The sequence below is a fragment of the Paenibacillus sp. NFR01 genome (genome assembly GCF_900111565.1).
In the GTDB taxonomy this organism is placed as follows: Bacteria; Bacillota; Bacilli; order Paenibacillales; family Paenibacillaceae; genus Paenibacillus_AQ.
Genome location: NZ_FOIK01000001.1, coordinates 1,822,054 through 1,879,000, shown reverse-complemented (window position 1 = coordinate 1,879,000; position 56,947 = coordinate 1,822,054). Strand labels below are relative to the sequence as shown.

Genomic DNA, 56,947 nt, shown 5'->3' with positions numbered 1-56,947 from the left:
ACGCTCGGCGTCGTGGTAACGACCGACGGAACGATCGCGGAAATCCCGCGGAGCTCGTATATCGACTCCGAGGAGCGCGTCATCGCCGAGTTAAAAGAGGTAGGCAAGCCGTTCGTGCTGGTCATCAACTCGACCCGGCCGCGCAGCGAAGAAGCGCAGCTGCTCCGCAGCGAGCTGGCACTGAAATACGATATTCCGGTCATGACGCTGAGCGCGGCGAACATGTCCGAAGACGATGTTACCGGCGTGCTGCGCGAAGTGCTGTACGAATTTCCTGTGCATGAGGTCAACGTAAATCTCCCAAGCTGGGTTATGGTGCTGAACGAAAACCACTGGCTGCGGAGCAGCTATGAAAATTCGGTCCGCGATACGGTCAAGGACATCCGCCGTCTGCGCGATGTTGACCGTCTGGTCGCCCAGTTTACGCAATATGATTTCATCGACCGCGCCGGCCTGAGCGGGATGAATATGGGGCAAGGGGTTGCCGAAATCGACCTGTTTGCGCCGGAAGAGCTGTACGATCAGGTGCTGATGGAGGTCGTCGGCGTTGAAATCCGCGGCAAGGATCATCTGCTCCAGCTGATGCAGGAGTTCTCGCATGCCAAACGCGAATACGACCGTTTCTCCGAAGCGCTCGAAATGGTGAAGACGACCGGCTACGGCATCGCTGCGCCGACGCTGGCGGAAATGGCGCTGGATGAACCGGAGCTGATCCGGCAGGGCTCGCGCTTCGGCGTAAGGCTGAAAGCGACTGCACCGTCGATCCATATGATCCGCGTCGATGTCGAGTCTGAATTCTCTCCGATCATCGGTACGGAAAAGCAGAGCGAGGAGCTTGTGCGCTACCTGATGCAGGATTTCGAGAACGACCCGATCAAGATTTGGGAATCCGATATTTTCGGCCGGTCGCTGCACTCCATCGTGCGCGAAGGCATTCAAGGCAAGATCGCCATGATGCCGGACAACGCGCGCTACAAACTGCAGGAGACGCTGGGCCGGATCATCAACGAAGGCTCGGGCGGACTGATCGCTATCATTTTGTAAAAGAGATAACTTTGATTCCAGAGAGCGGGCCATTATGGCCCGCCTTTTTGGCATTTATGGTCAGTATGCGCCTACTCCACTGTATGGGCTTATTTTGCGCATAATCAGCAAAGTATGAGTCTTTCTGCTCTTTTTTGCGCCTGCGCCTTGAAATTATAGATGTGCTGTATTACTATAAGTTTGTTGCGCTTCAAGCTAGAATCGCGCTGGTAGCCCGTATTTCACGAGATTAGCACGTATATTTTGCATTGAAACGGAAACAGTGTATGATAGTGGATATTTGTCCGGGGAGGTGAAAAGACATGAATAAATCAGATCTGATCAATGTGGTAACAGAAGCAACCGAACTTCCTAAGAAAGACGCTACCAAAGCGGTTGAGGCTGTTTTTGAAGCTATCACTAACGCTCTGCAAAGCGGCGACAAGGTACAACTGGTTGGATTCGGAAACTTTGAGGTGCGTGAGCGCTCCGCCCGTAAAGGACGTAACCCGCAAAGCGGCGAAGAAATCGAAATCCCTGCCAGCAAGGTGCCTGCATTCAAACCTGGCAAAGCGCTTAAAGACGGAATCAAATAGAGATTTCTACATATCGATCCTATAGTCTTTCCGCGAAACTGCGATGCCGCCCTTCAAGGCGGCATTTATTTTTAAAGAATAGGATTTTTTAGTTTCTGGGGATATTTTAGAGGAGGCCGACCTGTATGAATGAAAAAAACAGCGGTGCAAACCCTGCGCCTGCGGGCAGCGATTATATCGTGGTTAAGGCAAAGGAAAGCGGCGTTCAGGTCATCGGGCTGACACGCGGCCACGATACGCGGTTCCACCATACCGAAAAGCTGGATAAAGGCGAAGTGCTGATCGCTCAATTCACCGATCATACCTCGGCCATGAAGATCCGCGGCAAAGCGGAGATCTGGACCAAACACGGACAACTGGAGAGCGAAAGCTGAGGAAGCAGGCATAGCCTGCTTTTTTGCAAAATATAACTAAATATAGGCCGGCCCGGCATGTGCGGATATTCGCGGGACGGCCCGGATACGCTGGAAAGGGAGGGCGGACGATGAAGCGCGGCGGGTTAATCGGAGCGACATTATTCTTGGCGGTGGCCTCGGCCTCCATCCTTCCGGCATTGGCCGGGCTTGCCCCTGCGGCTTTGATGCCGCCCGGCGAGGTGCAGGCATTGGGTGCGGAGGGAGCGATTCTCCGGGACGACAATCTGGTCGACCGGCTGGCTGACGTTCCCTTTACGCTGCCGATCGACAGCGCCGGCTGGAAGGCGGGGGTGCTGACGCTGGATCTCAAAGTGACCGGGAACGACCATGAGCCTGAGGAACTATACCGCAATATGGCGGAGGCTATCGGCTTTGCCTTTCAAGATACGGCCAATGTGGAGCAGCTGCTGCTGCGGGTCTTAGTCGATGATAAGTGGCTGGACAGCCGCCGGCTGCTGCTGGCAGGGGATATCCGGCGCAGCGAATGGTCTTCCGAGGGACTTGGAAGACTGAGAGAAGCCGGGAACCGGCCGCTGCCGGAAGCGCTGCGCCGCCAGTTCCGGATCAGCGAAAGCGAGCTGTGGCGCAAGCAGTTCATTTATCCTTAAAATGGGTAAAAGAAACTAAAAGCCCTTATCGTGCGTGCGCAAATAACATGTGATATAATAGACAAGATGTGAACAATGATATTGAAAGTTACTTCAAAGGCTTCGGAGGCTGAAATGAAACCGTACCGCATACCGCAATTAGCTACTTCCTATACCGGCTACGACATGATTCAGCGGCATACGGAATTGCCGCCGTTATCCGCTGGGCGCGGCCATTTGTTATATACGTTTTTGAGCCACGGGCAAGCGCACACCGTTAATCATGGCGAGCTGTATACGCTTGCGACAGCGCTGGTGCAGCTCGGACTGGATACTCATGAATCGATTGAACGCTCAGGGGGCGACCCGGACGGGGAAGCCATGCGTTCGCGCCAACTGAAGGTGCTTGCCGGCGATTATTTCAGCAGCTGGTTTTACCACCTGCTGGCCAAGCAGGAGCAGATTGAAATGATCGGGGTCTTAAGCGCGGCCATTGCCGATGTGAACGTGATGAAAGCGCGGCTTTACGGCAAAATGCGGGACATGCTGCTCTCTGCCGAACAATATTTGCGGTATACCGTACAGCTGAATATGCGGCTGTTTCTTTCGTTTATCCCGATGATTCCAGAACCGCTGGCTGGACTGTATGAGCGGCTGCTGGCTGAGTTCAGCCAGGTGGAAGCGGTGAATCAGGAGCTGCAGCGTGCCGAAGATCCGGCGGGCGCCCGGGAAGGCTTCTGTTACTGGATGGTGCTGGAGACGGGATCGGAAGAAGAGCAGGCTCAGCTGCGGAGCGGTGAGCTTGCAGCGAAGGAATGGAAGATGCTCAAGCTGAAATACAAATGCGATTCCCTGCTGCGGGACAAGCTGCACGGCTCGCTGAAGTCGATTCAGGGACTGCTTGCGGGGATTAAAGACGAAGCGCTCTCGGCTGAGCTTGGCGGCGTGTTTGACCGTCTGTACCAGCAGGTCAAAATATCCGGTCTTGCCGCAATGGAGGGGTAGCGATGAGTGCAGAGAAAACAGGTGCCGCAGGCGAACAGGGCATCAAGCCGAAAGAACAGTACGTCCACTCCGTATTTGAAAGCATTGCCGGAAAATACGATCTGATGAACGATATATTAAGCTTCCGCCGCCATAAGGCTTGGCGCAGCTTTACAATGCGCAAGATGGCGATGAAGCGCGGGGATACCGCGGTTGATTTATGCTGCGGCACCTGCGACTGGAGCATTGCTCTTGCGGAAGAGAGCGGGACCGGGCAGATCATGGGCCTCGATTTCAGCGCAGGCATGCTTGAGGTGGGACGCCGCAAGGTGGAGGCGCGCGGATTGGCGCAGCAAATCACGCTAGTTCAGGGCAATGCGATGGCGCTGCCGTTCGGCGATAACTCGTTCGATTACGCTACGATCGGCTTCGGGCTGCGCAACGTTCCCGATCCTGTACAGGTGCTGAATGAAATGAAACGGGTGGTGAAGCCGGGCGGCATGGTGGTCTGCCTGGAGTTGTCCAAGCCGATGAAACAGCCGTTTAAGGGACTTTATTATTTTTATTTCGAAAAGGTTCTGCCGCTTCTCGGTAAATTGTTTGCCAAACGTTATGAACAGTACAAATGGCTTCCTGAATCGCTGGCCTTGTTCCCGGACCGAGCGCAGCTTGCGGCGATTTTCCGCGAGCGGGGACTGAAGGATGTCGAATCCTACCCGCTGACAGGCGGTATCGCGGCATTACATATTGGGCGCAAGGAGAGCTGTAATGATTAAAAAAGCCGGCATTTTTCTGCAAATGATCAAATTTGAACACACTGTATTTGCCTTGCCGTTCGCCTTTATGGGCGCACTTCTTGGTTCCGTCGTCATGTACGGCGCACTGCCCACCTGGGCGCAGATCGGATGGGTAGCCGTAGCCATGTTCGGCGCGCGCAGCGCGGCGATGGGCCTGAACCGGCTAATCGACCGGATCAGCGACGCCAAAAACCCGCGGACGGCGGGGCGGGCGATTCCTGCAGGGCTGCTCAAGGTCGGCGAAGTCGCGTTGTTTGTTGTTTTCTCCTTCGCCTTGCTTTTTCTGGCGGCATTTAACCTTAATCCGCTGTCGGCCAAATTGCTGCCGATTGCCGTATTTTTTCTTGTTTTCTATTCTTTTACCAAACGGTTTACCTGGGCTTGCCACCTGTTCCTCGGCCTGACGATTGCGCTTGCGCCGCTTGGCGGCTGGGTAGCCGTGACCGGCAAAGTGGACTGGGCGGCGATGGTGTTTTATTTTACCATCATGTTCTGGATCGCCGGCTTTGACGTCATTTATGCTTGCCAGGACGTCGATTTCGACCGCAAAGAGGGACTGCATTCCATTCCGGTTCGTTTCGGCGTCGCCAAATCGCTGATCATTGCCAAAGCGTTCCATATCGTTACCGGGCTCGGCTTCGTGACGCTGTTGTTCCTGACTGACCTCAGCTGGTGGTACGTGGCCGGCCTCCTGATTGCCTACATCATTTTGTTCTATGAGCATCACATCGTGTCGCCGAGCGACCTGAGCCGTTTGCAAACCGCATTCTTTACGATGAACGGCGTACTCAGCATCGTGATGTTCTCGTTTACTTTGATTGATCTGGTGGTGCGGTTCTACTGATGGCGGAGCACAGCAAACACTATGTGGTCGGCATTACCGGCGCAAGCGGCGGAATCTACGGCATCCGGCTGACGGAAACGCTGCTGTCGATGGGACATGCCGTGCACCTGGTCGTCAGCAATGCGGGCTGGCGCGTGTTTAAGGAAGAGCTTGGCTTCGCAGTAACCGACCGGGAAGGCTTTTTGAACGAGAAGTTCAAGGGCTATCCCGGTTCTCTGCGTTATCACCCGGTTCAGGATATCGGCGCTTCCATTGCCAGCGGTTCGTTCCGGACCGAAGGAATGATTATCATGCCTTGCTCGATGGGAACACTGTCTGCTGTAGCCAGTGGCAGTTCCGACAATCTGCTGACCCGTGCCGCGGACGTCATGCTGAAGGAAGGGCGTCCGCTGGTCCTCGTGCCCCGTGAAACGCCGCTGCATGCGATCCATCTGGAAAATATGCTGAAGCTCGCCCGGCTCGGCGTCAAGCTGATTCCGGCGATGCCGGCGTTTTACCATAAGCCGGAGACGGTGGACGATCTCGTGAATTTTATGGTCGGCAAGGTGCTGGACAGCCTGCGGCTGGAACACGGTCTATTCCGCAGATGGGGAGAGGATGAAGAATGATGCAGCCGGAAAAGACCGTAATCGGAAAAATCAGCTATACCAACTCGTGGCCGGTATTTCATTATTTTGAACCGGAGCATCTCGGCTTTGACGCAGAAATGGTCAGCGAAGTGCCGGCGGTGCTGAACCGCGGTATGGCTGAGGGAAGCATCCATGTCGGAGCGTTGTCCTCCTTCGCGTATGCCGCCGCGAGCGACCGGCTCCTGCTGCTGCCGGATTTGTCGGTCAGTGCGGACGGGCCGGTGCAATCGATCCTGCTGTTCTCGCGGCAGCCGCTTTCGGAGGTCAAAAACGGCAAAATCGCCTTGACGAATACATCCGCGACTTCGGTAAACCTGCTCAGGATTTTGCTGGAGAAGGCGCTGGGCGGCAAGCCGGAATACGTTACCATGGACCCGGATCTGGACTTGATGATGGCACAAGCCGATGCATGCCTGCTGATCGGCGACAGCGCGATCAAAGCGTCTTGGCGCCCGGGAGATTATTTCGTGACCGATCTCGGCGCGCTCTGGAAGGAATGGACCGGACTCGGCATGACCTTTGCCGTCTGGGCGGTCAACCGTGATGCGGCCCGGGAGCGGCCGGAAGAAATCGCGGCCATTGCCGCGGCGCTGCGGGAGAGCAAGCGGCGCGGCCGATCCGAACTGGCCCCGATCATTCAGGAGGCGCGGCTGATGCATGGGGGAAGCCCGGCCTACTGGGAGCATTATTTCCGTAATTTATGTTATGACTTTGGGGAAAGGCAGCAGGAAGGTCTGAAACTCTATTTCCGCTATGCCTATGACATGGGCCTGCTGCCGCAGGAAGTGAACATGGAGCTTTGGAGCCACAATTTGCTGACGCGGGTGAAAGAATGAAACGTATACCAATGTTTGGCACGCTTAACAGAGATATGGACCATATTGAAAAAGAACTCTACCGCAGCGTGCAGGGCGACGACGATCTGCTGACGGAGACCTCGCTGCATCTGCTGAAGGCAGGAGGCAAACGGCTGCGCCCGGTATTTGTGCTGATGGGCGGCAAATTCGGCACCTATGACCTGGAGAAGCTGAAGCGCGTTGCCATTCCGCTCGAGCTGATCCACAGCGCTTCTCTCGTCCATGACGACGTGATCGACGACGCCGACCTGCGGCGCGGCGAACCGACCGTCAAGGCGAAGTGGGGCGACAAAATCGCCATGTACACCGGCGATTATATTTACGCGAAAGCCCTGGTGATGACGTCGGAACTGAGACATCCGCGCGTGCATCAAATCCTGTCGCGGGCGATGGTGGAAATGTCCATCGGAGAGATGGAACAGATCCGCGATTTCTTCAACAGCGGGCAGAGCGTACGCCATTATCTGCGGCGGATCCGCCGCAAAACAGCGCTGCTGATCGCCATCAGCTGCCAGCTTGGGGCTCTCGCGGCGGATGCCGAACCGGAGTCGGCGCGGCTTTTGTATAATTACGGCTACAATGTCGGCATGGCTTTCCAGATCCGCGACGATTTGCTCGACCTGTCGGGCACGGAGAAGCAAATCGGAAAGCCGCCGGGCAGCGATATGCGGCAGGGCAACATCACGCTGCCGGTCATTTATACGCTGGAGGACGAACGTCTGCGCGACGAACTGCAGAAAGAGCTGGTCCTGATCCGCACCGGGCAAAGCGGGGTCGGCCGTGCGGTCGATATGATCCTCAGTGGCGACGGCATCGCCCGCGCCGAACAGCTGGCCGGCCGTTATATCGATAAGGCGCTGGCCGCGCTGGAGGCGCTTCCGGCCAACCGGATGAAGAAGAATTTGCGCGATATCGCTTATTTTGTGACCGGCCGCGCTTATTAAGGATATGCCCGGAAAAATGGGCGTTCACAGAAGGCAAGCTTTCTGGTAAGATCAAAAAAACCGCACTGGAGAGTGGCTCTATGGAACAAACGTATCTGATGATCAAACCGGACGGCGTACAGCGCGGCTTAATCGGGCGCATCGTAGCCCGTCTGGAAGACAAAGGCTTTAAGCTGGTTGCAGCCAAGCTGATTTCCGTGACGGAAGAGCAGGCCAAACGGCATTACGCCGAACATGAAGGCAAAGATTTTTTCCCTGAACTGGTCAGCTTTATTACTTCGGGACCGGTGTTTGCGATGGTATGGGAAGGCGATGACGTCATTGCGTTGTCACGTCTGCTTATCGGCAAAACCAAAGTCGGCGAAGCCTTGCCCGGCACGATCCGCGGCGATTACGCCAGCCATACCCCGCTGAACCTGATTCACGGTTCCGATTCTCCGGAAAGCGCAGCGCGCGAAATTGCGAATTTTTTTGCGACGGACGAACTGGTCAGCTACAAAAAAGACATCGCAGCCTGGATGTAACGCCGGGCGGGAAGCAGGGATAGCATGATTGAACGCGAAGAGACTTCGGCGGTGGACCCCGATTACTTAGGCTTTATCCATAATATCAAACAAAGCACAGGCATCGACCTTGCGGAATACAAGGAAGCGCAGATGAAACGGCGGCTGACGACGCTGCGCATGAAGAACGGCTACGGGTCGTTTGCCGACTTTTTTGCCGCGATGATGAAAGACAAAGCGTTGTTCTACGAATTTTTGGACCGCATGACGATCAACGTTTCGGAATTTTGGCGCAACCCGAACCGCTGGGAGGTGCTGCGGGACATCATCCTCCCGGAGCTACAGCGTTCGGGGCGCAAGTTGAAGCTGTGGAGCGCCGCCTGCTCGACGGGCGAAGAACCGTATACGCTGGCGATGATCCTTCAGGATAAAGGGATCTTGTCCCAGACCGGCATCACTGCCACGGACATCGACGACGGCGCTTTGGCTAAGGCGAAGCAGGGCCTCTATCTGGAACGATCGCTCAAGGATGTTCCGACGGATGTCGCCGCGCGCTACTTCAAGCCCGAAGGGCCGATGTTCAAAGTGAGCGAGGAGCTGAAACGGAATATCGAATACCGCAAGCAGAACCTGCTGACGGACAAGTTTGATACCGGCTACGACCTCATTATCTGCCGCAATGTGATGATCTATTTCACGGAAGAGGCGAAGCATAAGCTGTATCACAAATTCGCGGCGGCGCTGCGTCCCGGCGGCTATTTGTTCGTCGGCAGCACGGAGCAGATTTTTACGCCATCCCAATACGGGTTTGAATCGACGGAGACGTTCTTTTACCGTAAAAAATAGTTCAAGGACTTGCCGCGTTGTTGCTTGCCCGCCCGCGTATACGCTTGCCTGATGTTCGGCGATACTGGTAACAGATACTGCCAAGCCTAAGCCGATGCGAAAGGTCGAGTACAGCAATGGACAAAAGCAAAGTTCTGGCCGCGTACAAACGCGGCTTTCTGACCGCCCGCGAATGCGGGCAGATTCTCGGGATGGATGAAGCGCAGCTGCAGAGCCTGCTGCAGCTGGAAGACGATAAGCCGGCAGAGCCGCCGCGCGGCCGGAAGATCGGCGGCTAAGGCGGATCGTACGCCTGCCGGAGTATAGGGAAGCCCCCATCCGCTAGATTAGCGGATGGGGGCTTTTTTTTTCATGGAATGAGACCGCCGTTGCGGATGAAAGGATGAATGGAATATTTTGTACGGCCGCAGCGAGAAATATTTCCCGGACACTGAACCGGAACCTGCCCTTTCTTGTCAAAGCCGGTGCGCTATACTATAATGAGCAAAGATATTTAACATTTTAGCGGTTTACAGTTTGAAAGTGTGAAGGGGGAGCGCAGCATGAGTTTACGCTATTTGACGGCGGGGGAAACGCACGGTCCCCAGCTGACGGCTATTATTGAAGGACTTCCAAGCAACCTGACGTTGGATTTCGAGGAATTGAATTTTCAGCTGCTGAGACGCCAGAAGGGCTACGGCCGCGGGCGCCGCATGCAGATCGAAAAGGACACAGCCAGCATAGTCGGCGGCGTGCGCCACGGGTATACGACGGGTGCTCCCGTTGCCCTGGTGGTCGAGAACAAGGACTGGACCCACTGGAGAAATATTATGAACATCGAGCCCATTGAGGGCAGCGATGAAGAGAAACGCCGGGTGCACCGGCCGCGTCCCGGCCATGCCGACCTGAACGGCGGACTCAAGTACAACCATACCGACCTGCGGAACGTGCTGGAGCGCTCCAGCGCCCGTGAAACGGCGGCCCGGGTAGCAGTAGGCGCTGTAGCGCGGCAACTGCTGGCGGCTTTCGGCGTCAAGATCGGCGGACAGGTCATCCGCATCGGAGAGATCGAAGCCCCGGCGAACAACCTGCCGCTGGATGAACTGATCAAGGTGACGGAAGAATCTTCCGTGAGAGTCGTCGATCCGGAGACGGAAAAGAAAATGGAAGCCTACATAGACCAGATCAAGGAAGAAGGCGACTCCGTCGGCGGCATCGTGGAATGCATCGTCGAAGGCCTGCCGATCGGTCTCGGCAGCCATGTGCAGTCCGACCGCAAGCTGGACGGCGCCATCGCGGGCGCGGTCATGTCGATTAATGCGTTCAAAGGCGTGGAGATCGGCATCGGCTTCGAAGCGGGCAAGCTGCGCGGCTCCGAAGTGCATGACGAGATTCTCTACGAAGCGCAAAAGGGCTACCACCGGGCAAGCAACCGGCTGGGCGGCTTCGAAGGCGGCATGACCAACGGCATGCCTGTCGTCGTACGCGGGGTGATGAAGCCGATTCCGACGCTTTACAAACCGCTGCAAAGCGTGGACATCGACACGAAGGAACCGTTCACCGCCCAGGTCGAGCGTTCGGATGCCTGCGCGGTGCCGGCAGCCTGCGTCGTTTTGGAGAACGTGGTCGCTTTTGAAATCGCCAAAGCGTTTCTGGACAAATTCGGCGGAGATTCCATGGAGGAAATCCGCGCGAACTACAACAGCTACCTGGCGCAGCTGGAGAACTACTAATGGTACGGCAGATCACCGTTGAGCTCGGTGAACGCTCCTACCCTATCTATATCGGCAGCGGATTGCTCGGAGAGCTCGGAGCGCGCTGCAAGGAAGCGGGTTACCCGCCGCGCAGTCCGCTGTTGATCGTCAGCGACAGTGAAGTGGCACCGCGTTTTCTGGCCGCGGCGGAGAAATCCCTGGCGGACCAAGGCTACAAGACGGTCAGCCACGTCATCCCGGCCGGCGAAGCCTCCAAGTCGCTGGCGATGTACGAAGCCGTCGTGACGACGGCCATCAAGGCCGGTCTCGACCGCCGTTCGGCCGTGCTGGCGCTCGGCGGCGGCGTGGTCGGCGACCTTGCGGGCTTTGTTGCGGCGACCTATATGCGCGGCATCGGCTTCCTGCAGATTCCAACGACGATTCTCGCCCATGACAGCAGCGTCGGCGGCAAGGTCGCCGTTAACCATCCGCTGGCCAAAAATATGATCGGCGCTTTTTATCAGCCTTCGATGGTGCTGTATGATCTGGATACGCTGGCAACCCTGCCGCCACGGCAGGTAGCTTCCGGCCTGGCCGAGGTAGTGAAACACGGCCTCATTCTGGACCGTGATTTCGCCTATTGGTGCCGCGAACATGCACAGGAGCTGCTGGCTCTTGAACCGGAAGCGCTCGGCTACGCGCTGGAGCGCGGCTGCAGCATCAAAGCGGCCGTGGTCGGCGAAGATGAAACGGAGCAGGGTCTGCGGGCGATCCTCAATCTGGGCCATACGATCGGCCATGCCATTGAAGCGGTCGGCAGCTACGGCGCGCTGCTGCATGGCGAAGCGATCGCCATCGGTATGGCCGGCGCAGCGCTGCTTGCCGCCAAGCTAGGGAGGGACCGGAGCATTTACACGGATACCGTATCCATGTTGTCCGCCCTGAACCTGCCGGTTCGCCTGCCGGCGGAATACGGCATTGACGAGCTGATGGAAGCGATGATGCATGACAAGAAGTTTAAAGAGGGCCAAATGACGTTCATCGTGCCGGAAGCCATCGGCAAGGTGAGCATTGTCGACAGCATCCAGCCAAGCGATGTGCGCGAGGTGCTGGCGTTGCTTAAGAAGGAGGAACAGCCGTGGTAAACCGGGGAATTCGCGGAGCGACGACCGTAACGAATAATGAAGAAGGCGAGATTTTGCGCGAGACGGTAACGCTGCTTCGTGAGATCGTTGACAAGAACGACGTCATCGCCGAAGACATCTGCAGCGTGTGGATTACAATGACCGAAGATTTGGATGCGACTTTTCCGGCCCGGGCTATCCGCGAGATCGCAGGCTGGGAGCTGGTCCCGCTGATGTGCTCGGTGGAGATTCCGGTCAAAGGCAGCCTGCCGCGCTGCATCCGCCTGATGGTACAGGTCAATACCGACAAAACGCAGCGGGAGATCCGCCATGTCTATCTGAACGAAGCCAAGCGGCTGCGTCCCGATCTGGCCCAAAATCAATAATTTATATGCCAAGGCGGTTGCCAACCGCCGCCGCCATCATGTATAGTGAAGTTAGCCGAGTAGAGCAGAGTTGAGTATAGCTTAGTTGAGTATAGCTGAGATGAGTGCAGTTTTAGTCCAGGATAGGCAGATGAGATGAGTAGATTTACAGATCAGTGATCCGCAGTAGCGACAAGCACATAGGTGTGCTCTGACGCTTTAATTCGCTGCAGTCACGGGTTCTTGCTCAACCGATGCCGTTCCGATGCGCTTTTTTTCATATACTTGCCTACATCAACCTCTACTTTTGTAGAGGTTTTTTTGCATATTCGGGACTATTACGAACCTTTAGGAGGTATACCCAGTGACCCAACCGAGAGTAGAAGAAGTGATCTCCCTGTCCCGGGAGTATAACCTGATTCCCGTCGCCAAACGGCTGCTGGCCGACATGGAGACGCCGATCCGCCTGTTTCAGCGTTTTGCCGGCGAGAAGAACGCGTTTCTGCTGGAAAGCGTGGAGGGCGGCATTCAATGGGCGAGGTACTCCTTTATCGGCAGCGAGCCGTTTCTGACCATCTCCGGTAAAAAAGGCGCGATCGACGTGGAGGCCGGCGGCGCAACCAAGCGGCTGCTTGGCAAGCCGGTCGAGGAGCTTAAAGCGCTGCTGCGCTCCTACCGCAGCCCGAAGCTGGAGGGCATGCCGCCGTTTACCGGCGGGGCGATCGGATTTTTCGGCTATGACCTGCTGCAATATTACGAGAAGCTGACGCCGCATGCGCTGGACGATCTGAAGATGGACGATATCCGCTTTATGTTCTGTGACCGCATCATCGTGTTCGACCATGTGAAGCAGCAGATCCTGCTGGTCGGCAATTTGCATATCCAGGATGGCGATACGGATTCGGCCATCCGCGCCAAATACGACGCGCTGAGCATCAAGCTGGAGAGCCTGGCCGAAGAGCTGCAAAAGGAAGGGCCGAAGGAGAACGTCAACCGGCGCAGCATTCCTCAGGATATCGAGCTGGGCGAGATCCACTCCAACCTGACCAAAGCACAGTACATCGCAAATGTTGAGAAGGCGAAGGAATATATCCGCGCCGGCGATATTTTCCAGGTGGTGCTGTCGCAGCGGATGCATATCGAAACGGAAGTTTCTCCGCTCCATGTATACCGGATGCTGCGCACGCTGAACCCTTCGCCGTACATGTATTATCTCAAAATGGACGAAGAAATCATCGTCGGCACCTCGCCGGAGGCGCTCGTCAAAGTGGACGGCAGCCGGGTGGAGACCCGGCCGATTGCCGGAACCCGCCCCCGCGGCGCGAACGAAGCGGAAGACAAGGCCTTGGCGGCAGAGCTGCTGGCCGACGAGAAAGAACGGGCGGAGCATCTGATGCTTGTCGATCTAGGCCGCAATGATCTGGGCCGGGTATCGACCTTCGGCACAGTGAAATGCGATTCGTTTATGGAGATCGAGAAATATTCGCATGTGATGCACATGGTCTCGAACGTATCAGGCACCTTGGCCGAGGGAAAAGATTTCTTCGACGCTTTCCTCTCCTGCCTGCCGGCCGGAACGGTATCCGGGGCGCCGAAGCTGCGGGCGATGGAAATCATCGCCGAGCTGGAGCGGGAAGCCAGAGGCGCTTACGCCGGAGCGATCGGCTACCTCGGTTTTTCCGGCAACATGGATTCCTGCATTACGATCCGCACGATCATCTTCCGCAAGGGCCGGGCTTACGTGCAGGCAGGCGCAGGCATCGTCTGGGATTCGGTGCCGGAGAAGGAATATGAAGAGACGGTCAACAAAGCGAAAGCCATGCTTAAAGCGATCCGGATGGCGGAAGCGATGTTCCCGGCGGAAACGAAAGAAACGCAAACCATCAACCAGGATTACCTGTACGAATATACCCCGCAGGGGCAATGATCAGAGGAGGATTAACCATGGAAGCAGGACAAATGTTACAATCGATGATAACCGAACTGATGGCCGGGAAAAATCTTTCCCGCGATGCTGCCCGCGCGGTAATGGGTACCATTATGGAAGGGGCGGCGACACCGGCGCAAATCGGTTCGCTGCTCACGGCGCTCCGAATCAAGGGCGAAACCGTCGAGGAGATCACGGGCTTCGCGGAAGCGATGCGCGGCTTCGGAGCCTCAGTGGTTACGGAGAATCACAGGCTGCTGGACACCTGCGGAACCGGAGGCTCCGGCATCCACAAGTTCAATATTTCCACCGCTTCGGCGATCATTTCCGCTGCGGCTTCCGTCCGTGTCGCCAAACACGGCAACCGCTCGGCTTCGGGCCGGGCGGGCAGCGCCGATGTGCTCGAAGCGCTTGGCGTCAACATTCACCTCAGTCCCGAGCAGGCCCGCAGCTGCCTGGAGAACATCGGTATTTGCTTTTTATTCGCCCAAATTTATCATCCCTCGATGAAATACGCCGCTGCACCGCGCCGGGAGCTGGGCTTCCGCACCGTATTCAACATGCTGGGCCCGCTGACCAACCCGGCCGGGGCGGACCGGCAGCTTATGGGTATCTATGACCGTGATCGGACGGAAACGGTCGCCAAAGTGCTGAAGGAGCTCGGTTCCAAACGGGCGATGATCGTCAGCAGCCTGGACGGCCTCGACGAGATCAGCATCTCCGCGCCGACGCAAGTATCCGAACTGAAGAACGGGGAAGTCACTACTTATATCATCCATCCGGAAGAATTGGGTCTTCGCGTCCATCCGCTGGAGGCGGTGCTCGGAGGGGATGCCGCAGAGAATGCCGCTATTATTACCGGCGTATTCAGAGGCGAAATGAACCCTTACCGCGATATCGTGCTGGCCAATGCCGGAGCCTGCATTTATGTCGCTGGCCTTGCGGATAACCTGCGGGACGGCGTTGCCGCCGCAAGAGAAGTCATTGATTCCGGCAAAGCGCTGGAGAAGCTGGAGCAGCTAAAAGCGAAAACAAAGGAGCTTGCATATGTATCTTGACCGCATCGTCGCCACCAAAATCAAAGAAGTCGAACAGCTCGCCGCAAGCTTTTCGCAGCCGGAAGCCGAGGAACGGATCGCGGCTTTGCCGCCGACCCGCGGTTTCCGGAATGCCCTCGTGTCGGGCCGGAACCGGCCGGTGGGCCTGATTGCCGAAGTAAAGAAGGCTTCGCCTTCCAAAGGGCTGATCCGCCCCGACTTCGATCCCGTAACCATTGCTCGCAGCTACGAGCAGGCGGGAGCCGATTGTCTCTCGGTGCTGACGGACCGCGATTATTTCCAGGGCAATGAAGCTTATTTGCAGCAGGTACGCGACGCGGTGCAGCTTCCGCTGCTGCGCAAAGATTTTATTATCGACGAAAAACAAATCTACGAAGCCCGTCTGCTCGGCGCGGATGCCATTCTGTTGATCGTAGCGATTCTATCGGCGGAACAGCTGCTACGTTATACGGAGCTCGCGTCTTCGCTCGGCATGGACGTCCTGATTGAAGTACATGATCAAACCGAACTGGAGACCGTGCTCGGCACAGGTCTGGCGGGGCATCCGCAGGTGCTGCTGGGCATCAATAACCGTAATCTCCGCACCTTTGAGACTTCATTGGAGACGACCAAAGCATTGGCGGCGCTCGTTCCGGCGAATGTGCCGGTCATCAGCGAAAGCGGCATTGCGGGTCCTGAGGATATTGCTTATCTGAAATGTACAGGGGCTGCGGGCGTGCTGGTAGGCGAATTTTTTATGCGCCAGCCGGATGTGGAACAAGCGGTGAACGATTTGCTGGGGCCTTTGCCTACTGTCAAAGGAAGTGCTGCCCATGGCTGAGCCGCTGGTAAAAATATGTGGACTTCACAGCGTTGAAGTGCTAAAATCTATGAAGCGATTGCCGATTGATTATATCGGTTTTGTATTTGCCCCAAGCCGCCGGCAGGTGACGCCTGCCGTTGCCGCCGAGCTGCTCGCCGTGCTAGCGGAATGGGAGAGCGGACGGGCGCCGCAGGCCGCGGGGGTTTTTGTAGACCCGCCGCTTGAGGAGCTGCGGGAGGTGCTCGCCGTTGCCGGGCTGGATGTCATCCAACTGCACGGCGCCGAGAGCGCTGTATTTTGCCGGGAGGTTAAGGCGGCTTTCCCCGGCCGGCAAGTGTGGAAGGCAATCTCTATCAGCGGACGGGAAGTTTCCGAGTCCTCCGGCGGCGCAAAGGCGCTGCTCGGCGAATATGCCGAAGCGGTAGACGGGTTCCTGCTCGATACCTTCGATCCGAATGGAAGCGGAGGATCGGGGCGGACCTTCGATTGGGCGGCGATTCCCGCCTATCAGGCGGCGGCTGCCGAACTCGGCGTGCCGCTGTTTGTCGCCGGCGGGCTGACCCCGGACAATGTGAATGAACTTGTGCAGGGATATGCGCCGGATGGCGTCGACGTCTCAAGCGGCGTTGAAAGCTTCGGTGCCAAGGATATTGCCAAAATCAAAGCTTTTGTGGAAAGGGTGAAGCAATCATGATACAAGTACCTGACAAATATGGACGTTTTGGTTCTTTCGGCGGCCGCTTCGTTCCCGAAACCTTGATGAATGCGCTGATCGAACTGGAGGAGGCGTACGACAAGTTTTCGCAGGACCCGGCATTCCAGGAAGAGATGGACTATCTGCTCAAGCAGTATTCCGGACGCGAAACGCCGCTTTATTATGCGGAACGCCTCAGCAAACAGCTTGGACAGGCTAAAATATACCTGAAACGCGAAGATTTAAACCATACAGGCGCACATAAGATCAACAATGCGATCGGTCAGGGCATCCTGGCCAAGATGATGGGCAAAAAGAAAGTCATCGCCGAAACGGGCGCCGGCCAGCATGGCGTCGCCACGGCGACGGTAGCCGCGCTGCTCGGCATGGAATGCAAGGTGTTCATGGGCGAAGAGGATACCCGCCGTCAGGCGCTGAACGTCTTCCGCATGAAGCTGCTCGGCGCCGAGGTTATCCCGGTGACCTCCGGTTCGCGCACGCTCAAGGATGCCGGCAATGAAGCGCTCCGCTACTGGGTCAGCAACGTGGAGGATACGTTCTACATCCTTGGCTCCGCGGTCGGCCCGCATCCGTATCCAATGATGGTGCGCAACTTCCAGCGCGTCATCGGCGACGAGACGCGCCGGCAAATCCTCGATGCCGAAGGACGGCTTCCGGATATTTTGGTCGCCGCGGTCGGCGGGGGCAGCAACGCGATCGGCATGTTTTATCCGTTCATCGGCGATGACGGCGTGGACATGATCGGCGTCGAAGCCGCCGGACGCGGCGTCGACACCGAATTCCACGCCGCGACGATGAGCAAAGGCAGCAAAGGCGTGTTCCAGGGCTCGCTCAGCTACTTGCTCCAGGATGAGCACGGCCAGGTACAGGAGGCGCATTCCATCTCCGCCGGGCTGGATTATCCGGGCGTTGGCCCCGAGCACTCCTATCTGAAAGATATCGAGCGCGTGAAGTATGTGCCGATTACCGATGACGAGGCGCTCGAGGCGCTGAAGCTGCTGAGCTTGACCGAGGGCATCATTCCCGCACTGGAATCGGCTCATGCCGTTGCCCAGGTCGCCAAAATCGCTCCGCAGCTTGGTCCTGATGACATTGTCGTGGTCTGCCTGTCGGGCCGGGGCGACAAGGACGTTGAATCGATAATGGCTTATTCGGAAAGGGAGGGAGCGAAATGACGACCGAAACGACAAACCGGATGGACGCCGTATTCCGCAAACTGAAAAGCGAAGGCCGGGCGGCGCTCATTCCTTTTCTGACCGTCGGCGATCCCGACCTGGCCGCGACGCTTGAGATCATAGCCGAGCTTGAGGCGGCGGGCGCAGATATGCTGGAGCTGGGCGTGCCCTATTCTGATCCGCTGGCCGACGGCCCCGTCATTCAGCGGGCTTCGTCCCGGGCGCTTCGCAGCTCGATTACCTTGCGTACCTGCTTGGAGACAGCAAAGCAGGCGCGGGAACAGGGCAGCTGCCTGCCATTCATCCTGTTCACGTATTACAATCCCGTGATGCAGATGGGGCTCGATCGCTTTTTCACCGAAGCAGTCGCCCATGAAATCAGCGGCCTGATTATTCCCGACCTTCCCGTGGAGGAAGCGGACGAAATGAGGCTGCGCAGCCGCGAGGCGGGCATCAATCTGATCCCGCTGGTTGCGCCGACCTCGCAGGAGCGGATCGCCCGCATCGTGGATGGCGCCAGCGGATTCGTGTATTGCGTCTCTTCACTGGGCGTAACCGGCGAACGTTCCTCGTTCCACGCCGGTGTCGATGAGTTTATCGCTTCCGTAAAGGCGGCAACCGATTTGCCGGTAGCCGTCGGCTTCGGCATTTCCACCGGCGAGCAGGTGGCCCGGTTCGCGCAAATCTGCGACGGCGTCGTCGTCGGCAGCGCCATCGTCCGTAAAGTAGAGGACGTGATCCCGCTGCTGGAGCAACCCGATACGCGGCGCGAGGGTTTGTTGCAAATCCGTGAATTTGTGGCACAATTAAAACCATAAATGATTCCTGCATAATAAAAAATGGCTGTACAAGATGAAATACTGTATATACGAAAGCGGGAAGGAACGAAGGGGAAGTTTGGAACTGGAGGAACGGTAGTGTTCGCCTTTAGATTTGAATTTCTACCGCGGCGAGCGGTTTATAATGAGGAAATTCAAATCTAACAGCGACCGGAAGTCCAAACATTCTCCGCAGTGCCTTCCGCCGCGCAAGTTGATAGCCAGCCTTTATCTTGTACAGCCAATCAAACGGAGAGAGAGGGCACCAGATGAACCCGAAACCGAATATCGTAGACCTCCCTGTCTATAAACCGGGGAAACCGATCGACGAAGTGAAAAAAGAGCTTGGCTTAAACGAGGTCATCAAGCTCGCTTCCAACGAAAATCCGTACGGCACCTCGCCGAAAGCGAAAGCGGCCATCATTGCGGATCTCGACAATTTGTATCTGTATCCGGACGGCTCTGCCGCCGAACTGACCGAAGCGTTGACTGCCCATCTGGGCGTCGGCAAAGACCAAATTATTTTCGGCTGCGGCTCGGATGAGATTATCGCCCTGATTGCCCGCGCATTTTTTGTGCCCGGCGACGAGACGATTATGGCGGACCAGACTTTTTCGGTGTACAAAAGCAACGCCGATATCGAAGGCGCAGTGACGATCGAAGTTCCGCTTGTCGAAGGAACCCATGACCTGGATGGCATGCTTGGTGCAATTACGGACCGCACCAAGGTCATTTGGGTTTGCAACCCGAATAACCCGACCGGGACAATCGTGTCCGGAGAAGCATTGACCACATTCCTGGATGCGGTGCCATCCCAAGTCATGGTCGTGCTAGACGAAGCCTACTACGAATATGTCACGGACCTATCCTATTCGAACGGCATCGACTTGCTGGGGCAATATCCGAATCTGGTCGTGCTGCGGACTTTCTCCAAGATTTACGGCCTTGCCGCCCTGCGTATCGGTTACGGCGTAGCCAGCCCGCAGATCATCAGGCTGATCAACCAGGTGCGCGAGCCGTTTAACACTTCGCGGCTGGCTCAGGCCGGCGCACTGGCCGCACTTGCGGACCAGGAATATGTCGAGGAATGCCGCCGTCTGAACAGCGCGGGCATTCTGCAGCTGCAGGACGATTTTAAGCGTCTTGGATTAAATGCCTTTCCTGCCCACGGCAATTTCATTATGGTCGATGTGCGCAAGCCAGCCTATGATGTGTTTGAAGCGCTGCTGCGCCAGGGCATTATCGTGCGGGCAGGGCATAAGCTGTATCCGACGTATATCCGCGTAACCGTGGGATCGGCGGAACAGAACAAGGCGTTTATCGCCGCGCTCGAACTGGTGCTTAGGGAGCAGGGCGTTCGCGCATAAAGCCCTGAAGGATCGGTGAACTCATAAAAGGCAGGAAGTGCAAAGATATGACGAAGATTGCGATATTCGGGGTCGGCCTGATCGGCGGTTCGCTGGCGCTTTGCTTTAAGGGCAAAGCGGGGCTGACCGTCACGGGCCACGCCCACCGGCCGGAATCCGCGGCAAAGTACCTTAGCCGCGGCGTGGTCGATCAGGCGACGGTTTCGCTGGAGGAAGCGGCGCTGGACGCCGATTTTATTTTTCTGTGCGTGCCCGTCGGCATGCTTGGTGAGTATTTGCAGCGGCTGAGCCGGCTGCCGCTGAAGCCCGGCTGCATCATCACCGATGTCGGCAGCACCAAGGGCGAAATTGCAGCCTGCGCCGCAGAGCTCGATCTGCCCGGCGTATACTTCATCGGCGGTCATCCGATGGCCGGCTCCGAGCGCTCGGGCGTCGAAGCGGCTTCCTCGCTGCTGTTCGAGAACGCCTATTACGTGCTGACGCCTGCCGCGAATGTGCCGGAGGAGGCGTATGATCGCCTGAAGGCGCTGCTTGTACATACGAAAGCCCAGATTGTGCGGCTGGATCCGGAACGGCATGACGAGATCGTCGGGGCGATCAGCCATTTGCCGCATATTATCGCGGTGGCGCTGGTTAATCAGATCCATGAATACGACCAGGCCGATTCGTTCTACAGCACGCTGGCCGCCGGTGGCTTCCGCGACATCACGCGGATCGCTTCCAGCGACCCGCTGATCTGGCGGGATATTCTGCTCAGCAACCGGCCGGTGATGCTGCAACTGCTCAAGGACTGGAACGCCGAGATCGGCGACTTTATCCGGCTCCTGGAGCACAGCGACGGAGACGGTATCGAAGAGGCGTTCCGCGAGGCGAACGGATTCCGCAGCATGCTGCCGGAACGTCGCAAGGGCATGATTACGCCGCTGTTCGACCTGCATATCGATGTGCCGGACCATCCGGGGATCATCGGCCGGATTGCGACGGAGCTTGGGGATCAAGGGATCAACCTCAGCAACGTGCAGATCATCGAGAGCCGGGAGGACGTGCCGGGCATTATGCGGCTCTCTTTCCGTCAGGAGCAGGATATGGAGCGGGCCAAACGGCTGCTGCAGAGCAGCGCATATACCGTATACGTGTAATAATCCCCACAAAGTGAAGCAATAGCTTCGGAGTTTACTCAGGTACTTTGCGGGGGCCCCAAAAGTAAATAAGCACCCCCACAAAGTGATGCGAAAGCTATGAAGTTAACTCAGGTACTTTACCGGAGCCCCCAAGCACTTAATAAATCAGCAAGCCCAAAACCCCGGAGCGAAGGCTCCGGGGTTTTTCATCCAGCTCGTCCATTGTTTAGGGAAAATGGGCAAAAAAAATACCGCTTACAAAATAAGCGGTTACAGTTCACATGAATCATGGAACCGTGCAGTTTTTGGATAGGAGTGGAGAGAAACCATACTGTACTTTTATTATATGTATCCGTTTTCATTTTGTCAACAGATTCTTTTGAATTTGTTTTGCAGCCGCATTGCCTGAATATACTTAAAGTCTACTAATGTCATCTCCTATCGATATATGCTATACTGAACTAGCTATATTCCGAGAACCGCCGGTTCGTCGACCCGGATTTAACAGACGGTTCTTCGAAAATTTTTTTCCTGAAATTACATATGACAGCTTTTTTTCCGGGTAAATGAATATACATAGGACGTATTTCGTTTTCATGTAATAAATCCGGATATGTACCGCAACTTTTCATTCCCCGACCGGTATAAGTAGATACGGACCGAGCGGGATTACACGTGCAAGGGCGAGGAGGGCCGAACTCACCATGACGGATTCCCAGTTGATCCAGCTGATCAAACAAGGAGATACAGAAGTATATTCCGAATTGATGCGGCGTTATCAACGAAAAATATTGGCATTCATCTATCATATGCTCAAAAATTCGCACATGGAGCTAATTGCCGAGGATTTATGCTCGGAAACCTTTTATAAAGCCTTCCGCAGTCTTCATTCCTTTCGGGAAGTAGATGCCTCTTTCTCCACATGGCTGTACACCATCGCCAGGAATACGGTGCTCAGCGAACTGCGCAAGAACCGGGCAGGCAGCGTTTCGCTGGAAGAGAGCGGGTATACGCCGGTCGCTCCAAGTGAAATTGTTCCCGAAGCGGCGGCGCTGCGCAAAGAGCGGATGAACATGGTTCGCGATGCCATCAATAACCTCCCTGAGAAGCAGCGTTCGGCGCTGATTCTGCGGGAATACGACCAGATGGATTATCAGGAGATTGCCACGATCCTCGATCAGAGCGTCAGTTCCGTAAAATCATTATTGTTCCGGGCCAGGAGCAGCGTAAAACTCCAGCTCGAATCCTATTTTTATGAGCCTGAAATGGAAGAGCAGGCCGAGAGGGTGTAAGGCCGATGAACTGTAGGGAAGCGCAAGATGCCATTCCGCTGCTGTGGGACGCTCCCCCCACTGATCCGAAGCGGATGGAACTGGAGAGACATCTCGCGGAATGCGTGAGCTGCGCGGCCGAATGGGCTTTTTGGCAGGAGAGCAGCGAGCTGATCCAGGAAATCAAGGTTGAGGTCAGCGAAGAGCGCGCCGAGGCCGTCAATAAGAAAGTCATGGAACGGATTTATTTGGAAAGCCCTTGGCTGATGCCCGGAGACGGCAAGACTGCCGGGAACGCCGCGGTATTCCGCCGCCGGATCAGTTTATGGATCGCCTGTTTTCTGGCTATATTTATTTCCAGCCTTCTGTATTTTACGATGTTCCGTTCGCCGGCCGAACCTCCGGTTGCCCAGAGCGGCATTGTCGATACAGGAGTAGCGGGACACACGCTGGAATGGTCCTCGACCTATCCGGGCATGGATTCCGAGAGCGGCATTATTGAGCCGTTTGTTCTAAGCATTGGCCCTACCCATCCGCAATACTGGATGATGTTGTCGATGCTGGGCGTATTGTTATCCGCTTTTTTACTGTTCCGCCTGAACCGCTACCGCAGACAATAAGAAGTCCGCTTCCGATAAGGAAACGGACTTTTTGGTTTGGGTTGCACCCAGCGGCAAAGCCCGCATTGAAGATGCATTTCCGGTGGATGCGCATAAAAATACTTCAAAAGGAAGACAATTCCCTTGATTCGTGTTACATTATTAAGCAAAACATGACGGAAGGGATGCGTGATAGGCTATGCTGATCGGATTAATACGCCACGGTCTGACCGATTGGAATGCGGCGGGTAAAATACAGGGGCAAAGCGATATTCCGCTGAACGCCGAAGGACGCATGCAAGCGGAGATGCTGGCCGGCCGGCTGGCACAGGAGCCTTACCGCTGGGATTACTGCGTGACCAGCACGTTGTCCCGCGCCGCCGAAACGGGAAAGATCATCGCGGAGAAGTTGGGCATTCCGCTGCTGCCGCCCGATCCGCGCATCCGCGAACGCGCCTACGGGCAGGTAGAGGGCATGACGGCCGAGGAACGTGAGCAGAAATGGGGGAAGGACTGGCAGCGGCTGCCGCTGGGCCAGGAAAGCGACGAGGATCTGCAAGAGCGCGGGCTGGAGTTTATCGACGAACTTTCACTCAGCCATCCCGATAAAAATGTCCTCATCGTATCCCATGGCGGCTTTTTAGCCCAGCTCTATCAGGCGATATACAAAGGCAAATACAGCGAACGCATCGGCAACCTTTCGCTTACGATTCTGGAGAAAGATAGCGAAAGCTGGAATCCGGTGTTGTATAATTGTACAAAGCATCTCATGCAAAACCAGCGTTAACCCGAGCCCCGGGTTATTTTTTTTGCACAAAAAGGAATAAAAAGGGCTGTATTTCCCATAATGGTAGTAAAACAGTGAGGCGATATAGGATGAATCTGGCGGATATGCTCACTTATGCAGACATTGGTCAGCTGACCGCCATCGCGGGCCGCTACCGGTGCGAATGCAAACGCAACTCCAAACATGATTTGATTCAAAGCATCCTCGTCACTCTCGGAAGCCGGGATTTCATGGAAGCCCATATCCGGGAAGGCCGGCCCGAGGAGCTGCGTTTTCTGAATGCGCTCTTATTCGATGAACGCAGTCATTTCAGTATCGAGGATCTGCTGGCTACGGCCAGGCAGGCGATGTTCGATGCTCCCGGGGGCGGCAACCCACGTGAGCTGGTCAGCCGATTTAAGAACGGCGGATGGCTCTTCAATGGGGCTACGCAGCAGAACCGCTATCAGTTTCAGGTGCCGGAGGATATGAAAAATCGCTTCCGCGAGCGGATGAAGGTATATTTGCGGGATAACATCGCTCCGGGAGCCGAGCCGCAGGTTTACCGCGGGGAAGGTGAAATGCTTGCCGAGGATGTCCAGATGTTCCTGGCATACGTAAAAGATAATGAACCGGAGCTGAACCAGGAAGGCGCGTTATACAAACGGTATCAGCAGGGGGCTATGAACGCGCTGCATGTTCCGGAACCGCTGCTGGGCAAAGGCGGCTGGAGATTCGGATACGGCCGCGCCTGCGAGCATTATCCGCCAAGGTTCGCGCTGCTGTACGATTATGCACGGCACCGCCGGCTGATTACGGAGGAAGGTCATCTGCTCAGGCTGGGACCGGCGGGCGAAAGCTTCCTTGCCGAGGGAAAATCCGAAAGGATGATGCAGATATTCTCCTTTTGGTTAAAACTCTATAAAGGTGCTGTCCCCAATCTGGCATCGCTGGTATATTGGATTAGCCAGGTAGCGGGGGAATGGGTATCTGTCTCTGCGCTGCAGGAAGGAATCGGCTGGCTGATCAAGCCGTTTTATTACGATGATCCGGCTTCGATTCTAGAACAGCGCGTAATTAAGATGATGCTGCATCTCGGGATGCTGCGGATCGGCGAGAACAGCGACGGCCAGGTAGTTAAAATGACACCGTGGGGAATGGAAGCCGCCGTACCGAAACGCTGGTCCAAGGATCTTTGGAGGTAACGCGGGGGAAGGCAGGGGGAGAAACATGCGGATACCTTATGGCAGCTACATACCGCAGCTGGATTCATCCGTCTATGTGGCGGAAGGAGCGAAGCTAGTTGGCAATGTCAGTGTCGGCGCACATTCGAGCCTGTGGTTCAATAGTGTGCTGCGCGGTGATCTGGCGCCTGTGATCATTGGGGCACGCTGCAACATTCAGGACGGAGTCGTGGGACATGTGGCCGACGGACTGCCGCTTTTGCTGGAGGATGATATTTCGGTAGGACATTCCGCGATTATTCATGGCTGCCGGATAGGCAGAGGCACATTAATCGGAATGGGAGCAATTGTATTGAACGGAGCCGAGATTGGTGAATATGCTTTAATAGGAGCCGGAACAATTGTAACCGAAAACAAAATCATCCCGCCGTATACTTTGGCGCTGGGCTCGCCCGCCAGAGTCATCAGGGAATTGACGGAACAGGATCTGCTCCGGATGGCGCGCACAAGCGAAAGCTATGTCGATAAAGCGAGGGAATACTTAAACAGCGGAGGTGTATCGAATGGACAAAATGAAGGCTACCTATGAAGTGATGCTAGGACTTGCGGCAGAAATGGTGTGGGATGAAGCGCTGCGTAAGCGTCGTACCGACATCTTGTACCGGGAGATCGACACGGCGCTGGCTGCCGGTGATAAGGCGGCATTCACGAATTTGACCGAAGAACTGAAAAATTTGGCATAGGCGGCATTCGTCAGAAAGGGAAGTTATCCACTTGAAAAGAAGACGCGGTTATACATAAGCACCGGCGGGCCGAACAGGCTGAACATCCGGTGCTTTTGTATGGCTGTGTCCAGCTTGAGTCTATGAAACAGAGACGGAACGGCAGCCATTTTAATAGATTGGGAGATGAGGCGGATGAAATTCAGCGAGTTTGACGGTAAGAAGTGGGAAGAGAACGGAGCCTATTACGATACGTGCCTGATCCCGTACACGGGACTTAGCGGCGCGGAAACACCGGTGCAAGCGGCGGAGGCGCTGGAGCGGCTGCGCGACTTTCTGGAATTGGCAGAAGTGCCGTTTCAAGGCAGACTGGTCACGTATCCCGCCATCCAATACGCCGAACCGGGAAATTGGGGATATGTGAATGGTATTTGTTCAAAAGTCAAATCCAGTAATTTCAAATTTGTAATCGTGATGTCTGCCGATGCCGAGCTGTCTGTGACGGATCTTTATGAAAGCGATTTAACCCTGTCTCTTCGCGGGTTCCCGGGGATTACGCAGCAGGAGATTAGCCGGCGGATCGGGGCGGAAATCGAGCGGATGTGGCAGAAATAAAAAGAGAGTAAATGTGTCTAAAGTTTGACAATTTAACAAACCGAACCCCCTTTGGCTCGTCACAATTTAGACAATATTATTGACGGTTTATTGAACCCTACGCTATGATTAGGTTGAAAAGATGTGATGTGTGATATTATTCATTGTTTGCGCGTGATTCTCCACTTTTGAAAAGGGGGTTATACACCGTATGAGTAGTTACAATGAAGAACAGGAGCCGCTATCGCCCGAACCGCCCAGCCGAAAAGAGATGTCGCGCAGGCAGTTTCTGACGTACACGCTCGGCGGAGCCACCGCTTTTATGGGCGTCGGCGCGCTGCTGCCGATGGTCCGCTTTGCCGTTGATCCGATTCTACATAAAAAAGGCGCGGGCGACTTTATCAAGGTAGCGGAAATATCAAAGATTACCGACGAACCCCAGGAGTTTAACTTCGAGCTCCCGCAGCAGGACGGATGGTATGCCAGCACGGCGACGCTGACGGCATGGATCCGCAAAAACGAAAACGGAGAAATTTATGCGCTTTCACCGATCTGCAAGCATCTCGGCTGCCGGGTCGGCTGGAACAACGACAAAGCTTTTCCCGATGAATACCATTGTCCCTGCCATGGGGCGCGTTACACCAAGGCGGGCAAGAATTTGGCCGTCGCGCCGAAGCCGCTGGACCAATATACCACCAAAATCGACCAAGGCTGGGTGTATCTCGGAGACATCGTTCCCAATACCGAAGCGAAAAAGGAGGCGTAGTCCATGTTTAAAAACGTTTACAACTGGATTGATGAACGTTTGGATATTACGCCGATCTGGAGAGACGTCGCCGATCATGAGGTTCCCGAGCATGTGAATCCGGCGCATCATTTCTCGGCTTTCGTGTACTGCTTCGGCGGCCTGACCTTTTTCATCACCGTCATTCAAATTCTGTCGGGCATGTTCCTGACGATGTATTATGTTCCCGATATCATCAATGCCTATGCAAGCGTGGAATATTTGCAGACCAAGGTGGCGTTCGGACAAATCGTGCGCGGGATGCACCACTGGGGCGCCAGCCTTGTCATCGTCATGATGTTCCTGCACACGATGCGCGTCTTTTTCACCGGCTCGTACAAAGCTCCGCGCGAAATGAACTGGGTGGTCGGCATGCTGATCTTCTTCGTCATGCTGGGCCTCGGATTAACCGGGTACTTGCTGCCTTGGGACAACAAGGCGTATTTCGCAACCAAGGTTACGCTGGAAATCGCCAATTCCGTTCCGGTGTTAGGGCCGGTGCTCAAGGAACTTATGATGGGCGGCAATATCGTCGGCGCGGAGACGCTAACTCGCTTTTTTGCCCTGCATGTGTTCTTCCTTCCGGCGGTTCTGCTGATTCTGCTCGTCGGACACTTTATCATGATCCGCAGACAAGGCATTTCCGGACCGCTGTAAGTCACAACGACTGAAGAGGAGGCACTGCGATGGCACACGGCAAGAACACCAAAGATGATGAGAAAATTGTGTTTGTCGGCGATTCCCGGGTGCGCAAAGGCCATGGCTTCATCTCGCCGCCCGACTACACGGCGTATCCCGGCAAATCGGAAGCGTTTATCCCGAATTTTCTGCTGAAGGAATGGATGGTCGGCGTGGTGGTGCTGGTCGGCATACTCGTGCTGACGATTTCGGAGCCGGCGCCGCTCGGCTTTCCCGCGAATCCCAATGCAACGTTCATTCCGATTCCGGACTGGTACTTTTTGTTTCTCTATCAATATCTGAAGCTGCCTTACGCCTCCGGCGATTATATCGTGCTCGGAACGATGGGTGTAACCGGCGTCGCCTTCGGCGCGCTGCTGCTGGCGCCGTTTCTTGATACCGGGCCGGAACGGCGCTTTTACCGCCGGCCGATTGCTTCGTCGCTGATGTTCCTCTCGCTCGCCTCAATCGTCTATCTGACCAACAGCGCCTGGACGGATTATAAAGAGGAGATGGCGGCAACCGGGCAAGTTCCCGAGGACGTGCAGCGAGAAGAGAAGGCGGCGGAAAACCGGGCCAAGGGTTTGCCTACGACCAGTGCGGTCCAGACCAAAGACATAGCCATTGTGGACAAAGATGATCCGGCGATGGCGCTGTTTAAGCAAGCGACCTGCGTCTCCTGCCATGCCGTCGATCTTAAAGGCGCCGCAGGTCCGTCGCTGCGGGGCGTTGGGGATAAGCATGACAAGGAAGCGATTCTCGGCATCATCAAAAACGGCCAGGGCAACATGCCGCCGATGCTGGAAACGGCTATGGCCCAGGGACTCAGCGAAGCGGATGTCGACTCGCTGGCCGGCTGGCTTGCGAAACAAAAGAGTGAACAGTAAAATATGGATAGCGCAGCCTGATCGCTTTGCGGTCAGGCTCTTTTTGTAAACCTAATTTGTTAGGGGATGAGGAAGTCTATATGCCAGTCGATTGGTTTGGGAAGCTGCTTAAACACCGGGGCGTGATATGGGCCCTCATCATCGCCAATGCCGCAGGGACCGTATACGGATACATATGGTACGGGAACCAGCTGGAATTTACCGCGCGGAACTATGCGCTGTGGCTGCTGCCTTTCGTGCCGGACAGCCCGACAGCAAGCCTGTTTTTTACCGCCGCGCTGCTTTTGGTGCTCTATCCGCCCAAGAGTCTGAACGGAACAATGCTGCAAGGGTTGATTGAAGCGCTGGCTGTCGTGACTTCGGTGAAATATGGAGTTTGGGCGGTGAGCATTATTTTTGCCGGAGGTTACCAGGGGGAAGCCATAAGCTGGCAGGACTGGATGCTGGTCGCCTCGCATTTGGCCATGGCTGTCGAGGCGCTGCTGTACGCGCGTTTCTTCGCCTATCGCCGAATGCTCGTGCTTGCGCTGCTCTGGACGTTCAGCAACGATATTATCGATTACTCCTTCGGTATTTTCCCGTGGCTGCCCGATGCCTTGGATGACAATGTCATTCAAGTCCAGAATTTCACGTTCATCTTGACGGCATTCAGCACGGCCATGGCCTGGGTTTTTGGCGGGACAAGCCGGCCCGGGAAGCTGCCGGGGAGAAGGCTGAGTACGCGTTAGCTCCAACCGGCAAATTTTTAATAGGGATGACCAAACAAACCCCCGGCACGGGATGCCGGGGGTTGAATTTGCTTGCAAAAAAGCAAATAAAAGCGTATATTAAATGATTGATGACATCAAAAAAACACATTAAAGGCATTATATTTCATCCTCTTAATTTAAGAATAACATATATGCGGGGGGATGTCAAACCGGGTGTTCCGAAATTTAGGAGAAGAAAGGTGGCCTGCAGATGAATCCAAAAGTGGAGTGGCGGCAGGAACAAGAATGGCTCAACCTCGTGACCGGAGCGATCCGCAGTAAACTGGCAGAATTGGAGCCGGAAACGGAGCACCAGAACGAACAGGCGGCGGATATCCGAAAACGCTTCTGGGAGGAAGTGACGGTGAACGCAAGCACATTTGAGGAATACGAGGAAAGCTATTTTACCATCCGGCAGCAGGCGGCGCTTTTGGCTGACCGCGAACGAAGGGAACGGGAGCTGATCCGCCAGGAGAAACGGCTCTGCCGGATGCTGCCGGCGCCTTACTTCGGGCGCGTCGATTTCCGCGGCGCAGGGACAGCGGAAGACGCTCCGGCCGAACGGATCTATATCGGCATTGCTTCATTCGTGGAGGATGGGGGACTGAAGCCGCTCGTGTACGACTGGCGAAGCCCCATCGCCAGCCTGTATTATGACGGCGCCCCGGGCAAAGCCGGCTATGACACGCCGGATGGGAGGGTGCACGGGATAATGGAACTGAAGCGGCAGTTCCAAATTACTGAAGGCTTGCTGACAAATATGTTCGACGCAGGTCTGACCATCGGCGACGAGCTGCTTCAACGGGCGCTTGGGCAAGGCGCCGATGCGCAGATGAGAAGCATCGTATCCACCATTCAGCGGGAACAGAATGCCATCATCCGCGATGAGCGGAGCCGGATGCTGATCGTGCAAGGAGCTGCCGGAAGCGGCAAAACCTCCGCTGCGCTGCAGCGGGCAGCCTATCTTCTGTACCGGTTCAAGGATACGCTCAGCTCGGAGCAGATCGTCTTGTTTTCTCCGAATCCGCTGTTCGCCAGCTATATTTCCGCAGTGCTTCCCGAGCTGGGCGAAGAGAACCTGCGGCAGTTCACCTTTCAGCAGTTCCTTGAACAGGAGCTCGCGCCAAAGCTTACGCCGGAAGACCCGTTTGCGCAGTTAGAATACGTATTGACCGGCAAAGGAACTCCCGGATATGCGGCCCGGCTGGAGGGCATCGCCTATAAATCGTCATCGGCGTTTCTGGAGCAAATGGAACGCTATATCGCCGGGCTTGGCCGGAGCGGCATCAAATTCCGCAGCATCCGCTTCCGGGGCCGTGAGCTGATCTCTGCGCAGCAAATGCAAGAGAAATATTACAGCTACGAACCTTCCATCCATCCGGCGAACCGGATTGCCGGCCTGAAGGAATGGCTGCTCCGCGAGTTAAACGAGCTGGAACGCAAGGAGCGCGGGAAGCGCTGGGTGCAGGAGGAGATGCAATATCTCGACGATGAGGCCTACGATGGGGCTTATCTGGAACTGAACCGCGAGGAAAGCGTGTTTGCTTTTACCGATCCGTATATTGATGTTCCGGCGAAATACAGGCACGGAGACAAGGAAGAGACGTTCGACGGTTTAAAGCGCGAAGAAAGGCTGCTGCGCAGCAAGATCGTGAAAGCCCGGTTCAAGCCCATCCGGCAAAAAGTGAAACGTCTGTTGTTCCTGGATATCCGTGCGATGTATATGGAGCTGTTCGCGGAATCCTCTCAAACAGGTGAGAGCGCCGGCGGTCTGGAATTGCCTTCCCTGTGGCCGGAGGTATGCCGGCAAACGCGGGAGAAGCTGGAGAGCGGCAGCGTATTCTATGAAGATGCGGCGCCGTATCTTTATTTGCGGAAAAGAATGGAAGGCGTGGCAGCCGATACGCAGGTCAAACATGTGTTTATCGATGAGGGGCAGGATTATTCGATGTTTCAATACGCGTTCCTCAAGCTGTTGTACCCCCAGGCGGATATGACGGCGCTCGGAGACTTTAACCAGGCGATCTTTAGCCGCGCTTCTTCGGATTGGGGCGCGGCGGATTCGCCGCTGGTCCGGCTGTACGGTCCGGAAGAAACGCGTATCGTTACGCTGTCCAGAAGTTACCGGGCTACCCGGGAGCTGACGCTGTTTACGGGTGCGCTGCTGGCGCGCAGCGACATCCTGCCCTTTGACCGCAGCGGGTCAAAGCCGCTGCTGGTCCGGTGCGGGAGCGAAGATAGGCTGGCACGGCGAATCGCAGCCGATTTGAAACAGCTGCAAGCCGAAGGCATGGGTTCAATCGCCGTTCTGACACGGACTGCGGAGGAAAGCCGCCGGGTACTGGAGGCGCTGACGGCGAAGGGCGGCAGGGAGCTGCCGCTGCGGCTTTTGACCAAAGACGCGTTGCATCTGGAAGAAGGCATTCAGGTGCTTCCCGTTTATCTGGCCAAAGGCGTTGAATTCGATGCCGTGCTGATCGCCGATGCGTCGGCGCGCAATTATGCCGATGAAAGCGAGCGACGGCTGCTGTACACCGCCTGCACCCGGGCTATGCATCGCTTAACGCTCTATTCATCAGGCGCCTGGTCGCCGCTGCTTGCTTGTGTGGAAGCCTCGTTATATGAGACTGAAAGCATAGAGTAAGACTTCCGAGAGGTTCTATCTCTTGTCCCTATCCCATACATTTAGGGTGGGAGGGATGTCTCATGCCGCGCAAACGTTACGTGGCTGCCATCGTGCTGGCATTATGCTGGCTGCTGGCTGCATTTCAGAATAAAATGATCTTCGCCCAAGGCGCGGAATCGCCTGCGTTGACCGGCAGTAACGGGGCTCAGCAGCTCGAACAGGCCGCGGAGTCCCTATATACGTACGTGCTGGAGGGGAATGTGCCGAAGGCCAGACAGCAGGCGGACGAGGTCTCGCGCATTTTTATTTCATCCTCCTTTGAAGGGTTGACCTCCGTTGAAGGAATCAATGCGCTCTCGGCGGTCATTTTGGAGCTGAAGAGCACGATGGCGTCAGCGCAAATTTCACCGGAGAAGTGGGAAGCCTCCGCCGCGAAGCTGCGGCTCGCCGCGAACAGTCTGAACCATCCGCAGCAGCCGATGTGGCAGCAGTATTACAAGGTGATCCGCGAGGATCTGAGCGCTTTGGGGAAAAGCGCGGCCGCCGGCGATCTGTCCGGGTGGAAGACCGCGGTGGCCCAGTTGAAAAGCCGTTATGACACCATTCGGCCGGCGGTCATTATCTCCAGCAAGCCGGAAACGGTACAGGCTTTCGATTCCTGGCTATCCTACGCGGAGGGCATCCCGGCCTCAAGCCAGCCGGTGTCCCGCTCCCGCCTGCTGGAGATCGTCTCCTACGGCAACGACGCAACCGCCCGGCTGTTCGGGAAAACCGGCGAGGAGCCGGCGCTCTCCCGCCCGCTCGCAACGCCGGAGCTCGGCGTCTGGGGTGTGCTCGGCGGAGCGTTTATCGCCCTTGCGCTGGTCTACACCGCCTTCCGCAAATACCGCGGGGATTCCGAGGACTGGAAGACGGTGTAGGGCATATGCCATAGGCGCAATCTCACTGCAAACCATTCGAAGCAGCGGCTCTCCGCCACAAGGGGAGCTGCTGTTTTTTTATTTGAATACCAAGAACCCAAGGCATGCTCCGTTGTATTTAGTGCATTGAAATCGAATATCGCCGATTCCGCCCGAAAATCAAAAATCCGCTGCACAAGATGCAACGGATCCTTCCATAATAAGTTTTTTTCACTCCATCAGCTATAAAAATGCAACGCAGGCCCGGTTAGATCAGGTCTCCCGGAACCCTTCGCCATGCACGTCATGCACATCGCTGATAATGACGAACGCGCGCGGATCCACGGATTTCACCAGCTGGCTCAGGCGTCGGATTTCCTGCCGCGATATGACGCAGTAGACCATGTACTTGGACTGCTTCGAGTAAGCGCCGATCGCCGGGATCAGTGTCACCCCGCGCTCCAGGTCGGCCGTAATGAGATCGGCAATTTGCGGGGCTTCGTCGCTGATGATCGTAAACGCTTTAGCGGAATAAGCCCCTTCCTGGATGAAGTCGATGACCCGCGAAGAAATGAATACCGCGACCAGCGTATACAGGATTTGTTCCCGGGGAATGTATAGCAGGGAGCTGCCGATAATGACGACGTCGACGACCAGAATGATCTGGCCCATGCTCCAGCCGAAGCTGCGCCCGAGAATGCGCGCCACGATGTCCACGCCGCCGGTCGTGCCCCCGAAACGGAAAACGACGCCGAGGCCAAGACCAAGGGTAACGCCTGCATATAATGAAGCGAGAATAAAATCATGCTCGGTCCGGAACGGTTCGATCCAGCCCATATCGATCATGCGCTCGAAAATCCACAGAAACAGCGAAAGCGAGGCGATGCCGACTCCGGTATAAGCGATTTGCCGGGCGCCGAGCACCTTCCAGCCGAGCAGAAACAGCGGAAGATTGAGCAGCAGCGTGGTCAAAAAGATCGGAATGTCGAAGGCGTAGTTGAGCAGGATGGTGATCCCGGTAACCCCGCCTTCCATCAGCTGGTTCGGCACGATGAAATAAAGCAAGCCGAAGGCGTAGATGGCGGCTCCCAGCATGATCGGTGCCACCGTTTTTCCGATATGAAGCAGTTTGGATGAATTCATAGGCTCCCCCTAACCCGGCTGCGTCGGGTGTATTTTGTGCGGACATCTATCCTAAAGTATGTCTTTTGCACCAGAAATACTTTCGCGTAGCAGGGCGTCAAATGAAAAAAGATTTGTCTTCAAAACGTCTTTACGATAACATAGGGGCAAACAGAAGGCAAGAATTCACAGGGGGCGAATGAGCAGGATATGGAAAAAAGTCTTGCAGACATCCAGCGCGAAGTCGATGCGTATATCTCACAGTTTAAGGAAGGTTATTTCAGCCCGCTTTCCATGCTGGCCCGCATGTCCGAAGAAGTGGGGGAGCTCGCCCGCGAGGTGAATCATCACTTCGGGGAGAAGCCAAAAAAGGCCGATGAGCCGGAAAATTCCATCGAGCTGGAGCTGGGCGACATTCTGTTTATTACGGTCTGCTTTGCCAACTCGCTGGGCATTGATCTGACCGAAGCGCATGACAAGGTGATGCACAAGTTCGGTACCCGGGATGCCGGTCGCTGGACCCGTAAAAACACCGAATAAGCCCAAGATACATATGCTGTACCATACCAACGGGAATTTGCCGTGAGGATGGTGGGTGTATGAACCATAACGATTATATCAAGGCGGCTTACCGCGCGATCCTGCGTAGCGATTTCGGCGAAGCGATTACCTGCTTCGAAGCCGCCATCGCCGCGAGTCCCCATGACGCGGAGGTACGCTACCGTTGCTCGATCACCTATGCCCGCAGCGGAAGGCTGGAAAAAGCGCTGGAACATGCGCGGGCTGCGCTGATGCTGGATGCAGACAAACCGGAGTACCGGCTGCATCTGCAGCATCTGCAGGCGCTTGGGCTGGTGCAGGAAGCCAAGCGGCTTTTGGAAGATGAATCGGGAAGCGCGGACAATCCGCATTATCCGATTACGCTGCTGAAGGAAGCGATCACGCTCGACCCATTATACGGGGATGCTTATGTATGGTTGGCGATTGCGCACAGCCGGATGAACGAACATGTCCAGGCCATCGCGGCGCTGAAAGAAGTTATTGCGCTTCATCCGGATGACTCCGGTTTGCAGCAATTAATGAAAGATCTGCAAAGATCACTGCAAAAGTATATCCAATAATAATCCATGCACGCAAACACGAGGAGGATACGAATATGAAGGGCAAAATCAGAGTAATCGTAAGCGGCGCAGGCGGACGAATGGGCAGAGAAGTGGTAAAGCTGGTATTGGAGGATGAAGCACTTGAACTGGCAGCGGCGATCGACCGTTCCGCATCCTCGCAGGATGCGGGACGCCTGGTCGGGCTGGAGGCGTGCGGCATTATGGTAACCAGCGACCTGGAAGCAGCTTTGGAAGCGGGCGGAGCGGATGCGATGGTCGATTTCACGACGCCGCAGTCGGCTTACGCCAACACGGCTTTGGCGATTAAATACGGGGTCCGTCCGGTCATTGGCACGACGGGATTTACGCCGGAAGAAATCGAAGAGCTGGACAAGCAATGCCGGGAGCGCGGAATCGGCGGGCTGATCGCACCCAATTTCTCCATCGGGGCCATCCTGATGATGAAATTCGCCGCGCAGGCCGCCAAATATTTTCCGCATCTGGAGATTATCGAGTACCACGGCGACCAGAAGCTGGACGCGCCGTCCGGCACGGCGATCAAGACGGCGGAGATGATCTCGGCCGTCCGGGAAGAGCTGCGCCAAGGGAATCCGAAAGAAGAAGAGGTTATCGAGGGCTCGCGCGGCGGCTACTATAACGGCTTCCGCATTCATAGCGTCCGCCTGCCGGGCGTGTTTGCCCAGGAAGAAGTTGTGTTCGGGGGATACGGCCAGACGCTGAAGATCCGCCACGACTCCTATGAGCGGGCGGGGTATATGCCCGGCGTGAAGCTGGGGCTGCAAAAGGTTATGGAATATACGGGACTCGTATACGGGTTTGATCATTTTATCGAATAGATTGGGGAGAGCTTGCAATGCTAAAAATCGCTTTTATCGCGCATGACCGCAAAAAGGACGAAATGGTGAATTTCATTACCGCTTATGAGCATGTCTTCACGGGACATGATTTATATTCCACCGGCACGACGGGCCAGCGCATTATGGATGTCACCAAGCTGAGCATCCACCGTTTCATGTCCGGGCCGCTGGGCGGAGACCAGCAAATCGGCGCCATGGTGGCACAGGACGAGCTGGATCTTATCATCTTCCTGCGCGATCCGCTGATGGCTCAGCCGCATGAACCGGACATTACCGCCTTGCTGCGCCTTTGCGACGTTTACGGCATTCCGGTCGCAACCAATATCGCCACCGCCGAGCTGCTGGTCAAAGCGATCGACCGCGGCGATTTCGGCTGGCGGGAGCTCGTACATAAATACAAGCCGGGTGTCGACGAATGAAGCTCGACATCCTGGTCTTCGGCGCCCATGCCGACGATGCCGAGATCGGCATGGCGGGAACGATAGCCAAACATACCGCCGCGGGCTTGAAGGTCGGTCTGTGCGACCTGACCGCCGCCGAGATGTCATCGAACGGGACGGTGGAGCGGCGCAAGCAGGAAGCCCAGGAAGCGGCCGATGTGCTGGGCGCAGCGCTGCGCACCAATCTCGGCCTTCCGGACCGCGGCATCCGCCTGGAGGAAGCGCAGCTTGCGGCAGTTACGGCGGAAATCCGCCGGTTCGCGCCGGATATCGTGTTTGCCCCTTACTGGGAGGACAGGCATCCCGACCATATCGCTTGCAGCAAGCTGGTAGAGGAAGCGGTATTCAGCAGCAAGCTGCGCAAGTATTTGCCGGAGCTGCCGGCGGTGAAGGCGCCGCTGCTTTATTTTTATTTTATCAACGATATTGGCCGCATCGATCTGATGGTGGATGTTACGGCAGAATACGCGCGAAAGGAACGGGCGCTTTCCTGCTACCGGTCCCAATTCGAGAAGGCTCCGGGCGAAGACGTTGTCTCGACCCCGCTTAACGAAGGCTACATCGAGCGCGTGCGTTCCCGGGACATGCTTACGGGACAGCGAAAGCTGATCCCCTATGCCGAAGGGTTTGCTTCGAAGATTCCGCATACGGTTGAACTGTTCAAAGGAAGCCGCGCTTAAGCGGCTTTCCTATTGCCCATCAAGCCGATATAATGTAAGTAACTGTGGTTTATCCATAAACTGAAGTGCAAAAGGAGACGGACCGATGGACCGGCTAAAAATAGGCATTACCTGTTATCCGTCTCTCGGCGGTTCGGGCGTTGTGGCGACGGAACTGGGCAAACTGCTCGCCGAAAAAGGCCATGAGGTGCATTTTATTACCCATAGCATCCCCTTCCGCCTTGGAACGTTCCAGAAGAACATTTATTATCACGAAGTCGAAGTCAACGACTACTACGTATTCCGCTATCCGCCGTACGATCTGGCGCTTGCGACGAAGATGGCGCAGGTAGCCAAGATGGAACAGCTCGACCTGCTGCATGTCCATTACGCGGTACCGCATGCGGTATGCGCCTATCTCGCCAAGCAGATGCTCGGAGGCCAAATCAAAGTCGTCACGACGCTGCACGGAACCGATATCACGGTGCTCGGGCAGGACGAATCGCTGCGCGATCTGATCCGGCTCGGCATCAACGAAAGCGATGCGGTTACGGCGGTATCGAACGATTTGATCAACGAAACGCGGCGGGTGCTTGACATTACCCGGGATATCGATTTGACTTATAATTTTGTGGACAAAAGAGTGTATTATCCGCGGGATGTCACGGATATGCGCGGGGATTTTGCGGCGGATAACGAGAAAATTCTGATGCACATCAGCAATTTCCGTCCCGTGAAGCGGGTGCATGACGTCGTCGACGTGTTTGCCAAGGTGAACCGCAAGCTGCCGTCCCGCCTGCTGCTCGTCGGGGAAGGCCCGGACCTGCCGAAAATCCAGGCGAAAGTCTACGAGATGGGCCTGGAAGACAAGGTGCGCTTCCTCGGCAAGCAGGACGATATCGCCCAGGTGATTTCGCTGGCCGACCTGCTGCTGCTGCCTTCGGAGAAGGAAAGCTTCGGGCTGGTCGCGCTGGAGGCGATGGCCTGCGGCGTACCGACGATCGGCTCGTTGGCCGGCGGCATTCCGGAGCTGGTCCAGCACGGCAAAACCGGCTTTTTGGCGCCGATCGGCGACACCGACGCGATGGCGGCTTATGCCGTTCGTTTGCTCGGCGATCCGGCGCTGGCCGAGGTCTTCCGCAAGGAATGCCTGCACCGCGCCTGCAACGGGTTCAGCCGCGACGTCATTACCAATCAATATGAAGATATTTATTACCGGGTCCTCGGACGGAAGGCGCTGCGGCTGAATTCCTGTTCCCGATAAGAGGTGCGTTATGATGTGGACAATGGCGCCTTCCGCGATGGCGGAGGCGGGGGCCGCCGTGGTGTCGGCTTTGCTGGCGCACGGGCATGAGGCCTATTTCGTCGGCGGCTGCATCCGCGACGAATTGCTGGGGCGGCCGGTGCATGATATGGATATCACGACATCGGCGCTTCCTGAAGAAGTGACGGCTATTTTTCCGCGCTGCGTGCCTACCGGCATCGCGCATGGCACGGTGACGGTGCTGCAGGGCGGCCATAGCTTTGAAGTAACGACGTACCGGACGGAGAGCGGCTATGCCGACCACCGACGTCCGGAGCACGTCGTTTTTGTCGCGGACGTGCGGGAGGATTTGCGGCGGCGCGATTTTACGATCAATGCCATCGCCTGCGGACTCGGAGCGGAATTGGTCGATCCGTTTGGCGGGGAGAAGGATCTGGCCCGCCGGACCGTCCGCTGCGTGGGCACGGCCGAGGAGCGGTTCGACGAGGATGCCCTGCGCATGCTGCGCTGCGTGCGCTTCGCCGCAGTGCTTGATTTCCGCATCGCCAAGAATACCTGGCGGGCGCTGCTGCGCCAGCGGGATCAGCTGGCGTATATCGCAGTAGAGCGGCTCCGCGCGGAGCTGGAGCGCATCGTAGAAGGGCCGCATCCTTGGCGCGGCCTGGGGCTCATCGCGCGCAGCGGACTGCTGCCGCGGGGCAAGGCCCCGTTCCCCTGGACCGATGCAGCGTTGGCGGATGCCTCCGCCAAGCTTGCCGGGATCGGGGAACTGGAGGGCGCCCACCGCCGGTGGGCGCTGCTGCTCCATGCCCTGGGGGCTTCGGCCGAGACGGCCGAGGCGCTGCTGCGGGCATGGACGTTCCCGGGGGCGACCGTGAAGACGGTCGCCCGGATGCTGAGCGTCCGCGAGGCTTGGGACGCGGCGCTGGCGGAGCTGCCGCCCGGCTCGGCCGGCGGCAGCGGAGGCGAGCTGCAGCGGCGCTGGATCGCCGCCGTGCTCGCGCATGGACCGTCAGCCGCCGGAGACTGGCTGACGGTGTCGGCGGCGCTGCCGGATGGCGCCGCCGCCGACCTTGCATCGCGGCGGGCGTGGATCGCCGCGATGCCCGTCGCCGCGATCTCCGAACTCGCGGCCACCGGGAGCGACCTCACCGCCGCGCTCGGACGGAAGCCCGGCAAGTGGGTCGGCGAGGTGCTGGAACGGCTGCTGCTGTCCGCTGCGCTGGGCGAAATCGACAACGACAAAGAATGCTTGCTGCGGGAAGCGCAAAGGATGGATATCGAATGAACAGCAACAACGGTTTGCGGCAGGCGCAAGAGCGCAAAGGGGAACCGGAATCCCGCTGGGCGGAGCGCGTAACGCTGCTCCAGTCCGTGGCGTCTACCCAGGAGGAGGCCAAGCAACGGGCCGAGAACGGTGCCCCGGAAGGAACGACCGTCCGGGCGGAGGAGCAGACCGGCGGACGGGGCCGGATGGGCCGGCGGTGGCATTCTCCTTCAGGCAAGGGGATCTGGATGAGCGTAGTGCTCCGGCCGGAGCTGCCGCTTGCGCTGACCCCGCAACTGACGCTGCTGGCCGGCGTGGCCGTGTGCCGGGCGATCCGCCGGGAGACCGGAATCGACGCCGGCATCAAATGGCCGAATGACCTGCTCGCCGGCGGCCGCAAAATTTGCGGCATCCTGCTGGAATCCGCGCTGCGCGAGGGCCGGCTGCATTACTGCATCGCCGGCATCGGCATTTCCGCCAATCTGCAGACGGCGGATTATCCGGAAGAGATGCGCGAAATCGCCACTTCGCTGCAGATCGAAAGCGGCGCACCGGTCGACCGCGACCGCTTGACCGCCGCCGTGCTGGACGAGCTGGAGCTGATGTATCGGCTGTATAACGAAAAGGGCTTCGCGCCGATCCGCGAGCTGTGGGAGGCGCTGTCGGTGACGCTTGGCCGGCAGATTTACATAGATACGCCCGATGGCCGTATCGTAGCAACGGCAACCGGCCTCGACGAAGACGGCGGTCTGCTGCTGCGGGATGCGCAAGGGAACGTAACCCGCGTGCTGGCGGGGGAGATCGGGTTACTGTAAGCCTCGAAGCAAAAGCTCCCCTTCGAGGGGATATTTTGCGTGTATTTGCTTGCGTCTTTTGCTATACTATGGCTAGAGGCGGTATCGCTCGCGGGCGAACTGTACTCCTGCTTACCTTCATAACTGCATTAGACGGTTACGTTGGATTCTGCTCTGAGCCGTAAGGACCGAGACAGAAGGGACGATCGAGAGTGACTCTTTTTTGCCCTTCGGACCTTTTTAGCGGACCATGCTAAAAGGTTTTTTTGTTGCGCGTTTACGCGTAAAATCAGCCGGAAAAGGGGAATGGGAGCAATGACAGGGAAACATCCACTGAACATTGTGAAAATGAAAAAAATGAAAAAGGACGGCGTGCCGCTGAGCATGATCACCGCCTACGACTATCCGTCGGCCCGCCTGGCTGAGGAAGCGGATATCGATCTGATTCTGGTCGGCGATTCGCTAGGCAATGTCGTGCTCGGCTACGATACGACGGTGCCGGTGACGATCGATGATATCGTCTACCACAGCCGTTCGGTTGCCCGCGGGGCGCAGAACACCTTTATCGTGGCGGATATGCCGTTCATGACCTATCACGGAAGCATCGACGAGACGCTGCGCGGCGTGCGGCGGATCATGCAGGAGGGACATGTCCAGGCGGTCAAAATGGAAGGCGGGCTGGAAATCTGCAGCGCCGTCTCCGCCATTACCGCGGCCGGCGTTCCCGTACTCGGCCACATTGGCTTGACGCCGCAGTCCGTGCACATGATTGGCGGCTACCGGATCCAGGGTAAGGATGCACAAGACGCGCAGCGGCTGATGGAGGAAGCAAAAGCGCTCGAGGCCGCCGGCGTATTCGGCATCGTGCTGGAGCTGGTGACCGAAGAGGTGGCGGAGGCTATCTCCAAGGCCGTATCGGTTCCGACCATCGGCATCGGCGCCGGACGTTATTGCGACGGGCAGGTACTGGTGTTCCATGATGTGCTGCGGTATTCTTCGCCGTATCAGGAGAAGCGTTTTGTCAAAACCTATGCCGATGTCGGCAGCATCATGCGCGAGGGCATCGGCAACTACGTCAAGGAAGTCAAAAACCGCTCGTTTCCGGCGGCCGAGCATGTGTTTAACGCGGGCAATGAAGTTACGGAAACGCTGGGCACGCTGTACGGCGTGGGCGGACAAGGAGGCAATTAACGATGAGAGTCATCAGAACAATCAAAGAACTGCGCGAAGCGCTGGAATATATGCGGGCCGGAGGCCATACGCCGATCGGCTTTGTACCGACGATGGGTTATCTGCATGAAGGACATGCCAGCCTGGTGCGCCGGGCGGCTGAGGCGAGCGGTACAGTGGTTATGAGCATTTTCGTCAATCCGCTGCAATTCGGGCCGGGAGAGGATTATGCTACTTACCCCCGGGATGAACGCCGTGATCTGGAACTGGCGGAACGGGAAGGCGCCGATATCGTGTTTATTCCGAGCGTGGAGGAAATGTATCCTCAGGCTGTCAAGACGACCGTTTCGGTGTCGTCGCTGACCGAGCGGCTGTGCGGCGCTTCGCGTCCGGGCCACTTCGACGGCGTGGCCACGGTAGTCAGCAAGCTGTTCAATATCGTGCAGCCGGATCTGGCCTTTTTCGGACTAAAGGATGCTCAGCAGGTGGCGGTTCTCCGCCGGATGGTCTCCGACCTCAACATGAACGTCCAAATTGTTGCTTGCCCGATTATGCGTGAAAGCGACGGTTTGGCCCTCAGCTCGCGCAATGTGTATCTGTCCGCCGAAGAACGCAGCCAGGCCCTGGTGTTGTCCCGGTCGCTGCGCGCCGTTCGCAAAGCGCTGGAGGAAGGAACGGTCCATACCGCCGAAGAAGCGCGGGCGATGCTCATGTCCGGAATCCGGGAATCCCAGCTGGCTGTAATCGATTATGCGGAAATTTTGACCTATCCTGATCTGGAGCCGATTGCGGGAGAACAGGCGCTATTGTCTGTACCGGGCGAGATGATTATGGCCCTGGCCGTCAAATTCGGCACAACCAGACTGATTGACAATAACGTGTTTACCGCCAAGGAGGTGCGTGTCCTTGTTTAGACATATGATGAAATCTAAAATTCACCGGGCTACGGTGACCGAGGCCAATTTGAATTATGTAGGCAGCATTACCATAGACGAGGATTTGATGGAGGCCGCAGACCTTCTGGAGAACGAAAAAGTGCAGATCGTGGACAACAACAACGGTTCGCGCCTGGAAACCTATGTCATTCCGGGGCCTCGCGGCAGCGGCGTGATCTGCCTGAACGGAGCGGCGGCGCGCCTGGTGCAGCCTGGAGATACGGTCATCATCATTTCTTATGCCGTGGTTTCCTCCGATGAGCTGGCCGGCCATAAGCCGACTGTCGTGTTCGTGGATGAAAACAATAAACCGGTGAAGCTGGCCGACCACGAAGTGCACGCTACAATCGTGTAACGCCGGATTCGGCGCCATACAATCAATGGCAGGCATGAACCCCGCGCTGCTTGCAAAAAATGAACACAGGCAAGCTTGGCTGATCTCATTTTCAGTTAGGGGGGATGTCCTGTGTTTCAACATTTATTCGCCGAAATGAACAAGATGCTGCAGGAAATCGTTACGGATTTTCCTACTTCCGAGGGTGCCCGCCGGAGCGATCTTTTATGCAAATACAACATGCTGCACCGGCTTAGCGACAATGTGATGGATGAATGGCTCGCCTTTTCCGAGAAGCTGAGCGAATTCCGCGAGCATGCCGATTTTTCGGCTCAGCCGGATCCGGAGCCGGCGGCGGACCCCGGCCCGGAGCTAGCAATGGATTCATTCGTGCGCGGACAGGGGTATTACAAACTGCAGATGTACCGTAAATGCATTGACCTGTTCAGCGAAGTGATTGCGCAGCATCCGGATAGCCTGGCGGGCCGTTTGTATCTGGCGATGGCCCATCTGCAGGAAGGCGAGAAGGACGCCGCTTGGGGACATCTGTTCCACATGCTGGCCCTGATCCGGGAGAGCAAGCTGAAAGCGATGGTCTACAATGCCCTCGGCTGCATCAAGGCGTCCCAGGAGCGGTACGGCGAAGCGCAGGAACTGTTCAGCCTGTCGCTGCTGCATGATCCTCATCTGCCGGAGCCAAGCCTCAATCTGGAGGTCTGCCGTAACCGCGGCGGGCAGCTGCAATTCGGAAACGAGCTTGTATCGATGCTGTAATCATAAACAATTATTAGAAGCGATGCATTCGCCGGTACCTGCGCGTGCATCGCCTTTTTTCGTAACTTCTGTTATGCTGATAAAGAGTCTCAGTGAAAGGGAATAACATTCAAATGAAATTTGCCGTACTTGATTTTGAAACGACGGGAACCCAATCGGTCGGAGAGATCATTCAGGTGGGCCTGGCGATCGTCGAGGAGGACCGGACCGTCTCCCGTGTGTACGCTTCCTATGTCAAACCGAGCACGCCGATTCCGCCGTTTATTACCGGGCTGACCGGCATTACCGACGCGGATGTGCAGGATGCGCCCGATCTGGATGAAATGATGATGGAACTGGTTCCGCTGCTCGACGATGTCGTGCTGGTCGGACACAATGTCGCCTTCGATTTTCATTTTCTGCAAAGCGCGCTGGACCGCTGCGGGTATTTGCCGTATCAGGGACGGATTTTGGATACGATCGATTTTCTTAAAATATGCTTCCCTTCGCTCAGCACCTATCAGCTGGGGGCGGTCAGCGCGCAGCTAGGCGTCAAGCATGAACGTCCGCATCAGGCGGACAGCGATGCTTTGGCGACGGCGCTGGTGCTGCTGGAATGCCTCGATGAGCTATACCGGCTTCCGCTGCTGACCATTCAGCGGCTGGCCGAGCTGTTCCAGTCGGAAGACAGCGATCTAGCCTGGTATTTCGACGGCCTGCTGCGGGAGCGCGAAATGGTGCCTCTTCAGCCGGAGGGGGACTACACCTTTTTCCGGCAGCTGGCGCTGAAGGTGGGCGACTGGACCGAACTGCTTCCGCCCCGAGAAGAAGGACCTTATCTTCCGCTGGAGAATATTACCTTTACGGAATATATGGAGGAGGTCACCCGGCGGCTCAAAGAAGTTCTCCCCAATTACGAAAGCCGGGAAGCGCAGGAGATGATGATCGTCGAAGTCCGCACGGCGCTGGAGGAAGACAAGCACCTGCTGGTGGAGGCCGGCACGGGCACGGGCAAATCGCTCGGTTACCTGCTCCCTGCCATCTATCACAGCGTCCGGGCCGGTGAGAAGGTGACCGTCAGCACGCATACGATCAATCTTCAGGACCAGCTCAAAGAGCGGGATATCCCGCTGCTAACCCAGGTGGTGCCGTTTCCGTTCAAAGCGGCGGTTTTTAAGGGCCGCGGGCACTATTTGTGTCTGCGCAAATTTGAACATAAAATAAACAGTAAAGACTTTACCGGCACCCGGGAGGAAGTGCTTACCGCAGCGCAGATGCTGGTCTGGCTGGCCCAGACGGAATCCGGCGACGACGAGGAGCTCAATCTGGGTGGGCGCGGCGGCGATTTCTGGGAAACGGTCGCCAGCGATACCGACTCCTGCCTCGGGCGGGCATGTCCTTGGTTCCGTAAATGTTATTATCACCGGGCCAAACATGAAGCGGGAATTGCCGATGTTGTCATCACCAACCATTCCAAGCTGTTTGCCGATGTCAAAGCCGGGCATCAGCTTTTGCCCGCTTACGAGCACCTGGTGATCGACGAAGCCCATCACCTGGAGGACGTCGCCGGCAAGCATCTGGGAATGCAGATGAAATATTTCACAGTTGCGCACACGTTGACCCAGCTGTACAAAGACAGCCGTAACGGGCAGCTTCCGGCGCTGCGGCACATTCTGCAATCCTCCGGCAGCGAGCAGGCTTCCGAATGGAGCGCCGTCATCGACAAGATCTATCCGGACCTGCTGACGGTGAAGGAGAATTGGGACCTGCTGTGCGACAAGCTGTTCGCCCTGCTGCCTGAGCGGAGCGACGCCGCGGCGGCGGAAGCCGGACAGCTGGTCCTGCGGCTGCAGCCCGGACGCAAGCCCCAGGAATGGGAGAAGCTGAAGGAGCTGGAGCAGGCGCTGTATCTGTCGCTCAGTGATATTATCCGGAGTGGCGACAAAATGATTACCGAAATGCGCGAATCCGATAGTCAGTCCTCCTCGGACAGCCTGGTAACCGATCTCGGCGGGCTGTTTAAGGATTTGGCGGCGATCCGCGAAGAAATCCGCTTTTTTATGGGGCTGTCCGACAACAACGTCGTATACTGGATGGAGGGAAGCACGGCCTACAAGGCCAAGTCGCTTCAGCTTTATGCCGTACCGGTTGACGTGAGCGGCCAGCTTAAGGAATTATTTTTCGATAAAAAGAAAAGCATCGTGCTCACCTCGGCCACCTTATCCGTCGACAAATCGTTCCAGTACATGATCGATAATCTAGGTCTTGGCGAAGCCGCCGGCCAGGGCCGGCTGATGACCGCGCTGCTGCCCTCTCCGTTCAAGTACCGGGAACAGGCGCTGCTGGTCATTCCGCGCGACTTTCCGAGCGTCAAGGGGAGCATCGGGGATGCGCGTTTCGTCGACACGCTGGTGAACTCGCTGGCGGAAGCGGCGTCGGCTACCCGCGGTCGGATGCTCGTGCTCTTCACTTCCTACAAGATGCTGAGACAGGTGTACGATCCGCTGAAGGAAGCGCTGGCTTCCCGGGATATCGCCGTGCTCGGCCAAGGCGTCGAGGGCGGAAGCCGCAACAAGCTGATCCGCCGTTTCCAGGAGAGCAGCGCCGCCGTGCTGCTGGGCACCAGCAGCTTCTGGGAAGGGGTAGACATTCCCGGAGACGCGCTCACATGCCTTGCAATCGTCCGTCTGCCGTTCCAGCCGCCGAACCATCCGCTGGCCGAAGCGAAGGCGGAGGTGCTCAAGGCGCAGCAAAAAAATCCGTTTATGAAATTATCCGTGCCGCAGGCAGTGATTCGCTTCAAGCAGGGCTTCGGCCGGCTGGTGCGCACCGCAAACGACCGGGGCGTCGTCATTGTATACGATACAAGAGTCATCGAATCCTATTACGGCAAGTATTTCCTGTATTCATTGCCCGGTCCGAAAATGGAGCATATGTTGACCGAACAGATGGTTCCGCGGATCGAGGAATGGCTGGAGTCGGGCGGAGCATCCTGATTTTAACAAAATTTATCATTTTTCGTGGTTCCCGCAAAGTATCTTACAGGATTCCAAGCCACGCTTTGCGGGGGCTCTTAGGCCGCCCGGCCATGATTGTCCGGAATTCACTAGAGGAGGTAAGTCATATGAAATCGGAGAAAATCTCGGAGGCGGTTGTCCGCAGGCTTCCGGTATACCTGCGGTTCCTGAACGATCTGCAAAAACGTGAAATCGCCACCGTCTCTTCACAGGAGCTGGGGCAGAAGCTGGATCTCAATCCGGCGCAAATCCGTAAAGACCTCGCCTATTTTGGCGACTTCGGCCGCAAGGGCATCGGTTACGATGTCTCCTATCTGATCGAAAAAATCCGCCATATTCTTAAACTAGACCAGCAAATCAACGTAGCGCTCGTCGGCGCCGGTAATCTGGGGCACGCATTGTCCAACTATAACGCCTATTTGAAGGATACGATGAAAATTACCGCCGTATTCGATGCCTATCCGCCGAAGGTCGGGCAGAAAATCAATTCGCTGACTGTTCAGCCGATGGAAGAACTGGCTCAGACGGTCCGCAATCAGGGCATCCGGATCGGTATCATCACCGTGCCGGACAGCGAAGCGCAGAACGTTGCCGATATTCTCGTCAGCTCCGGCATCGAGGCCATCCTGAACTTTGCTCCGGTCATTCTCAAGACGCCGCCGCATATCCGCATTCATGCCGCCGACTTTACGACGGACCTGCAAAGCCTTGCCTATTATCTGCATGACGGAAAGGAAGAGCCAGAGAATGAGCAATAAAACCGTTATCCGGAATGGGCGTTTTCTCGTACCGGGCTCGGAGCAGCCGGTTCTGAGCGGCTACATGGCGATTGAGAACGACCGGATCACCTACATAGGGGAAGAACAGCCGGACTTGGAAGGCGCGGATACGGTTGACGGCAGCCGCCTTCTGTTTATGCCCGGCCTCGTAAATACGCATGGCCATGCCGCCATGTCGTTGCTCCGCGGTTATGGAGACGACATGGTGCTTCAAGCCTGGCTGGAGCAAAAAATGTGGCCAATGGAGGGCAAATTCACCGGCGACGATGTGTACTGGGGGACAGCTTTGTCCGTATTGGAAATGCTGAAAGGCGGAACAACGACCTTCCTGGACATGTACGACCATATGGACCGCGTTGCGGAGGTTACCGAACGCTCCGGCATCCGGGCCGTGCTAATGCGCGGCGTCATCGGGCTGTGCCCGGAGGACGTGCAGAACCATAAGCTGGCGGAAGCGATTCAGTTCGCCCGCGACTGGCATGGCAAAGCGGACGGACGGATTACGACGATGATGTCGCCGCATGCGCCGTATACATGCCCGCCGGACTTTTTCATGAAATTCGTGCAGGCTGCGCATGATCTCGATCTGCCGATGCACACGCATATGTCGGAGACGCGCCATGAAGTGCAGCAGAATGTCGACGATTACGGCTTGCGTCCGGCCCTGCATCTGGAGAAGCTTGGCATGTTCACGCGCCCGTCGATCATCGCGCATGGCGTGCACCTTACCGACGAGGAGATTGAAGTGCTAGCCCGTTATAACGTTGGCGTTTCGCATAACCCGGGCAGTAACCTGAAGCTGGCCAGCGGGGTGGCCCGTGTGCCGGATCTGTTGAAGGCCGGCGTCAAGGTGTCGCTCGGCACTGACGGCGCCGCTAGCAACAACAACCTCGACATGTTCGAGGAGATGCGCCTGGCAGCGCTGATCCATAAAGGCGTCAGCGGCGATCCGACCGCTGTGCCGGCACCGGAGGCGTTGCTGCTGGCTACGGCCTACGGCGCGGAATCGGTATTCCTGAAGGATGTAGGCCGGCTGTCCGCCGGTATGAAGGCGGATTTCATCGCGCTGGACATCGATCAGCCGCATTTCCTGCCGCATACGGACCTGCTGTCCCACGCAGTGTATTCGGCGAGTGCCAAGGATGTGGCCCATGTTTGGGTGAACGGCAAGCAAGTCGTTAAGAACGGCCAGTGCCTGACGCTGGACGAGGAAGAAGTGCTCCGCAAAGCGCAGGAGACATTCGACGCGCTGCTGAAGCGGTAAATGAATGACTATTGGTACATGGAAACAAGAGAAGCGAAGGGGAAGTTTGGAACTGTAGGAGCGTAGCGATCGCCTTTGTTTCCGGATTTCAACGCGTAAAGCGATTAATCAAGAAGTCTGGAAACAACAGCGACCGGAAGTCCAAACATTCTCCATAGTGCCGACCGAGTTTTTAGTGAAACGCAGTAGTTCATCAGTTATAAAATGGAAAGGGAGCTGTGTTTTGCGAAAAGGGAAAAAGTGGATTCCGCTCAGTATATCCATCGTTCTGCTTCTTCTGTTTGGCTTAAGCCAGTTCTTTGCCTACGTGATGAAGGATGAATCGAGTGAGCGCAACGCCGCGAGGCATGTGGCCCGCACCGAAGCCGGACTGACCGAGATTACGAAGGCCCAGAAATCCGTCTGGGATGAAAACTCGATCTATTGGGTGCTGACCGGCAGCAATCAGGCCGGAACGAAAATGATGGTATGGGTTCGTTTCACCCAAGACGGCAAGCCCGCCGGCGGAGACAACGACATTTACGCCGAGGAAGTGGCGAAGGGCGTATCCGAGAAGCAGATCCGCGGAATCATCGCCGATCAGCTGCCCGGCATATCGATCAAGCGGCTGCTCCCGGGCGTGTATAACGGAGAATATGCCTGGCAGCTTTTCTATAAGGAAAAGGGACGCTACTATTACCGGTTTTTCCGTTTCTCCGACGGTTCGCAAATCGGTGACGGCTTCAGTTTGCCCGTCCGGTAGATACAGTATGTTTAATGGATGATATACGAAATGCTATAACTTGATATAGAAAAGCGATATAAAAGAAGCATAAAAACAGGCCGCAAAGTTAAACTTTGCGGCCTGTTTTGCCGTTAAAAGAGATATATTAAGCGGAAGCTACGATAGAAGCAGCAGCTTCTCCAAAAAATAGTATTGAAAATTTAAAATAATATTCACACTTTTTTGCTAGATCGTATATATGCCTATGATATACTACTTGTTGTACTGAGACATGCGGAAGAGCATGTCACCAAGCGCAGAAGCTTGGACACGCCTGTTAAGGATTCATGGAATTATGACATAGAGGTTTGCGAATAACGAGAGGAGGACGTTTCTTGAAATTACGTCTAATGCCTGTGCTACTAACCGTTCTGCTGTCGGCCGGGCTGCTGTTTGGCGGGTTTTATGCGTACCGCCAGTTTGCCGTGCAGGAGCCGCTAGAGAAGGTTGTATCGTCCTATGAGGGCGTCAAGGATTCCCATATTTCTATTAACCGCAATGAAGTCACTTTGAAACTTGATCTTGCACCGGGCACGAAATTGCGCGAACTCGTCCAGTACGTCCAGAGCGAAGGCGGCTCGGCGCTGAGCGGTCGGTCGCTGAAGCTGGATCTGGAACAGCATACCAGCCCGCTGCTTGATGAGTATTGGAACGATGCCCTGTTCTCTGTGGCTGAAGCGATGGAGAGCGGCAAATATACGCTGATTCCGGCGAAGCTTGAAGGACTCACGTTGGACGCCAAATACAAAGAGGTTACGGCGACCACGGAGATTGACGAAACCAACGTGTATGTCAGCTTAAGCGATGGCAAGGAAAGCAAGTTTATCATTCTGCCGCGTGTATCGCAGGCAATGGGAGCGTGGAATAATGCCTAAGTATTGGAAAGAAGTGCTGGTCGGGTTCCTGCCCGTGCTGCTGATTTTTATGGCGTTTGTCGGCATTAATATCATTCCGATTATTGTGGCTGCGGGTATGGTTACCGCCCTGCTGGTCATTGCGCATTTGCGCGGCGGCCTTACCGTTAACGCGGGGGCTGACAAGAAACGCAAGAAGAACGGCCCGTCCAAGTTAACCTTTGAGGAAATCGGCGGGCAGGACAATGCCAAGCAAGAGCTGAGAGAGGCACTGGATTTCCTGATCCGGCATGAAGAAATCAGCAAGTTCGGGATCCGGCCGCTGAAAGGGATCCTCCTGACAGGGCCTCCGGGAACCGGGAAGACGCTGATGGCCAAAGCGGCGGCGCATTATACGAACTCTGTTTTCGTAGCGGCTTCCGGCAGTGAATTTGTGGAAATGTACGTCGGGGTCGGCGCCGGCCGCATCCGTGATCTGTTTAAGGATGCCCGTACCCGCGCGCAAAAAGAAAACAAGACAAGCGCAATCATCTTTATCGACGAAATCGACGTCATCGGCGGCAAACGCGAAGGCGGGCAGCAGCGCGAATACGATCAGACGCTTAACCAGCTGCTGACCGAGATGGACGGCATTTATAACAACGATACGCCGCGCATTCTGCTGATCGCGGCCACTAACCGCAAGGAAATGCTCGATTCGGCGCTGCTGCGTCCGGGCCGTTTTGACCGCCACATCCAGGTGGATATGCCGGATAAAAAAGGCCGCCGTTCGATTCTTGAGCTGCATGCCAAAAACAAACCGCTGCATGAAACCGTCAATCTCGATAAAATCGCTGAAGAAGCCTACGGCTTCTCGGGCGCTCAGCTCGAAAGCGTCATGAACGAAGCGGCGATCTACATGATGCGCGAGAATAAAAACGAAGTGGAGCAGCGGCATTTGTCACTTGCCATCGACAAGGTAATGATGGGCGAGAAGACCGACCGTGAGACGAACCAGGAAGAGAAGAAGCGGGTAGCGATCCACGAGCTCGGACATGCCATCATGGCGGAGCTGCTGCGTCCAGGCAGCGTCAGCCAGGTTACGCTGACCCCGCGGGGCCAGGCGCTCGGATATGTGCGTCATAATCCGCAAGCCGAGCAGTACCTGTACACGAAGGATTTTCTGGAGCAGCAGATCATGATCGCCCTCGGCGGCGCGGCGGCGGAGGAAATCCATTACGGCGGGCGCAGCACCGGCTCGCGCGGCGACTTTGACCAGGCCCTCGACATTGTCGAGACGATGATGAAATCCGGCCTAACCTCGCTGGGGATCGCGAACCTGCAGATGGTGACCACCGAAGAGCTGATGAAGGAAAACAGCAAAATTCTGGATGACCTGATGGACAGAACCCGCGATCTGCTACGGCAGCAGCGGCAAATTTTTGACGATTCGCTCAATATCCTGCTCAAAGAAGAAGTTCTTTCGGGAGATCAATTTCGTTGTCAATTTCGTGACAGCGTACTTTTACCGGCATAATTCTTTATGCCGGTTATTTTTTTTTACTTTTCAGACATGCTAAGATATTATTATATGTCGGACTGTATTTTTTTTTACGACAGACAAGGTACAATACAAAAGTATAGATACCTGAAAGGATGGAGACTTAGTTATGGTATTTAAAAAGATTGGCGTCATCGGCGGCGGCACGATGGGTCAAGGGATTGCCGAAATGCTGGCAGCCAAAGGCCTGGATGTTCTGCTGGTGGAGAAAAACGCGGAAAGACTGGACTATTCTTACGAAATGATCGAAACCAGTCTGGACAAACAATTGGAGAAATGGGCTATTACCCAAGCGGAGAAGAAACTTATACTGGGCCGCATCCAAAAAGTGACACATTTCGCCGAGCTCAGCTCTTGCGATATGGTTATCGAAACCATCATCGAAGACCTGGAAGCGAAGAAAAAAGTATTCAATCAGCTTGATCAGGTGTGTCCGAGCCACATTATTCTGGCCAGCAACACTTCCACGCTTAGCTTGACGGAGCTGGCAAGCTCGACAATGTATCCGGAACGCGTGATCGGCATGCATTTCATATATCCGGTCGCTAAGGTCAACCTGGTGGAAATCGTCCGCGGGCTGAGAACCTCCGACAGCACTTTTGAAGAAACAAAATCCTTTGTCGACGATGTCGTCGAGAAAAAAGGCGTAATGATTTACGAATCCCCGGGGTTTGTAACTTCACGCCTCATTTGCCTGTTCATCAACGAAGCGATGCATGTGCTGCAAGAAGGCGTTGCCTCCGCACAGGACATCGACGACGCGATGCGCATCGGCTATCAATTCCAATACGGACCGCTTGAAATGGCCGACCGTTTCGGTCTGGATTCCGTACTGGCCGCGCTGGAACGCATGTTCCGCGAATACGGTGAACTGAAATACCGCCCTTCGACCATTCTGAAGAAGATGGTGCGTGCCGGACAGCTGGGAATGAAATCGGGCGAAGGCTTCTTCAAGTATGACAAGGATGGTGACCGGATATGAACGTACTCGTAATCAACTCGGGAAGTTCTTCCCTTAAATATCAGCTTTACAACATGACTGACGAATCGGTACTCGCTAAGGGCCTCGTTGAACGGATTGGCATGGATTCCTCCATCCTGACCCACAAACCGACCGGCAAACAGGAAGTTACCGAAGTGAGCGAAATTTTGGAACACAACACTGCGATCCGTAAAGTGCTGGCTTGCTTGACCGATGCCGAGCATGGCGTGATTTCGTCCATCGACGAGATCAATGCCGTCGGCCACCGCGTCGTGCATGGCGGCGAGACTTTCAAAGCTTCCGCACTCGTGGACGGGGATGCCAAATCGGAAATCCGCCGTCTGTTTGACCTGGCGCCGCTGCACAACCCTGCAGCTGTTATGGGGATTACGGCTACAGAAATCAACATGCCTGGCGTACCGCAAGCCGTTGTATTCGACACCGCGTTCCACCAAACCATGCCGGAAAAAGCTTATATGTACGCGATTCCGCGCGTGCTTTACAATAAATACAAAGTTCGCCGCTACGGCGCGCACGGCACCTCCCATGACTTCGTAAGCAAAGCGGCTGCCGAATACCTTGGCCGTCCGCTCGAAGACATGAAGATCATCACCTGCCATATCGGCAACGGCGCCAGCGTGACTGCGGTTCAAGGCGGCATTTCCGTCGACACGTCGATGGGCATGACCCCGCTGGAAGGCCTGATGATGGGTACGCGCAGCGGCGACATCGACCCGGCTGTCGTACCATACGTGATGAACAAGGAAGAACTGACACCGGGCGAAGTCAACTCGATGCTGAACAAACACAGCGGTCTTTTGGCGATCTCCGGCACAAGCAGCGACATGCGCGACATCATTGACGGTTACGAGAAAGGCGAGCCGAATTCGACGCTGGCTTTTGAAATGTACGAATACCGTCTGCGCAAATACATCGGATCTTACGCTGCAGCGATGAATGGCGTGGATGCCATTGTATTTACTGCCGGCGTGGGCGAGAATGCATCCCTGCTTCGTGAAAAAGTGCTCAGCAACCTGACCTTCCTCGGCATCGAGCTTGATCCCGAAGCGAATAAGGTTCGCTCCGGCGATCCTCGCCGTATTTCGACGGAAACGTCCAAAGTGCAGGCGCTGGTCGTTCCGACCAACGAAGAACTCGTCATTGCGCGCGATACGTATCATTTAGTGCAAGGACTGAACAGCTAATCAGAGGAGAGACGTGGCCATGTCTAACAAGAGTGTAATCAGAAACGTAAAAGAGCATGTCGGGGAGAGCGTAGTTATCGGCTGCTGGGTGAACAACAAGCGCTCCAGCGGCAAAATTCAGTTCCTTCAGCTCCGCGACGGTACAGGCTATATCCAGGGCGTAGTGGTGAAATCGGAAGTTCCCGAGGAGGTATGGGATGCCGCCAAAAGCCTGACGCAGGAAAGCTCCCTGTACGTAACCGGCATTATCCGGGAAGAACCGCGCAGCCAGTCGGGATTCGAGATGACGGTAACCGGAATCGAAGTGCTTCATCTTACCGAAAATTATCCGATCACTCCGAAAGAGCATGGCGTCGATTTCCTCATGGACCATCGTCATTTGTGGCTGCGCGCTTCCAAGCAGCGGGCCGTGCTGGTGATCCGGGCGGAGATTATCCGCGCCATCCAGCAGTTCTTCAACGAAAGCGGATTTACGAAAGTCGATCCGCCGATCCTGACGCCGACTTCGGCGGAAGGTACGACCAACCTGTTCCATACGAAATATTTCGACGAAGACGCATATTTGACGCAAAGCGGCCAGCTGTATATGGAAGCTGCTGCCATGGCGCTCGGCCGGGTGTATTCTTTTGGCCCGACCTTCCGGGCAGAGAAGTCCAAAACCCGCCGCCACTTGATCGAGTTCTGGATGATCGAGCCAGAAATGGCGTTTACGGATCATGAGGAAAGCTTGAAAGTACAGGAGCAGTTCATCAGCTTTGTGGTGCAATCGGTCGTGAAAAACTGCCGCGCCGAGCTGGAAACGGTCGGCCGCGACATCTCCAAGCTGGAGAACATTCAGGCACCGTTCCCGCGCATCACGTACGATGACGCGATCAAGTTCCTGAACGAGCAAGGCCATGAGATCGCCTGGGGCGACGACTTCGGCGCGCCGCATGAAACGGCTATCGCCGAAGCATACGACAAGCCCGTATTCATCACACATTACCCGGCATCCTTCAAGGCGTTCTATATGAAACCGGACCCTAATCGTCCGGAAGTGGTGCTCTGCGCAGACATGATCGCACCTGAGGGTTACGGGGAGATCATCGGCGGCTCGCAACGGATCGACGATCCGGAGCTGTTGGCTGAACGTTTCAAAGAACATAATCTTTCGATGGAGACTTACCAGTGGTACATGGATCTCCGCACGTATGGCACCGTGCCGCATTCCGGCTTCGGTCTCGGACTTGAACGTACGGTAGCCTGGATCTGCGGTCTGGACCATGTGCGCGAGACGATTCCGTTCCCGCGCACGCTGTACCGTCTCTATCCGTAAGGGAAAGAGGTGAGGGTATGGACGGCAAAGCATGGGGCATCTGGGGCGAAGGCGTGGCTTTCGGTCTGGAGAACGGAATGGCCGTCATTCCCTACGCGCTCATCAAGCATTACCGGAAGCTGAATCTGACCGGCAGCGAAGCGATGCTGCTGATTCATTTGCTCTCCTTCCGGCAGGTGGAAGGCATCGAGTTCCCATCGATGGAAGAATTGTCCGCCGTCACCGGCCGCAGTCTTCCTGCCATCGCCGGGGAGCTGCAAAAGCTGGTGAAGGAAGGATTTATCCGCATCGACGAGGACAACGACGAGCTTCGGGATATCCATTTCGAACGGTTTAACTTCTCCGGCCTCTACGCCAAGCTGGGCGCCTATCTGGCGGAAGCTGCGCAAGGAAGTCAACGCGGGGCGGCGCAAGGCGCCGCTGGCGGCGACCGGCGTTACGGCAGTGCCCCGGGAGCGGCTCCGGCTTCTGTAGGCCCCGGAGCGGAGAGCGCCAAGGAGAGCCGCAGCCTGTTCAGCATCTTCGAAAAGGAATTCGGACGGCCGCTGTCCCCGATGGAATGCGAAACGATCTCCGGCTGGGTTGATCAGGACCGGTATCCCGAGGAACTGATCTTGCTCGCCTTGAAGGAATCCGTGTTCGCCGGGAAGCTGCATTTCCGGTATATCGACCGCATCCTGCTGGAATGGGCCCGTAATCGGGTCAAAAATGCCGAGGATGTTAAGAACTATACGCAGCGCTTCCGTAATGGCGGAAGATAAACAGAGTCGGCGTCGCTGTCAGTTTGAGTTTGCAGCAACGTTATGGCTATAGAAAAGGACCTCCCCCACAATTGTGGCTGGGAGGTCCTTTTTTATTGGCAAACTTGATTTATTCTTTAGCCAGCTCGTCCGCGAGCGCCGCGCCCATTTCCCGGGAGCGCTCAGCGCAGCGGTGGACTGCGGCGATTACGGTCTCGAAGAAGTCGCCCTTCTCCAGCACTTCAATCGCTGCCTGCGTGGAGCCGTTCGGCGAAGTTACCTTTTTACGCAGGGCCGCCGGCTCTTCGCCGGTCTGCTGCACCATGCGGGCCGCTCCGAGCACGGTTTGGACGGTCAGCTCGGCGCTCTGCTTCGGATCCAGGCCGCCGCGGATCCCGCCGGCGATCATCGCCTCCATCATGTAATAGATGTAGGCCGGCCCGCTGCCGGAGATGCCCGTCAGCGTCTCCATGCGTTCCTCTTCGATGACGGCGGTCATGCCGACGGCTTCAAAGATATTCAGCGCCGTCCGGCGGCCCGTCTCATCGACCTCCTTGGAGAAGGCGATGCCGGTGGCGCCGAGGCCGATGGAGCTGGAGGTGTTCGGCATCGTGCGAACCACCGGCTGCTTTTTACCCAGCAGCCCTTGCAGCGTCGAAATCGTCAGACCGGCGATGACGGATACGATCAGTTGATTGGGGGAGAGCATTGGTCCGAGCGCACGCAGCGCTTCGGCGGCATCTTTCGGCTTCATCGCCAGTACGATGACCGGCGCGCTGCGCAAATATTCGTTTTTCTGTTCGGGATCGTTGCTGCCCGTTACGCCGTACCGGCCGCGA

61 protein-coding genes (2 of these 61 running past the window's edge) are annotated in these 56,947 nt (G+C 56.3%); 59 read left to right on the top strand and 2 right to left on the bottom strand.

From position 1 onward, the window contains the following. From spoIVA to BMW84_RS08515, 37 genes are all read left to right on the top strand, one after another. Positions 1-1,044, top strand: the 3' portion of a protein-coding gene (gene spoIVA, locus BMW84_RS08690) for a stage IV sporulation protein A (RefSeq protein ID WP_091066713.1). The gene continues 435 nt to the left of window position 1, outside the view; 1,044 of the gene's 1,479 nt are visible here — the last part of the coding sequence; its start codon lies beyond the left edge, outside the window; it ends in the stop codon at positions 1,042-1,044. 302 nt (positions 1,045-1,346) lie between these two features. Continuing rightward, complete coding sequence (locus BMW84_RS08685) at positions 1,347-1,619, top strand: HU family DNA-binding protein (protein WP_091066710.1); 273 nt, start codon at positions 1,347-1,349, stop codon at positions 1,617-1,619. Between the two features lie 125 nt (positions 1,620-1,744). Further along, positions 1,745-1,993, top strand: coding sequence for a trp RNA-binding attenuation protein MtrB (gene mtrB / locus BMW84_RS08680; protein WP_091066708.1), 249 nt, complete (start codon positions 1,745-1,747; stop codon positions 1,991-1,993). Between the two features lie 110 nt (positions 1,994-2,103). After that, the gene (locus BMW84_RS08675; protein WP_091066706.1) at positions 2,104-2,643 is read left to right on the top strand and encodes a hypothetical protein; all 540 of its coding nucleotides are present in this window, start codon (positions 2,104-2,106) and stop codon (positions 2,641-2,643) included. 114 nt (positions 2,644-2,757) lie between these two features. Continuing rightward, positions 2,758-3,627, top strand: coding sequence for a heptaprenyl diphosphate synthase component 1 (locus tag BMW84_RS08670; RefSeq protein ID WP_091066703.1), 870 nt, complete (start codon positions 2,758-2,760; stop codon positions 3,625-3,627). Positions 3,628-3,629: 2 nt separating this feature from the next. Next, complete coding sequence (locus BMW84_RS08665) at positions 3,630-4,382, top strand: demethylmenaquinone methyltransferase (protein ID WP_091066701.1); 753 nt, start codon at positions 3,630-3,632, stop codon at positions 4,380-4,382. Beyond that, positions 4,375-5,247, top strand: a complete 873-nt coding sequence (locus BMW84_RS08660) for a UbiA-like polyprenyltransferase (RefSeq protein ID WP_091066699.1) — start codon at positions 4,375-4,377, stop codon at positions 5,245-5,247. The genes BMW84_RS08665 and BMW84_RS08660 overlap by 8 nt, the downstream gene beginning before the upstream one ends. Continuing rightward, the gene (locus BMW84_RS08655) at positions 5,247-5,855 is read left to right on the top strand and encodes a UbiX family flavin prenyltransferase (RefSeq protein WP_091066697.1); all 609 of its coding nucleotides are present in this window, start codon (positions 5,247-5,249) and stop codon (positions 5,853-5,855) included. The genes BMW84_RS08660 and BMW84_RS08655 overlap by 1 nt, the downstream gene beginning before the upstream one ends. Next, positions 5,852-6,712: a menaquinone biosynthesis protein gene (locus BMW84_RS08650; protein ID WP_091066695.1), complete on the top strand. Its 861-nt coding sequence runs from the start codon at positions 5,852-5,854 to the stop codon at positions 6,710-6,712. Before BMW84_RS08655 ends, BMW84_RS08650 begins: the two co-directional genes overlap by 4 nt. Further along, a complete protein-coding gene (locus BMW84_RS08645) occupies positions 6,709-7,677 on the top strand; it encodes a polyprenyl synthetase family protein (RefSeq protein WP_091066693.1) in 969 nt (322 codons plus the stop codon). Before BMW84_RS08650 ends, BMW84_RS08645 begins: the two co-directional genes overlap by 4 nt. 80 nt (positions 7,678-7,757) lie before the next feature. Next, on the top strand, positions 7,758-8,201 hold the full coding sequence (gene ndk / locus BMW84_RS08640; RefSeq protein ID WP_091066690.1) for a nucleoside-diphosphate kinase: 444 nt from the start codon (positions 7,758-7,760) through the stop codon (positions 8,199-8,201). Between the two features lie 24 nt (positions 8,202-8,225). Then, complete coding sequence (locus tag BMW84_RS08635) at positions 8,226-9,026, top strand: CheR family methyltransferase (protein ID WP_091066689.1); 801 nt, start codon at positions 8,226-8,228, stop codon at positions 9,024-9,026. 116 nt (positions 9,027-9,142) lie between these two features. After that, positions 9,143-9,304 carry a hypothetical protein gene (locus tag BMW84_RS24735; RefSeq protein ID WP_175498708.1) on the top strand — a complete coding sequence of 54 codons (162 nt, stop codon included), beginning with the start codon at positions 9,143-9,145 and terminating at the stop codon, positions 9,302-9,304. 264 nt (positions 9,305-9,568) lie between these two features. Further along, a complete protein-coding gene (gene aroC, locus BMW84_RS08630; protein ID WP_091066686.1) occupies positions 9,569-10,738 on the top strand; it encodes a chorismate synthase in 1,170 nt (389 codons plus the stop codon). Next, complete coding sequence (gene aroB / locus BMW84_RS08625) at positions 10,738-11,844, top strand: 3-dehydroquinate synthase (RefSeq protein ID WP_091066684.1); 1,107 nt, start codon at positions 10,738-10,740, stop codon at positions 11,842-11,844. Before aroC ends, aroB begins: the two co-directional genes overlap by 1 nt. Further along, positions 11,838-12,209 (top strand): chorismate mutase, encoded by a 372-nt coding sequence (gene aroH / locus BMW84_RS08620; RefSeq protein WP_091066681.1) that lies wholly within the window; start codon positions 11,838-11,840, stop codon positions 12,207-12,209. The genes aroB and aroH overlap by 7 nt, the downstream gene beginning before the upstream one ends. Before the next feature lie 343 nt (positions 12,210-12,552). Then, the gene (gene trpE / locus BMW84_RS08615) at positions 12,553-14,115 is read left to right on the top strand and encodes an anthranilate synthase component I (protein ID WP_091066679.1); all 1,563 of its coding nucleotides are present in this window, start codon (positions 12,553-12,555) and stop codon (positions 14,113-14,115) included. 17 nt (positions 14,116-14,132) lie between these two features. Further along, positions 14,133-15,173: an anthranilate phosphoribosyltransferase gene (trpD, locus tag BMW84_RS08610; protein ID WP_091066676.1), complete on the top strand. Its 1,041-nt coding sequence runs from the start codon at positions 14,133-14,135 to the stop codon at positions 15,171-15,173. Next, positions 15,163-15,993 carry an indole-3-glycerol phosphate synthase TrpC gene (gene trpC / locus BMW84_RS08605; RefSeq protein ID WP_091066674.1) on the top strand — a complete coding sequence of 277 codons (831 nt, stop codon included), beginning with the start codon at positions 15,163-15,165 and terminating at the stop codon, positions 15,991-15,993. The genes trpD and trpC overlap by 11 nt, the downstream gene beginning before the upstream one ends. Next, entirely contained in the window at positions 15,986-16,669 is a 684-nt protein-coding gene (locus BMW84_RS08600; protein WP_091066672.1) for a phosphoribosylanthranilate isomerase, read from the top strand. Before trpC ends, BMW84_RS08600 begins: the two co-directional genes overlap by 8 nt. Then, complete coding sequence (gene trpB, locus BMW84_RS08595) at positions 16,666-17,865, top strand: tryptophan synthase subunit beta (RefSeq protein WP_091066669.1); 1,200 nt, start codon at positions 16,666-16,668, stop codon at positions 17,863-17,865. Before BMW84_RS08600 ends, trpB begins: the two co-directional genes overlap by 4 nt. Then, on the top strand, positions 17,862-18,683 hold the full coding sequence (gene trpA / locus BMW84_RS08590; RefSeq protein ID WP_091066668.1) for a tryptophan synthase subunit alpha: 822 nt from the start codon (positions 17,862-17,864) through the stop codon (positions 18,681-18,683). Before trpB ends, trpA begins: the two co-directional genes overlap by 4 nt. A 269-nt stretch (positions 18,684-18,952) precedes the next feature. Further along, positions 18,953-20,050: a histidinol-phosphate transaminase gene (gene hisC / locus BMW84_RS08585; RefSeq protein ID WP_091066665.1), complete on the top strand. Its 1,098-nt coding sequence runs from the start codon at positions 18,953-18,955 to the stop codon at positions 20,048-20,050. Positions 20,051-20,097: 47 nt separating this feature from the next. Beyond that, a complete protein-coding gene (locus BMW84_RS08580; RefSeq protein WP_091066662.1) occupies positions 20,098-21,189 on the top strand; it encodes a prephenate dehydrogenase in 1,092 nt (363 codons plus the stop codon). Positions 21,190-21,875: 686 nt separating this feature from the next. Further along, complete coding sequence (locus BMW84_RS08575; protein WP_091066659.1) at positions 21,876-22,463, top strand: RNA polymerase sigma factor; 588 nt, start codon at positions 21,876-21,878, stop codon at positions 22,461-22,463. Between the two features lie 5 nt (positions 22,464-22,468). Beyond that, positions 22,469-23,062 carry an anti-sigma factor family protein gene (locus BMW84_RS08570; RefSeq protein WP_091066657.1) on the top strand — a complete coding sequence of 198 codons (594 nt, stop codon included), beginning with the start codon at positions 22,469-22,471 and terminating at the stop codon, positions 23,060-23,062. A 178-nt stretch (positions 23,063-23,240) separates the two neighbouring features. Beyond that, a complete protein-coding gene (locus tag BMW84_RS08565) occupies positions 23,241-23,828 on the top strand; it encodes a histidine phosphatase family protein (RefSeq protein ID WP_091066655.1) in 588 nt (195 codons plus the stop codon). 89 nt (positions 23,829-23,917) lie between these two features. Beyond that, positions 23,918-25,012, top strand: coding sequence for a hypothetical protein (locus BMW84_RS08560; RefSeq protein ID WP_091066652.1), 1,095 nt, complete (start codon positions 23,918-23,920; stop codon positions 25,010-25,012). 25 nt (positions 25,013-25,037) lie between these two features. After that, positions 25,038-25,580 (top strand): gamma carbonic anhydrase family protein, encoded by a 543-nt coding sequence (locus BMW84_RS08555; protein WP_091066650.1) that lies wholly within the window; start codon positions 25,038-25,040, stop codon positions 25,578-25,580. Beyond that, positions 25,555-25,734: an IDEAL domain-containing protein gene (locus tag BMW84_RS08550; protein ID WP_091066646.1), complete on the top strand. Its 180-nt coding sequence runs from the start codon at positions 25,555-25,557 to the stop codon at positions 25,732-25,734. Before BMW84_RS08555 ends, BMW84_RS08550 begins: the two co-directional genes overlap by 26 nt. Before the next feature lie 174 nt (positions 25,735-25,908). Beyond that, positions 25,909-26,328 carry a DUF2487 family protein gene (locus BMW84_RS08545; RefSeq protein ID WP_091066643.1) on the top strand — a complete coding sequence of 140 codons (420 nt, stop codon included), beginning with the start codon at positions 25,909-25,911 and terminating at the stop codon, positions 26,326-26,328. A 190-nt stretch (positions 26,329-26,518) separates the two neighbouring features. After that, entirely contained in the window at positions 26,519-27,073 is a 555-nt protein-coding gene (locus BMW84_RS08540; protein WP_091066641.1) for a QcrA and Rieske domain-containing protein, read from the top strand. Between the two features lie 3 nt (positions 27,074-27,076). Then, positions 27,077-27,748, top strand: a complete 672-nt coding sequence (gene qcrB, locus BMW84_RS08535; protein ID WP_091066639.1) for a menaquinol-cytochrome c reductase cytochrome b subunit — start codon at positions 27,077-27,079, stop codon at positions 27,746-27,748. A gap of 29 nt (positions 27,749-27,777) precedes the next feature. Further along, positions 27,778-28,656: a menaquinol-cytochrome c reductase cytochrome b/c subunit gene (locus BMW84_RS08530; protein ID WP_091066637.1), complete on the top strand. Its 879-nt coding sequence runs from the start codon at positions 27,778-27,780 to the stop codon at positions 28,654-28,656. Between the two features lie 80 nt (positions 28,657-28,736). Then, positions 28,737-29,384, top strand: coding sequence for a DUF1405 domain-containing protein (locus BMW84_RS08525; RefSeq protein WP_091066635.1), 648 nt, complete (start codon positions 28,737-28,739; stop codon positions 29,382-29,384). Positions 29,385-29,616: 232 nt separating this feature from the next. Continuing rightward, complete coding sequence (gene helD / locus BMW84_RS08520; RefSeq protein WP_091066632.1) at positions 29,617-32,049, top strand: RNA polymerase recycling motor HelD; 2,433 nt, start codon at positions 29,617-29,619, stop codon at positions 32,047-32,049. 62 nt (positions 32,050-32,111) lie between these two features. Further along, positions 32,112-32,951, top strand: a complete 840-nt coding sequence (locus BMW84_RS08515) for a sporulation protein YpjB (protein ID WP_091066628.1) — start codon at positions 32,112-32,114, stop codon at positions 32,949-32,951. A gap of 252 nt (positions 32,952-33,203) precedes the next feature. On the opposite strand, the gene BMW84_RS08510 is transcribed toward BMW84_RS08515, so the two are convergent. Beyond that, positions 33,204-34,073, bottom strand: a complete 870-nt coding sequence (locus tag BMW84_RS08510; protein WP_091066626.1) for a YitT family protein — start codon at positions 34,071-34,073, stop codon at positions 33,204-33,206. A gap of 189 nt (positions 34,074-34,262) precedes the next feature. On the opposite strand from BMW84_RS08510, the gene BMW84_RS08505 reads away from it, so the two are divergent. The 22 genes from BMW84_RS08505 (at position 34,263) to BMW84_RS08400 (ending at position 56,129) form a co-directional block, all read left to right on the top strand. After that, positions 34,263-34,592 carry a nucleotide pyrophosphohydrolase gene (locus BMW84_RS08505; protein WP_091066624.1) on the top strand — a complete coding sequence of 110 codons (330 nt, stop codon included), beginning with the start codon at positions 34,263-34,265 and terminating at the stop codon, positions 34,590-34,592. 59 nt (positions 34,593-34,651) lie between these two features. After that, positions 34,652-35,173, top strand: coding sequence for a tetratricopeptide repeat protein (locus tag BMW84_RS08500; protein WP_091066622.1), 522 nt, complete (start codon positions 34,652-34,654; stop codon positions 35,171-35,173). Positions 35,174-35,208: 35 nt separating this feature from the next. After that, positions 35,209-36,012, top strand: coding sequence for a 4-hydroxy-tetrahydrodipicolinate reductase (gene dapB, locus BMW84_RS08495; RefSeq protein WP_091066619.1), 804 nt, complete (start codon positions 35,209-35,211; stop codon positions 36,010-36,012). Between the two features lie 17 nt (positions 36,013-36,029). Beyond that, entirely contained in the window at positions 36,030-36,452 is a 423-nt protein-coding gene (gene mgsA / locus BMW84_RS08490; RefSeq protein WP_091066616.1) for a methylglyoxal synthase, read from the top strand. Continuing rightward, positions 36,449-37,153, top strand: a complete 705-nt coding sequence (gene bshB1, locus BMW84_RS08485) for a bacillithiol biosynthesis deacetylase BshB1 (protein WP_091066615.1) — start codon at positions 36,449-36,451, stop codon at positions 37,151-37,153. The genes mgsA and bshB1 overlap by 4 nt, the downstream gene beginning before the upstream one ends. A gap of 85 nt (positions 37,154-37,238) precedes the next feature. After that, entirely contained in the window at positions 37,239-38,396 is a 1,158-nt protein-coding gene (gene bshA / locus BMW84_RS08480) for an N-acetyl-alpha-D-glucosaminyl L-malate synthase BshA (RefSeq protein ID WP_091066612.1), read from the top strand. 10 nt (positions 38,397-38,406) lie between these two features. Then, complete coding sequence (locus BMW84_RS08475; protein WP_091066609.1) at positions 38,407-39,684, top strand: CCA tRNA nucleotidyltransferase; 1,278 nt, start codon at positions 38,407-38,409, stop codon at positions 39,682-39,684. Continuing rightward, positions 39,681-40,478 carry a biotin--[acetyl-CoA-carboxylase] ligase gene (locus tag BMW84_RS08470; RefSeq protein ID WP_091066608.1) on the top strand — a complete coding sequence of 266 codons (798 nt, stop codon included), beginning with the start codon at positions 39,681-39,683 and terminating at the stop codon, positions 40,476-40,478. Before BMW84_RS08475 ends, BMW84_RS08470 begins: the two co-directional genes overlap by 4 nt. A gap of 294 nt (positions 40,479-40,772) precedes the next feature. Further along, the gene (gene panB, locus BMW84_RS08465) at positions 40,773-41,648 is read left to right on the top strand and encodes a 3-methyl-2-oxobutanoate hydroxymethyltransferase (protein ID WP_091066605.1); all 876 of its coding nucleotides are present in this window, start codon (positions 40,773-40,775) and stop codon (positions 41,646-41,648) included. Between the two features lie 2 nt (positions 41,649-41,650). Then, positions 41,651-42,541 (top strand): pantoate--beta-alanine ligase, encoded by an 891-nt coding sequence (panC, locus tag BMW84_RS08460; RefSeq protein ID WP_091066603.1) that lies wholly within the window; start codon positions 41,651-41,653, stop codon positions 42,539-42,541. Continuing rightward, positions 42,534-42,917 carry an aspartate 1-decarboxylase gene (panD, locus tag BMW84_RS08455; RefSeq protein ID WP_091066601.1) on the top strand — a complete coding sequence of 128 codons (384 nt, stop codon included), beginning with the start codon at positions 42,534-42,536 and terminating at the stop codon, positions 42,915-42,917. Before panC ends, panD begins: the two co-directional genes overlap by 8 nt. Before the next feature lie 111 nt (positions 42,918-43,028). Then, positions 43,029-43,670 (top strand): tetratricopeptide repeat protein, encoded by a 642-nt coding sequence (locus BMW84_RS08450; protein ID WP_091066598.1) that lies wholly within the window; start codon positions 43,029-43,031, stop codon positions 43,668-43,670. A gap of 113 nt (positions 43,671-43,783) precedes the next feature. Continuing rightward, complete coding sequence (gene dinG, locus BMW84_RS08445; RefSeq protein ID WP_091066597.1) at positions 43,784-46,645, top strand: ATP-dependent DNA helicase DinG; 2,862 nt, start codon at positions 43,784-43,786, stop codon at positions 46,643-46,645. Positions 46,646-46,773: 128 nt separating this feature from the next. Further along, complete coding sequence (locus BMW84_RS08440) at positions 46,774-47,424, top strand: redox-sensing transcriptional repressor Rex (RefSeq protein ID WP_091066594.1); 651 nt, start codon at positions 46,774-46,776, stop codon at positions 47,422-47,424. Continuing rightward, positions 47,414-48,709 (top strand): amidohydrolase, encoded by a 1,296-nt coding sequence (locus BMW84_RS08435; RefSeq protein ID WP_091066593.1) that lies wholly within the window; start codon positions 47,414-47,416, stop codon positions 48,707-48,709. The genes BMW84_RS08440 and BMW84_RS08435 overlap by 11 nt, the downstream gene beginning before the upstream one ends. 223 nt (positions 48,710-48,932) lie before the next feature. After that, positions 48,933-49,451 carry a cell wall elongation regulator TseB-like domain-containing protein gene (locus BMW84_RS08430; protein WP_091066590.1) on the top strand — a complete coding sequence of 173 codons (519 nt, stop codon included), beginning with the start codon at positions 48,933-48,935 and terminating at the stop codon, positions 49,449-49,451. Between the two features lie 356 nt (positions 49,452-49,807). Next, positions 49,808-50,347: a hypothetical protein gene (locus tag BMW84_RS08425; protein WP_091066588.1), complete on the top strand. Its 540-nt coding sequence runs from the start codon at positions 49,808-49,810 to the stop codon at positions 50,345-50,347. Further along, entirely contained in the window at positions 50,340-51,842 is a 1,503-nt protein-coding gene (locus BMW84_RS08420) for an AAA family ATPase (protein ID WP_091066585.1), read from the top strand. Before BMW84_RS08425 ends, BMW84_RS08420 begins: the two co-directional genes overlap by 8 nt. A 133-nt stretch (positions 51,843-51,975) precedes the next feature. Further along, positions 51,976-52,848, top strand: coding sequence for a 3-hydroxyacyl-CoA dehydrogenase family protein (locus tag BMW84_RS08415; protein WP_091066583.1), 873 nt, complete (start codon positions 51,976-51,978; stop codon positions 52,846-52,848). Continuing rightward, positions 52,845-54,053, top strand: coding sequence for an acetate/propionate family kinase (locus tag BMW84_RS08410; protein WP_091066580.1), 1,209 nt, complete (start codon positions 52,845-52,847; stop codon positions 54,051-54,053). Before BMW84_RS08415 ends, BMW84_RS08410 begins: the two co-directional genes overlap by 4 nt. Positions 54,054-54,072: 19 nt before the next feature. Further along, on the top strand, positions 54,073-55,368 hold the full coding sequence (gene asnS, locus BMW84_RS08405) for an asparagine--tRNA ligase (RefSeq protein ID WP_091066578.1): 1,296 nt from the start codon (positions 54,073-54,075) through the stop codon (positions 55,366-55,368). A 17-nt stretch (positions 55,369-55,385) separates the two neighbouring features. Beyond that, positions 55,386-56,129 (top strand): DnaD domain protein, encoded by a 744-nt coding sequence (locus BMW84_RS08400; RefSeq protein WP_091066575.1) that lies wholly within the window; start codon positions 55,386-55,388, stop codon positions 56,127-56,129. 109 nt (positions 56,130-56,238) lie between these two features. Here the strand turns inward: BMW84_RS08400 and proC are convergent, their stop codons facing one another. After that, on the bottom strand, positions 56,239-56,947 hold the 3' portion of the coding sequence (gene proC, locus BMW84_RS08395; RefSeq protein WP_091066574.1) for a pyrroline-5-carboxylate reductase. The gene runs 164 nt beyond the window's last position; the window shows 709 of its 873 coding nt (coding positions 165-873); its start codon lies beyond the right edge, outside the window — the gene reads right to left on this strand; the stop codon is at positions 56,239-56,241.

Excerpts from the sequence above, each read along its gene's own strand:
- BMW84_RS08685 (WP_091066710.1), top strand. The coding sequence starts at position 1,347 with ATGAATAAATCAGATCTGATCAATGTGGTAACAGAAGCAACCGAACTT.
- mtrB (WP_091066708.1), top strand. The coding sequence starts at position 1,745 with ATGAATGAAAAAAACAGCGGTGCAAACCCTGCGCCTGCGGGCAGCGAT.
- BMW84_RS08675 (WP_091066706.1), top strand. The coding sequence starts at position 2,104 with ATGAAGCGCGGCGGGTTAATCGGAGCGACATTATTCTTGGCGGTGGCC.
- BMW84_RS08670 (WP_091066703.1), top strand. The coding sequence starts at position 2,758 with ATGAAACCGTACCGCATACCGCAATTAGCTACTTCCTATACCGGCTAC.
- BMW84_RS08665 (WP_091066701.1), top strand. The coding sequence starts at position 3,630 with ATGAGTGCAGAGAAAACAGGTGCCGCAGGCGAACAGGGCATCAAGCCG.
- BMW84_RS08660 (WP_091066699.1), top strand. The coding sequence starts at position 4,375 with ATGATTAAAAAAGCCGGCATTTTTCTGCAAATGATCAAATTTGAACAC.
- BMW84_RS08655 (WP_091066697.1), top strand. The coding sequence starts at position 5,247 with ATGGCGGAGCACAGCAAACACTATGTGGTCGGCATTACCGGCGCAAGC.
- BMW84_RS08650 (WP_091066695.1), top strand. The coding sequence starts at position 5,852 with ATGATGCAGCCGGAAAAGACCGTAATCGGAAAAATCAGCTATACCAAC.
- BMW84_RS08645 (WP_091066693.1), top strand. The coding sequence starts at position 6,709 with ATGAAACGTATACCAATGTTTGGCACGCTTAACAGAGATATGGACCAT.
- ndk (WP_091066690.1), top strand. The coding sequence starts at position 7,758 with ATGGAACAAACGTATCTGATGATCAAACCGGACGGCGTACAGCGCGGC.
- BMW84_RS08635 (WP_091066689.1), top strand. The coding sequence starts at position 8,226 with ATGATTGAACGCGAAGAGACTTCGGCGGTGGACCCCGATTACTTAGGC.
- BMW84_RS24735 (WP_175498708.1), top strand. The coding sequence starts at position 9,143 with ATGGACAAAAGCAAAGTTCTGGCCGCGTACAAACGCGGCTTTCTGACC.
- aroC (WP_091066686.1), top strand. The coding sequence starts at position 9,569 with ATGAGTTTACGCTATTTGACGGCGGGGGAAACGCACGGTCCCCAGCTG.
- aroB (WP_091066684.1), top strand. The coding sequence starts at position 10,738 with ATGGTACGGCAGATCACCGTTGAGCTCGGTGAACGCTCCTACCCTATC.
- trpD (WP_091066676.1), top strand. The coding sequence starts at position 14,133 with ATGGAAGCAGGACAAATGTTACAATCGATGATAACCGAACTGATGGCC.
- trpC (WP_091066674.1), top strand. The coding sequence starts at position 15,163 with ATGTATCTTGACCGCATCGTCGCCACCAAAATCAAAGAAGTCGAACAG.
- BMW84_RS08600 (WP_091066672.1), top strand. The coding sequence starts at position 15,986 with ATGGCTGAGCCGCTGGTAAAAATATGTGGACTTCACAGCGTTGAAGTG.
- trpB (WP_091066669.1), top strand. The coding sequence starts at position 16,666 with ATGATACAAGTACCTGACAAATATGGACGTTTTGGTTCTTTCGGCGGC.
- trpA (WP_091066668.1), top strand. The coding sequence starts at position 17,862 with ATGACGACCGAAACGACAAACCGGATGGACGCCGTATTCCGCAAACTG.
- hisC (WP_091066665.1), top strand. The coding sequence starts at position 18,953 with ATGAACCCGAAACCGAATATCGTAGACCTCCCTGTCTATAAACCGGGG.
- BMW84_RS08580 (WP_091066662.1), top strand. The coding sequence starts at position 20,098 with ATGACGAAGATTGCGATATTCGGGGTCGGCCTGATCGGCGGTTCGCTG.
- BMW84_RS08575 (WP_091066659.1), top strand. The coding sequence starts at position 21,876 with ATGACGGATTCCCAGTTGATCCAGCTGATCAAACAAGGAGATACAGAA.
- BMW84_RS08570 (WP_091066657.1), top strand. The coding sequence starts at position 22,469 with ATGAACTGTAGGGAAGCGCAAGATGCCATTCCGCTGCTGTGGGACGCT.
- BMW84_RS08565 (WP_091066655.1), top strand. The coding sequence starts at position 23,241 with ATGCTGATCGGATTAATACGCCACGGTCTGACCGATTGGAATGCGGCG.
- BMW84_RS08560 (WP_091066652.1), top strand. The coding sequence starts at position 23,918 with ATGAATCTGGCGGATATGCTCACTTATGCAGACATTGGTCAGCTGACC.
- BMW84_RS08555 (WP_091066650.1), top strand. The coding sequence starts at position 25,038 with ATGCGGATACCTTATGGCAGCTACATACCGCAGCTGGATTCATCCGTC.
- BMW84_RS08550 (WP_091066646.1), top strand. The coding sequence starts at position 25,555 with ATGGACAAAATGAAGGCTACCTATGAAGTGATGCTAGGACTTGCGGCA.
- BMW84_RS08545 (WP_091066643.1), top strand. The coding sequence starts at position 25,909 with ATGAAATTCAGCGAGTTTGACGGTAAGAAGTGGGAAGAGAACGGAGCC.
- BMW84_RS08540 (WP_091066641.1), top strand. The coding sequence starts at position 26,519 with ATGAGTAGTTACAATGAAGAACAGGAGCCGCTATCGCCCGAACCGCCC.
- qcrB (WP_091066639.1), top strand. The coding sequence starts at position 27,077 with ATGTTTAAAAACGTTTACAACTGGATTGATGAACGTTTGGATATTACG.
- BMW84_RS08530 (WP_091066637.1), top strand. The coding sequence starts at position 27,778 with ATGGCACACGGCAAGAACACCAAAGATGATGAGAAAATTGTGTTTGTC.
- BMW84_RS08525 (WP_091066635.1), top strand. The coding sequence starts at position 28,737 with ATGCCAGTCGATTGGTTTGGGAAGCTGCTTAAACACCGGGGCGTGATA.
- helD (WP_091066632.1), top strand. The coding sequence starts at position 29,617 with ATGAATCCAAAAGTGGAGTGGCGGCAGGAACAAGAATGGCTCAACCTC.
- BMW84_RS08515 (WP_091066628.1), top strand. The coding sequence starts at position 32,112 with ATGCCGCGCAAACGTTACGTGGCTGCCATCGTGCTGGCATTATGCTGG.
- BMW84_RS08510 (WP_091066626.1), bottom strand. The coding sequence starts at position 34,073 with ATGAATTCATCCAAACTGCTTCATATCGGAAAAACGGTGGCACCGATC.
- BMW84_RS08505 (WP_091066624.1), top strand. The coding sequence starts at position 34,263 with ATGGAAAAAAGTCTTGCAGACATCCAGCGCGAAGTCGATGCGTATATC.
- BMW84_RS08500 (WP_091066622.1), top strand. The coding sequence starts at position 34,652 with ATGAACCATAACGATTATATCAAGGCGGCTTACCGCGCGATCCTGCGT.
- dapB (WP_091066619.1), top strand. The coding sequence starts at position 35,209 with ATGAAGGGCAAAATCAGAGTAATCGTAAGCGGCGCAGGCGGACGAATG.
- mgsA (WP_091066616.1), top strand. The coding sequence starts at position 36,030 with ATGCTAAAAATCGCTTTTATCGCGCATGACCGCAAAAAGGACGAAATG.
- bshB1 (WP_091066615.1), top strand. The coding sequence starts at position 36,449 with ATGAAGCTCGACATCCTGGTCTTCGGCGCCCATGCCGACGATGCCGAG.
- bshA (WP_091066612.1), top strand. The coding sequence starts at position 37,239 with ATGGACCGGCTAAAAATAGGCATTACCTGTTATCCGTCTCTCGGCGGT.
- BMW84_RS08475 (WP_091066609.1), top strand. The coding sequence starts at position 38,407 with ATGATGTGGACAATGGCGCCTTCCGCGATGGCGGAGGCGGGGGCCGCC.
- BMW84_RS08470 (WP_091066608.1), top strand. The coding sequence starts at position 39,681 with ATGAACAGCAACAACGGTTTGCGGCAGGCGCAAGAGCGCAAAGGGGAA.
- panB (WP_091066605.1), top strand. The coding sequence starts at position 40,773 with ATGACAGGGAAACATCCACTGAACATTGTGAAAATGAAAAAAATGAAA.
- panC (WP_091066603.1), top strand. The coding sequence starts at position 41,651 with ATGAGAGTCATCAGAACAATCAAAGAACTGCGCGAAGCGCTGGAATAT.
- dinG (WP_091066597.1), top strand. The coding sequence starts at position 43,784 with ATGAAATTTGCCGTACTTGATTTTGAAACGACGGGAACCCAATCGGTC.
- BMW84_RS08440 (WP_091066594.1), top strand. The coding sequence starts at position 46,774 with ATGAAATCGGAGAAAATCTCGGAGGCGGTTGTCCGCAGGCTTCCGGTA.
- BMW84_RS08435 (WP_091066593.1), top strand. The coding sequence starts at position 47,414 with ATGAGCAATAAAACCGTTATCCGGAATGGGCGTTTTCTCGTACCGGGC.
- BMW84_RS08420 (WP_091066585.1), top strand. The coding sequence starts at position 50,340 with ATGCCTAAGTATTGGAAAGAAGTGCTGGTCGGGTTCCTGCCCGTGCTG.
- BMW84_RS08415 (WP_091066583.1), top strand. The coding sequence starts at position 51,976 with ATGGTATTTAAAAAGATTGGCGTCATCGGCGGCGGCACGATGGGTCAA.
- BMW84_RS08410 (WP_091066580.1), top strand. The coding sequence starts at position 52,845 with ATGAACGTACTCGTAATCAACTCGGGAAGTTCTTCCCTTAAATATCAG.
- asnS (WP_091066578.1), top strand. The coding sequence starts at position 54,073 with ATGTCTAACAAGAGTGTAATCAGAAACGTAAAAGAGCATGTCGGGGAG.
- BMW84_RS08400 (WP_091066575.1), top strand. The coding sequence starts at position 55,386 with ATGGACGGCAAAGCATGGGGCATCTGGGGCGAAGGCGTGGCTTTCGGT.